The sequence below is a fragment of the Leisingera sp. genome (genome assembly GCF_982940295.1).
Genome location: NZ_CEYXRG010000007.1, coordinates 111,134 through 164,653, shown reverse-complemented (window position 1 = coordinate 164,653; position 53,520 = coordinate 111,134). Strand labels below are relative to the sequence as shown.

The window sequence follows — 53,520 nt, the reverse complement described above, 5'->3', positions numbered from 1 at the left end:
CTTCAGCGGTTCGATGCCAAGCAAGTGGCGGTGTTCGAAGGACATATGGGCGGCTCCGCTTGATTTGCCGGTTCTTATAGGCGGGGCGGGCGGTTGCGGCAAGGCATTGCTGGCTAGGGGCGGGCCCCTCGCGCTCCCCGGAGTATTTTCCGAAAGATGAAAGGCTTGAATCTGCGGCATCGCGGCGGAGGGGTGTTCCGCTTGCCGGCTGGGCGGAGTAGCTTGGGCGCATGGAATCGGCATTGGATTACTGGAGCGCCCGGGCGCTGTTGGAGTGGCAGGCGGAGCTGGGCGCGACCGAAGCGCTGTGCGACGCGCCGGTCGACCGCTATGCGCTGGAACAGGCCGCGCCGAAGCCGAAGCCAGGGGCAGCCCCCGCGCCGCCGCCCAAGCCCAAGGAGGTGAACCCCGCAGAGGTGGCTCAGAAGGCCGCCAAGGGGGCAGCGTCGTTGCCCGCCCTGCACGATGCACTGGCAGCCTTCGATCATTGCAACCTGAAACGCGGGGCGCGCAACCTGGTCTTCTCGGACGGCCAGCCTGGCGCGCGGGTGATGATCATCGGCGAGGCGCCGGGCCGGGACGAGGATCTGCAGGGCAAGCCGTTTGTGGGCCGGGCCGGGCAGCTTTTGGACAAGATGCTGGAGTCGATAGGCCTCAGCCGTGCGGAAAGCGTTTATATCACCAATGTGCTGCCCTGGCGGCCGCCGCAGAACCGCGACCCGCTGCCGGCCGAGATTGCCATGCTGACGCCTTTCCTGGAGCGGCATGTGGCGCTGGCGGAACCGGAAATCCTGGTGCTGATGGGCAATATCAGCTGCCAGGCGGTGCTGGGAAAGCGCGGGATTACCCGGCTGCGCGGCAAATGGGACCAGGCCTGGAGCAAGCCGGTGATCCCGATGTTCCACCCAGCCTATCTGCTGCGCCAGCCGTCGCAGAAGCGGCTGGCCTGGGCGGACCTGCTGGAGCTGAAGGCGCGGCTGGGCAGCTTGTCCTGAGGAAATGCGATGAAAATCCTGGCGTTCTCCGACCTGCATCTCTCGGCCTCCCATGCGGCAGATATAGTGGCGGCCAGCGCCGGAGCGGATCTGGTGATCGGAGCGGGCGACTTCTGCAATTGCCGGCACGGTATGGACCGGGCAGTGGCGATGCTGGCCGGGCTGAAGGCGCCGATGGTGGCGGTGCCTGGCAACGGCGAAAGCGGCGATGAGCTGCGTGCCGCGGGTTTCCCGAATACCACGGTTCTGCATGGCGATGGTGTGGCGTTTGAAGGCCTGCGCCTGTTCGGGCTGGGGTACGGCGTGCCGGAAACGCCCTTTGGCAGCTGGTCCTGCGACCTGAGCGAGGTGCAGGCGGCGGCGATGCTGGCGGCCTGTGATCACGCGGATATCCTGATTTCCCATTCCCCGCCCAAGGGGCTGGGGGATGTGACCTCTGGCGGGCAGTCCGTTGGCTCCACCGCCGTCAGGGCCGCGGCGGAGCGTATCCGGCCGCGGCTCTTGCTCTGCGGCCATGTGCATGATTGCTGGGGCTTCCGCGGCACACTAGGTAGGACACAGGTGGCCAACCTGGGCCCCGCGGTTAGCTGGTTCGACGTGGAGCCTTGAGCGCTGATGCGGCCTGGCCCGTTTGCGCCCCGGCGGAAATATTTGCAGCGTTGGCCTTGCGGCTGGCGAGTACAGAGAGGACCTGACAGGCAATGTCCCGTATCGACGAAAACATGGAGTTCATCCCGGTCCGCATCGCGGTGCTGACGGTCTCGGATACCCGCAAGCTGGAGGACGACCGCTCCGGCCAGGTGCTGGTCGACCGGCTGGGTGAGGCGGGCCATGTGCTGGCCGCCCGCAAGATCATCCCCGATGAGCGGGCAGAGATTGCCGAGCAGCTGCGCGCCTGGGTGGCGGATCCGGAGGTGGATGTGGTGATCTCGACCGGCGGCACCGGCCTGACCGGGCGCGATGTGACCGTGGAGGCGCACCGCGACGTCTATGAGAAGGAGATCGAGGCCTTCGGCACCGTCTTTACTTGGGTCTCTATGCAGAAGATCGGCACCAGCGCGGTGCAGTCGCGCGCCACTGGCGGGGTCGCGGGCGGCACCTATCTGTTTGCGCTGCCCGGCAGTCCCGGCGCCTGCAAGGACGGCTGGGATGAAATTCTTTCAAAACAGTTCGATTACCGTCACCGGCCCTGCAATTTCGTGGAAATCATGCCCAGATTGGAGGAACATCTGCGCCGGAAGTGAGCGGCTGCGGCGTGTAACCTCGCAAACCCGTGCGGAAAATCATATATTTCCAACCGGGCACAAGGCATTTTGCGCTTTGGCAGGCCGCGCCCGCGGTCCCGGCAGCAGCCGCCACCGGAAGGGAGAAACATGCGCTTTTTGCGTCAGAGTGTGACAGGTGTATTCCTGGCGGCGGTCACGGCGGCACTGCTGCTTTATGCCGGGCAGCTGATTTTCAGTGCAATCGAGGCGCAGCTGAACGTGGAGAAGAAAGCTCCCCCGGCGCGGGAGCGGATTTTTGCGGTCAATGTGGTGACGGCGGAGCTGCAGACGGTGGCGCCGGAGCTGACCGCCTTTGGCCGGGTCGAGAGCCGCCGCACGCTGGAATTGCGCACGGCGGTCGGCGGCCGTGTGGTGCAACTCTCTGAGGATTTTGAGGAAGGCGGCACCGTGCGCGCAGGCGAGGTGCTGGTGCAGATCGACCCGGCGGATGCTCAGGCGGCGCTGGACCGGGCCGAGGCGGACATGATGGATGCCCGCGCCGAGGAGCGCGATGCTGGCCGGGCGCTGGTTCTGGCGCAGGATGAGCTGCAGGCCACCCAGGATCAGGCGCAGCTGCGCGAGCGCGCGTTTCAGCGGCAGGTGGATTTGGCCGACCGGGGTGTCGGCACCGCAGCGGCGGTGGAAACCGCGGAACTGGCGGCGGTGCAGGCGCGCCAGGCGGTGATCTCGCGCCGTCAGGCGGTGAGCCAGGCAGAGGCGCGGGCGGATCAGGCCGCCACCCGGGTGGCGCGCGCGCAGATTGCGCTGGACGAGGCGCAGCGGGATCTCGACGACACCACAATCAAGGCACGTTTCGACGGCACTCTGCAGGCGGTGAGCCTGGTGCAGGGGCGGCTGGTCTCTGCCAATGAAAAACTCGCGGATCTGGTCGATCCGGACCTGCTGGAAGTGGCCTTCAGGGTCTCGACTGCGCAATACGCCCGGCTGCTGGACACCGAAGGGCATTTGCTGCGGGCGCCTGTACGGGTGACCCTGGACGCCGACGGAGCGGGGCTGAGCGCCGCCGGGCAGATCTCCCGCGCCAGCGGTGCGGCGGGTGACGGGCAGACCGGACGGCTGGTTTATGCGCGTCTGGACACTGCTCCCGGGTTCGAGCCGGGCGATTTTGTGACCGTCAAGGTGACAGAGCCTGAGGTTGCCGCAGTGGCCCGGGTCCCCGCCTCGGCGCTGGGGGCCGATGGCTCGGTGCTGATCCTGGGCGAGGAAGACCGGCTGGAGACGCTCCCGGTTGAGCTGGTGCGCCGCCAGGGCGACGACGTGCTGATCCGCGGCGCCGGGCTGGAGGGCCGCGAGGTCGTCACCGGGCGGACACCGCTGTTGGGGGCCGGCATCAAGGTGCGGCCGCTGCGGCAGGGCGCTGAAGTGCAGGCGCTGCCGGAACTGATAGAGCTGAGCGACGAGCGCCGTGCCCGGCTGGTGGCCTTTGTCGAGGGCAGCAGCGCGATGCCGTCTGAGATGAAGGCCAAGATGCTGCAACAGCTGGCTGAGGCGCGGGTGCCGGCGCAGCTGGTCACGCGCATTGAATCCCGGATGGGAGGCTGAGGGCCATGGTCCGCAAGCTCCCCCGGCCGGCTCGCGGGCTGTTCAGCTACTTCACCCGCCACCGCACTGCGGCCAATCTGCTCTTGGTGATCATGCTGGTGCTGGGGGCCGCTGCGATGCCCAACATGCGGGCGCAGTTCTTTCCGGATGTGATCGTTGAGCGGGTTACCGTTTCCGTCGAATGGGAAGGTGCCGGGCCGGAGGACGTGGACAACGCCATCGTCCAGGTGCTGGAGCCGGTGCTGCTGGCGGTGGACGGGGTGGAAGAAACCTACTCTACATCGCGCGAGGGGCTGGCAACGCTGACGCTGGAGTTTGAGCCGGGCTCCGACATGGGACAGGCCGCCGATGACGTGCAAAGCGCCGTCGACGGGATTACTACCTTGCCGGAGGAAGCGGAGGAGCCGGAGGTGCGCCGCGGTGCCTGGCGCGACCGGGTGACCGACGTGGTGATCACCGGGCCGGTAGGGGCCGGGCAGCTGGGGCTGTTTGCCGATGAGCTGATCACCCGCCTGTTCGAGGCCGGTGTCACCCGCACCACCATCCGCGGGGTTGCGGCGCCGGAAACCATCGTCGAAGTGCCGACTGCCAAGCTGATCACCCATGACATCACCATGCGCGAGATTGCCGAGGCCATCGCGGCGGAGGTTGATGCGGATCCTGCAGGCGACGTGACCGGCGCCAATGCCCGGGTGCGCACCGGCAGCGAGAAGCGCCAGCCGGATGAGCTGGAAGCCATCGTGCTGCGGACCAACGCCGACGGGTCCGTTCTGACTATCGAGGATGTGGCGGCCGTGCGGGTCGAGGGGGTGGACCGCAACCGCTCTTATTTCGTGGGCGAGCATCCGGCAATGTCGATCCGGGTCGACCGCTCTGACCAGGGCAACGCCATCCGCCTGCAGCGCCAGGTGCAGGAGGTGGTCGCGGACATGCAGGCGAGTCTGCCGCAGGGGGTAACGGCCCAGCTGATCCGCACCCGCGCCGAACACATTACCGACCGTCTGAACCTGCTGGTCGATAATGGTTTGATGGGGCTCGCGCTGGTGCTGTGCCTTCTGTTCCTGTTCCTCAACACCCGCATTGCGTTCTGGGTGGCCGTCGGCATACCGGCGTCGATGTTTGCCGCGGTGGCGCTGATGTATGCCGCCGGGATCACGCTCAACATGGTCAGCCTGTTCGGACTGATCATCACCCTGGGCATCGTGGTGGATGATGCCATCGTGGTGGGCGAACACGCCGATTTCCGGGTGCGGCGGCTGGGGGAAAACCCGGTGCAGGCCGCCGAGAATGCCGCCCGGCGCATGGCGATGCCGGTCTTTGCCGCAACCCTCACCACCATCATTGCGTTCTTTGGGCTGACCCTCGTGGGCGGGCGGTTCGGCGAGCTGATCCGCGACATTCCGTTCACCGTGATCGCGGTGCTGGCGGCCTCGCTGGTGGAATGCTTCCTGATCCTGCCCAACCACCTGGCCCATGCGTTGACCCATGCGCAGGCGCGGCACTGGTACGACTGGCCGAACCGGATGGTGAACCGCGGCTTCCGCTGGCTGCGCGATCATGCGTTCCGCCCGCTGATGGGGCTGATCGTCACCGCGCGCTACGCAGTGCTGGCTGGCGCGCTGGCGATCCTCGCCAGCCAGGCAGCGCTGTTCATCAACGGCGACGTGCAATGGCGCTTTTTCAACGCGCCGGAGCGCGGCTCGGTCACCGGCAATTTCGCCATGGTGGAGGGCGCTACCCGCGCTGATACAATGGAGATGATGCGGGAGATGCAGCGCGCGACAGAGGCGCTGGGGGCGGAGTATGCCGAACGCTACGGGCGTAACCCGCTGGACTTCGTGATGGCCGAGACCGGCGGCAATGCGGGCCGCGGCCTGTCAGGGGTTGAGGGCAAGGACACGGATATGCTGGGCGGGATCTCGATCGAGCTGATCGACGCCGACCTGCGGCCCTATTCCAGTTTTGCCTTCGTGGCGGAGCTGCAGGAGAAGGTGGCGCGCCACCCGATGGTGGAGACGATCTCCTTCCGCAGCTGGCGGTCGGGCCCGGGCGGCGATGCGCTGGACGTGCAATTCGCAGGCGCCAGCGTGCAGACGCTCAAGGCCGCTGCCGAGGATTTGAAAACCGCGCTGCTGCGCTTTCCTGAGGTCTCGGCCGTCGAGGACAACCTGGCCTATGACAAGGAGGAGGTGATCCTGGACCTCACCCCGCATGGCCAGGCGCTGAACTTCACCATCGGCAGCCTGGGCCAGGCGCTCCGGGCGCGGCTCAACGGGATTGAAGCAGCCACCTATCCCGACGGGCCGCGCAGCGCGTCGATCCGGGTGGAGCTTCCGCAGAATGAACTGACCGCCGATTTCCTTGAGCGCACCCTGATGCGGGCGCCCAGCGGGATCTACGTGCCGCTGGCCGATATTGTCTCGGTCACCCAGCGCACCGGGTTTTCCACCGTCCGGCGCGAGAACGGCATCCGGGTGATCAGCGTGACCGGTGACATATCCGAAGACGACCCGGCCCGCGCCGAGGCGGTGATGCAAGCGCTGCAGGAGGAGATCCTGCCGGCTATCGCCAGCGAGCGGCAGGTGGAATGGCGCCTGTCGGGGCTGGCGGAGCAGGAACAGACGTTTTTGCAGGAGGCGGGCACGGGTCTGATCCTATGTCTCACCGGCATCTACCTGGTGCTGGCCTGGATTTTTGCCAGCTGGACCCGACCCTTGGTAGTCATGGCGATCATTCCCTTTGGCCTGGTTGGCACCATTTGGGGGCATTACATGTGGGAAGTGCCGCTCAGCATGTTCACGGTGGTTGGCCTGCTGGGAATGACCGGGATCATCATCAACGATTCCATCGTGCTGGTGACCACCATCGACCAATACGCCGAGGACCGCGGACTGGTGCCCTCAATCATCGACGCGGCGGCGGACCGGCTGCGGCCGGTGATGCTGACCACGATGACCACGGTGCTGGGGCTGGCGCCTCTGTTGTTCGAACGCGCGCAGCAGGCGCAATTCCTCAAGCCGACGGTGATCACCCTGGTCTATGGGCTTGGCTTCGGCATGTTCCTGGTGCTCTTGGTGGTGCCGGCCCTGGTGGCGATGCAGCGGGACCTGTCGCGGCCGATGACAGCGCTGCGCCGGGCCCTGCGGCGCGGGGCTGGGCGCCTGCGCTGGCTGGTGCTGGGGACAGCGCTGGCGCAACTGGCTTGGCTGGTGCTGACCCTGGGCTGGGCGATGGCCACGGGAGCACTGCATCCGCTGCTGCGGGCGGCGCCTGTGCTGGCGGCAATGGAGCCCGTGCGGGCCGGGCTGCTGGCCTGTGTGGCTGGAGCGCTGATGCTGGCGCTGTTCGCCTACCTGGCCGGGGGTGCCGCCTACCGGTTCAGCGCCCGCCAGCGGGCCTGAGCCAGCCGGGCGACTTCGCCCACCTGATCCAGCAGCTGCAGGCCGCGGCTTTCGATCTCTGCGATGGGAATCCATTCCGCCTGTTCGGCATCGTCATCCGGCAGCGGTTCGCCGTTGGTGTGCTCGCACAGGACAACGGTCAGCAGGTACTGGCGCTGCACCGCGCCCGGCTCGGCGCGGACAATCACATCCACATTGGTGAGATATTCAACCGGCTGGGCAGACACGCCGGTTTCTTCCATCAACTCGCGCGCGGCGGCCTGCAGGGCAGTCTCGCCCATCTCCACATGGCCGCCGGGAAATCCCCACCAGCCCGCGTTCGGCTCCTTGCCGCGCTGCACCAGGATCACGTGGTCCTGGCCGTCGAAATGGCGGCAAACCACGGCAATGGTGCCGACCACCGGGCGCTGCGGGCTGTCAGGAGGGCTCATCCGGCGCTGCAGCCCTGAATGTCGACTGCATGATTGCGGCCCAGAACGGTGATCCGCAGCTGCGAGCGGTCAATGGCATAGGCGCTGCCATCGGCGGGCAGGAACTCGGTCTCCGCCACCAGCAGCCCGCCCTCGCGGCGTGTGGTGGTCTCCCCGGCATAAAGGTTGGGCGAGCCTGGCTCGATCACCGCAACCTCCTCGCCGCCAGCCGGGGGCATCGAGATGCGGGCGGTGACTTTCATGCCGTACTCAGACGGGCGCAGGCTGCAGGCGGCGTGGCGCACGCCGGCTTCCTTGGCTGACCAGGGGCGGCTCGCGAGCGCTGCGGCAATCGCCGGGTTGCGGCCTGCATCGCCATCCAGCTGGTGGTCAAAACTCAGCTCGGCAGGCACGCAGACATCCTTGCAGACACCCAGCTGCATCCGCCCTTTGAGGCGCACCGGCTTGCCAGCGGTCTTGGGGGTGATCTCCACCGGCAGCACCAGCTGGTCATGATACCCGATGGTGCGGTAGCCGGAGGTCAGGAACACTTCCGGCGCGGGCCAGGTGATCGACAGCGCGCCCACGTTGCGCGCGCCGCGCCAGGAGAAGCTGGGCGGGATGCCGGCGTCGCCCGGCGCGCGCCAGTAGGTCTTCCAGCCAGGCTGCAGCTTGACCCGCAGCGCGCCCATATAGGTGCCGCGCGGCGTCATGCCGCCGTCCAGCACTTCGATCTCCACTATGTCGCCGTCCACGGCGCCGGAGAGGGCAGGGGTGCCTGCCGCCAGAGCCAGTAGAGACGCCGCGCAGGCAGCCGCTTTGGTCAGTATCTTACTCATGCACAAATAAATGCGCCCGGCAGCGCGGTTTGCCAAGTCACGATCCGGTCATAGGCTGCCCATCGCCCTGTGTTTGCGGCAAATTTGCCGGAGGCTTCACCGCCCGGCGCATTTGCGCCCCTTGCGTGCCGGGCGGCTGCGCGTCATGGTGGGGGGAGGCAGCAGAAAGACGGAAATTCATGGATCTGACTGGCAAGCTCTTGATTGCAATGCCTGGAATTGGCGACCCCCGGTTCGAGCACGCGGTGGTTTTCCTGTGCTCGCACGGCGAGGAGGGGGCGATGGGGCTTATCGTCAACAAGCCCGCCGACGGCGTGGCGCTGGGCGATCTGCTGGAGCAGCTGGACATGGGCGGCGAAGGCAGTGCCGCGGCCGCTTTGCCGGTGCGCTTTGGCGGCCCGGTGGAGACCCAGCGCGGCTTTGTGCTGCACACGCCGGATTACGAATCGGATGTGAGCTCGCTGAAGGTGCCGGGCGGCTTTTCGATGACCGCGACCCTGGACATCCTGGAGGACATCGCGGGCGGCCAGGGGCCAGAGGAGCTGCTGGTGCTGCTGGGCTATGCCGGCTGGGGGCCGGGGCAGCTGGAGTCGGAGATTGCGATGAACGGCTGGCTCACGGCGGAAGCAAGCCCCGAGCTGGTTTTTGGCCTCGCCGATGACAGCAAATGGGAAGCCGCGCTGAAAACGCTGGGCGTCGATCCTTTGACTTTGTCAGCCAGCGCGGGTCACGCCTGACCCCCGGCTGCGGGGGCGATGTTCTGCAGGGCAGGGGGAGCACTCCCGCCCTTTGTTCCTATCATCAAAGATGACCGGAAAAAGGTTGGGCCGGGCGCCGGGCGGGCGCACGGCGCGGAAGCTGGCGGCCCGGATTCTCAATTGCGGTTTCCATGCGCAGCCAAGCTTTGCAACCCATGATGCAGTTATTGGAAATGCCACTGGCCGCGCCGCGCTTGCGCGGCGCTTGGCCCAACGCTTTACGGCCCATCTGTGATGGGGCTCAAAGGGGCGGGAGCCACTGGATCGGTTCCAGGCCCGCCGCTCAATCCCGCCGTTCAATCACGAGGAGCGGCGGCGCGGCGGAGGCGGTCGTTGATGGCTTCGCCCAGCCCGTGCTCCGGAATTGGCGCCACGGCGATCGGCTTGCCTAGCGCGTCCAGCTGGTGGAGGTGGCCAAACAGATTGGCCGCCGCCTCAGCCAGGTCGCCGCGCTCCGACAGGTTCAGGTCGCAGGCGCCGGGGCCGAAGCCGAGATAGAGTTCTCCCACGGCCGGGGCGTCGGCGTTCAGCCGGACAGGCGCGCCCGGCGCATAGTGCGACAGCAGCTGGCCCGGTGCGGTCAGCGGGTCGTGCAAATCGCGCACCGCCAGCTTGTGGCCCAGCACCGCCTCGATCTCCTCCGCCGCCAATCCGCCGGGGCGCAGCAGCACCGGCTCTGGCCCCGCCAAGCCGACGATTGTCGACTCCAGCCCGACCCCGCAGGCGCCATCGTCCAGAATGGCGGCGATGCGCCCGTCCAGCCCGGCCTTCACATGCGCCGCAGTGGTCGGACTGATCTTGCCGGAAGGATTGGCAGAGGGCGCCGCAACCGGGCCGTCCAGGGCCCGCAGCAGCGCCTGGCCCGCAGGATGGGCGGGCACCCGCACGCCCAAGGTGTCCAGCCCGGCGGTGACCAGCGGCGAAATGCCGTGGCCCTCGCGCAGCGGCAGCACCAGTGTCAGCGGGCCGGGCCAGAAGGCCTCTGCCAGCGTCTCTGCCGTCTCGGTCCACTCCACATAGCGCTGCGCCGCCACCGCCGAGTGCACATGCGCTATCAGCGGGTTGAAGGAGGGCCGCCCCTTCGCCTCGTAGATCGCCGCCACCGCTTCGCCCTGGCGGGCATCGGCGCCAAGCCCATAGACGGTTTCGGTGGGGAAGGAGACCAGCTTGCCCTTCCGCAAAAGCTGCGCGGCACGGGCAATGCCCGCTTCCGTTGCGGCAAGAATTTCGGTGCTTTGCAGGGGCATTCCGGGTGACGCGGCGTTTTGGTTGATTGAAACAGGCGTCCGATTAGGTAATCGGTCAAGCCACTGACCATAATAGGCCCGTGCCGGGAAGCCAAGACTGCCCGCGCCAGGACGCCCCCGAAAGACCGCTAAAGGACGCCCATGACCTTCCGTGCCCCCGTTTCCGAGTACGAGTTTCTGCTGAACAATGTTGTCAGCTATGGAGATGTTTCCGCCACAGACCGCTTTGCCGAGGCCCCCTCGGATGTTGTAAGCGCCATCCTGAATGAGGCGGGCAAGATGTGCGATGAGGTGCTGGCCCCGCTGCAGCGCAACGGCGACCTGACGCCTGCCTATCTGGAGAACGGCGTGCTGCGGACCTCGCCCGGGTTTGCTGACGGGTTCAAAGCCATCTCCGAGGGCGGTTGGATCGGCATGAGCGCGCCGGAAGAACACGGCGGCATGGGGCTGCCGCTGACGGTTGCCACCGCGGTGAACGAGATGATGGCCGGCGCCTGCCTGTCGCTGCAGCTGGCGCCGCTGATGAGCCAGGGCCAGATCGAGGCGCTGGAGCATCACGCCTCGGACGCGATCAAGGAACTGTACCTGCCCAAACTGATCTCCGGCGAGTGGTCCGGCACCATGAACCTGACCGAGCCGCAGGCGGGCTCCGATGTGGGTGCGCTCAGCTCCAAGGCGGAGCCGAACGGCGATGGCACCTATGCCGTCACCGGCCAGAAGATCTATATCTCCTGGGGCGATAACGACTTCTGCGAAAACGTCTGCCACCTGGTGCTGGCACGGCTGCCGGACGGGGCGCCGGGCACCAAAGGGATCTCGCTGTTCCTGGTGCCGAAATACCTGCCGGACGCCGATGGCAACCCGGGTAAGGCCAATGACCTGAAGGTCGTCAGCCTGGAACACAAGATGGGCCTGCACGGCTCGCCCACCTGCGTGATGCAGTATGACGGCGCCACCGGCTGGCTGGTCGGCGCAGAGCACGGCGGCATGGCGGCAATGTTCACCATGATGAACAACGCGCGCCTCGGCGTCGGCGGCCAGGGCGTTGGCGCAGGTGAAGGCGCTTACCAGCACGCGCTGGCCTATGCGCTGGAGCGTAAACAGGGCCGCACTGCCAGCGGCACCATTGTGGATCACGCAGACGTGCGCCGGATGCTGATGGAGATGAAGGCGGATCTCTTTGCCTCCCGCGCGATCCTGCTGGCCTGTGCCCAAGCGATCGACATGCAGACCGCGACCGGCGAAAAGGACTGGGCCGCCCGCGCGGCCTTCCTGACCCCGATTGCCAAGGCTTTCGGCACCGACACCGGCATCCGGGTGTCCGAGACCGGGGTTCAGGTGCATGGCGGCATGGGCTTCATCGAGGAAACCGGCGCCGCACAGTATTACCGCGACGTGCGGGTGACGGCGATCTACGAAGGCACCAACGGCATCCAGTCAATGGATCTTGTGGCGCGCAAGATGATGGACGGCGGCGAAACCGCCTTTGCCCTCATCGACGAGATCGAGGAGCGCGCCGAGCGCGCCCGCGCAACCCATCCCAACATGGCTGAATCGGTCTGGCAGGCCTGTGAATCCCTGCGCGAGGCCACCGAATGGCTGGTGGCGCAAGAGGACATGCAGGACCGCTTTGCCGGCTCCGTGCCGTATCTGCGGGCCTTTGCGCGGGTGCTGGGCGGCCACTATCACCTGGCCGCGGCGATGGCGGATCAGGGCGGCCCGCGCGAGAAGCTGGCGCGGTTCTACATCACCCGGATGCTGCCGGAACATGCCTCGCTCCTAGCGCACGCCCAGGCCGGCGCTGCGGGCACCTTTGCCCTCAGCCTTGAAGAGCTGGCAGGCTGACGCCGTGACCGATATCCCTGACGTTTCGCCCCGCACCCCGTGGCAGGAGCCGCCCGCGCAGGGCGAAGCGATCGAGGTGGCCGAGGGCGTCCTTTGGATGCGCCAGCCGCTGCCGATGAAGCTGGACCACGTCAACATCTACGCGCTGGATGACGGCGACGGCTGGACCGTGATCGACACCGGCTTCAACACCCGCAAGAGCAGGGCGATCTGGGACAGCCTGATGGCCGGCCCCTTGCAGGGCAAGCCGGTGCGGCGCGTCGTCGGCACCCACCACCACCCCGATCACATCGGGTTGGCGGGCTGGTTCCAGAGCCAGCATGGCGCTGAGCTGGTCACCACCCGTACCGCCTGGCTGTTTGCCCGGATGCTGACGCTGGACGTGCAGGAGGTCTGGCCGGAAGAGACCCTGGCCTATTACCGCAGCGCGGGCATGGCACCGGAATTCTACGAGAAGCGGGTCAATGACCGGCCCTTCAACTTTGCCGACACGGTGCACCCGATGCCCTTGGGCTTCACCCGGATCAAGCAGGACGACGTGATCCGCATGGGCGGGCGCGACTGGGATGTGCATATCGGCAACGGCCACGCGCCCGAGCACGCAACCTTCTGGAGCCGCGATGACAATCTGGTGATCACTGGCGACCAGATCCTGTCGACCATCAGCCCCAACATCGGCGTCTACGCGACCGAACCGATGGCGGACCCGCTGGGCGAATGGCTGGAAGCCTGCGAGCGGCTGTCGGACCTGGCGCGCCCCGATCACCTGGCGCTGGGCGGCCACAAGCTGCCATTCACCCGCCTGCCGCTCCGGATGCAGCAGCTGATCGGCAACCACCACGGCGCGCTGGAGCGGCTGATGGACCACCTGTCGGAGCCGCGCACGGCCGCTGATTGCTTTGCGCCCCTGTTCAAGCGCACAATCGGCGAAGGCGAGTACGGGCTTGCACTGGTCGAAGCGGTGGCCCATGTAAATCATCTGTACCACACCGGTCAGGTGACGCGCTGGGAGCGCGAAGACGGTGCCTGGCTCTATCAGCGCAAGGGGTGATGCACCCCGGCAGAAGGGGGAAGCATGAACGACGAGATTTCAACCAGCGCCGAGGCAGCGGAAGCGGCGGTTCTGCCGTGTGTGCACGAAGTCCACTCCGACCCCGATGCCTGCACCGGGCTGACCGAAGTGCCGGAAAAGCTGCAAAAACCCGACGCCGCCAAAAGCCCCGCCCGCTGGGCCTATGAGCGCCTGATACTTTATATTCAGAACTTCGAGAAACAGCTGGATGCCGAACACGAGGTCGCGATGGGCTTTGCCGGCGGCAATGCCGGGGTGCTGCGGATCGAGGGCATGGGCTATTTCGATCCCGACATCATCACCTTCTACGGCAGCGAGGGCGGCGGCTCCCGGACCCAGCTGGTTCAGCACGTCAGCCAGCTGAACGTGATGCTGCGCGCAGTGCCCAAGGCGCGTCAGGAAGAGCCTGCCAACCGCATCGGCTTCCGCCTGGCGTCCGACCTGCAGCAGGACTGAGGCCAGCGCCCCAGGGCCGATTCGGCGCCGGGGCCGGACGCCGCGCCACGGCAGCCCCGGATTGCCGCTGCGGCAGCAGGTTTTGCACCTCATTTCTGTCAGATGCGCCCGATTGACGTGGTGACAGAGCGGTGCAAATCCAGTAATCACCGGAAAAATGCACGTGAATTGAGGGAAAACTCACATGGCTGAACATCAGCACGGCACCATGGACACCACCGTTCAGGAAAAGACCTATTCCGGCTTCCTGACCTTTGTGACCCGTTTCAGCATCGCGCTGGTCCTTTTTGCCATCTTCCTGGCAATCTTCGCCTCCTGATCTTCCGGCCGGAGACCATCTTTATGCGCAATCTGCTGTGCCTTGGCGCGGTCCTGACCGCGCTTGCGGGTTGCGCTGCGCCTCAGCAGCCCAATGCGGATGCGGAGACCCTGGCCCGGGCGGCTTACCGTCACTCCGGACCGCCCGCGCTCACCCTGTATACGATGATCAACAACCGCACCGGGCGGGGCGGCCACGCGTCGCTGATGATCAACGCCTCGGAACGGGTGATCTTCGATCCCGCAGGCTCCTTTTACGCTTCGGTCGTGCCGGAGCGGAACGATGTGCTCTTCGGCATCACACCCGCGGTGGAAAAGGCCTACCGCGGCGCCCACGCGCGCAGCACTTTCCACGTGGTTGTGCAGCGGGTCGAGGTGACGCCGGAACAGGCCCAAAAGGCCTATCAGCTGGCAGTGACCAATGGCCGGGTGCCGGGTGCCTACTGTGCCCAGGCAACCATCGGCATCCTGCAGCAGATCCCGGGCTTTGAGAGCATTGACCGCACCTTTTATCCGGAAAAACTGGCGGAACAGTTCGGCCAGCTGCCGGGTGTGCGGACCGAACGCTACTATGAGAATGACAGCGGCGATCTGCAGGCGGGCATTTCCGGGGCCAACGTAGCCCTAACCTCCTCCGCAGATTAACTTATCTCCGGCGCGGCGCGTCAGGCGGCGAGATACAGCAGCAGCAGCGACAGCCCGCCTGTACCCAGGCCAAACAGCACGTTCCTGGTCAGATATCCTGCAGCGAATGTCGCGGCCGCGGCGGCGAAATGCATCAGGCTGGGGTCGCCTCCCGTCGGCGCAGGCCAGAGCACCAGCGGCGCCACCAGCGCCGGAATGATCGCCACCGCCGTGTAGCGCAGATGCCGCATCAGCCATTCCGGGATGGGGCGCCCTCCCATGAAGCCGATGAAGACGAACCGCAGGGCATAGCTGCCAAGCGCCAGCCCGATGATCACGGTCCACAGGATGGGGGCGGGGATACTGCTCATTTCGCGGCCTCCGATTTTGCCTTTTGCCGCTCCAGCCACAGCTCCGCCTGCGCCCCGGCCACCATGCCTGCAATACCCGCAACGATCAGCCCCAGATTATAGGGCAGCGCAGCCGCAGGCAGCGAGGCCGCAACGGCCACGAAACAGGCGGCGATATGGGCCGGCGTGCGCAGCATCGGTCCGATCATCGCCAGAAACGCCAGCGGCAGCACGAAATCCACGCCCCAGCTCTCCGGAATCCGGGTGCCGACCAGCGCGCCAAGCGCCGTGGCAATCACCCAGGCCGGCGCCACGATGCCATTGGTGCCAAAGAAATAGGCTACCCGCTGCGCCAGCGGCATCTCCGGCTCGGTCTCGAATTGCACGATCGACAGCGCATAGGACTGGTCCACCACGAAATAGGCGGCCAGTGCCCGCTGCCACATCGGAGCGTCGCCCAGATACGGCGTCAGCGACGCAGAATACATCGCCATCCGCAGGTTCACCGCCAGGGCCGAAATCAGGATGATGATCAGCGGCGCGTTCTCCTGCATCAGTTGCAGCGCGGTGAACTGGGCGGCCCCGGCAAAGACCGCGAGGGAGAAGGCGAACGCCTCCGGCACGATCAGCCCGGCCTCTGCCGCCAGCACCCCGAACAGGAAGCCGAAGGGCGAGGCCATGAAGATGAAGGGCGCGCTGTCGCGAAACCCCTTCCAGAAGGCCGATTTGGTGGTGGTGATTGCCATCTGCGCGTCCTAGATTGCGTGAATACCGCCTACGGCGGACGCAGAAGGAATGCAATTGGTGAGTATGGATATCGCATCAGAATATCTGATCGCCCCCGGTGTCGCAGACCCGCGGCTGACCCGTGCCGTAAGCGGTGTGGATCAGAACGGCGAAGTAAGCGAGATCGCCGTGGTCGAGGAGCGCCCGCTGACCATCTTCCTGAATTCGCAGGAAATCGTCACCGCCATGACCATCGGCGACTACCCCGAATACCTGGCGCTTGGCTTCCTGCGCAATCAGCGGATGCTGCAGGATGAGGACGAGGTGACCCGCGTCGACTACGACGAGGACCTGGAAGCCGTCGTGGTCCGCACCGCGGTGGAAACCAGCCACGAGGAGAAGCTGAAGAAGAAGACCCGCACGTCGGGCTGCGCGGTCGGCACCGTCTTTGGCGACATGATGGAGGGGCTGGAGGACGTGCGCCTGCCCGAGGCGGAGGTCCGCACCTCCTGGCTTTATGCGCTGGCGCACAAGATCAACCGCACGCCCTCTCTGTACCTTGAGGCCGGCGCCATCCATGGCACCGTGCTGTGCCAGCAGGACCGCCCGCTGGTCTATATGGAGGACGTCGGCCGCCACAACGCGGTGGACAAGATCGCAGGCTGGATGCTGTCGGAGCAGGCCGGGGCCGCGGACAAGATCCTTTACACCACCGGGCGGCTGACCTCGGAGATGGTGATCAAGACCGCGATGATGGGCATCCCGGTGCTGGCCTCGCGCTCAGGTTTCACCGCCTGGGGCGTAGAGATCGCACGCGAGGTTGGCCTCACTCTGATCGGCCGGATGCGCGGCCAGCGGTTTATCTGCCTCTCAGGCGAGGAACGGCTGGTGCGCGACATGGACCCCAAGGACGCGCCGGTGGAAGAGAAGAAACACCGAAGGAAGAGTGCGGAGGGGTAACCGGATTTCACGTGAAATCCGGCCGGAAATCACGTGTTTTCCGCCGCAGGAGGAAAAGTCATGACAGAACAGAAGCCTTTGGGCGTCATCCTCGCAGGCGGCCTCGCCACCCGGATGGGCGGCGGCGACAAGGGGCGGCTGCAGGTCGGCGGCCAGAGCCTGCTGTCCCGCGTGGTGGACCGGTTGTCGCCGCAGGTCGCGGGCCTCGCGCTCAACGCCAATGGCGACCCGGAGCGGTTCGTCGATCTTGGCCTGCCGGTAATCGCCGACTCGATCGAGGGCTTTGCCGGTCCGCTGGCAGGTGTGCTTGCCGGGCTCGACTGGGCGGCAGAGCAGGGGGCTGACACCATTGTGACCGCCGCCGCCGACACGCCGTTCTTTCCGCGGGATCTTGTGGCCCGGCTGACCGCAGCAGCCGAGGGCATGGCGCAGCCGCTGGTCCTTGCCACCACTCCGCGCACAGGCGACGAGGCGCTGAAATCCGGCGGGCGGAGCAAAGTGAACCGGCACCCGGCCTTTGGCCTTTGGCCCGTCGCCCTGCGCGATGACCTGCGGGCGGCGTTGAATGACGGCTTGCGCAAGGTGGTCCTCTGGACCGATCAGCACGGCGGCCGCGAGGCGCTGTTTGAGGCAGACCCCTTCGACCCCTTCTTCAACATCAACACGCCAGAGGACCTGGCCCGCGCAGAGGCGCTCTTGAAATGAAGATCTACGGCGTCACCGGCTGGAAGAACAACGGAAAGACCGGGCTGATGGAGCGGCTGGTGGCGGAGTTCTGCGCCCGCGGCCTCACGGTCTCCACCATCAAGCACGCCCATCACGCGACGGACGTGGACCAGCCCGGCACCGACAGCCACCGCCACCGCCAGGCGGGGGCGTCGGAGGTGGTGCTGGCCTCCGCGGGCCGTATCGCCATCATGCAGGAGCTGCGCGGCGCACCCGAGCCGCCTCTGGAAGACCTGCTGGCCCGCCTCAGCCCCGCCGATCTGGTGCTGGTGGAGGGCTACAAACGCGAACCCCACCCCAAGATCGAGGCCTTCCGGCAGGCAGCAGGCACCGGCCTGATCGCCCCGCAGGATCCAAACATCCGGGCGGTTGCCAGCGATACGCCGCTGGATCTGGACCGCCCGGTGTTCGACTTGAACGATACAGCGGCAATTGCGGATTTTATTGAGACGGAACTGGGGCTGTGACCCCCTTCGATACCGTTCTGGCCGTCGACTGGTCCGCCGCCAAGCGCAAACCGCAGCGCGCCAGCAAGGACGCGATCTGGCTCGGTGTGGCGCGCAGCGGAACCGCAGAACAGCAAATCTACTGCCGCAGCCGGCAGGAGGCGGAGGTTTGGATCAGCCGCTTCCTGGAGGACGAGCAAGCCGCGGGGCGGCGGGTGCTCGCGGCCTTTGACTTTCCCTTTGGCTATCCGCGCGGGTTCGCGCGCCGGATCACCGGATCGGATGACCCCTTCGCCCTGTGGCAATGGCTGGAAGAGCGGATCGAAGACGATGAAGACGGCAGCAACAACCGGTTCGATGTCGCCTCTGAAATAAACCGGCTGTTTTCCGGCGCCGGCCCCTTCTGGGGCAAGCCGGATGCGGCACGCTGGCCGGATATCCCTTACCGCAAAGCCGGGATAACCTACGAGGACCCGGCAGAGCGGCGCAGCGCGGACCTGGCGGCTAAGGCGGCCTCCTCCTGCTTCCAGCTGTTCTTCAACCCGACCGTCGGCAGCCAGGTCCTCATGGGGCTGCCGGTTCTGCAGCGGCTGCGGCTCCGGCACGGTGCTGCTGTCTGGCCATTCGAAAAGGTTGAGACAGCGCAAATTGTGTTTGCAGAAATTTGGCCAGGGTTGATCGAACCCGCCGTCAAGGCCGCCATGGCTGTTGCCGGCCCGGAAGAAATCCGCGACCGGGTGCAGATGCGGCTCCTGTCGCAAGCGCTCAGCCGCCTGCCGGCTGAGGAGCTCGCCGGAATGCTGGCTGCCGCCCCTGAGGACGCACAAGAGGAAGCTTGGATATTGGGCACCGGATACGAAGACCGCTTGAATACGCTGGCCGCAGACGAGCCGGGGGGGCTGGCACCGCCGCCGCTCAGCAATGATTGCTTTGCCCTGCCTGCGGGTGTCGACTGGACCCCGGTCGATGACGCGCTGGCCCTGCTACGGGACAGGCTGGGCCCTGTGACCGGTACGGAGACCGTGCCGCTGTCAGACGCCTTGGGCCGGGTGCTGGCAGAGGATGCGGCGGCCAAACGCTCCAACCCGCCGCTGCCCAATACGGCAGTGGACGGCTACGGTTTTGCCGGCGGCAGGGCGGAAGGCCCGCATGTGCTGCCGCTCGTGCGGGGCCGGGCTGCCGCCGGTGTGCCTTTCGACGGCGCAGTGCCCGAAGGGAGCGCCATCCGGGTCCTGACCGGCGCAGCGCTGCCCGATGGCGTCGACACGGTGATCCTGGAGGAAGACGTCAACACAGACGGTACCCGGATTGCCTTCAACGGCCCGCTGAAGCAGGGCGCGAACACCCGCAAGGCGGGCGAGGACGTTTCCGCAGGCGAAGTTATCCTGCCCGCGGGCCGGGTTATCACGCCTGCCGATCTGGCGCTGGTCTCGGCCACCGGGCTGGCGCAGCTCACCGTGCGGCTGCCGCTGCGGGTCGGGGTGCTCTCTACCGGCGATGAACTGGTCGAGGCCGGGGAAGCCGCGGGTAAGGGGCAAATCTTTGACGCCAACCGCCCGATGCTGCTGGCGCTGATCCGGCAGCTGGGCTTCGTGCCGGTGGATCTGGGCAAGGCTGCGGATGACCGGGAGGCCTTGCGAGCGCGCTTGGATGCGGCGGCTGACGAAACAGATGTGATCCTCACCTCGGGCGGCGCCTCCGCTGGGGACGAGGACCACATGTCCGCGCTGCTGCGCGAGGCAGGTGCGATGCAGGAATGGCGGATTGCGCTTAAACCCGGGCGTCCGCTGGCGCTGGGCATGTGGCAGGGCACGCCGGTCTTCGGGCTGCCGGGCAACCCGGTGGCGGCTCTGGTTTGCACGCTGATCTTTGCGCGCCCCGCGATGGGGCTGATGGCGGGCGCAGGCTGGCGGGAGCCGCAGGCGTTTGAGGTGCCTGCTGCCTTTGAAAAACGCAAGAAACCGGGCCGCCGCGAATACCTTCGGGCGCGGGTGCGGGATGGCCGGGTGGAAGTGTTCAAATCCGAAGGCTCCGGCCGCATCAGTGGCCTCAGCTGGGCCGAAGGGCTGGTGGAGCTCGGCGACGGCGCCGCGGAGATCAAGCCTGGCGACCCGGTGCGTTTCATCCCCTACGGCAGTTTTGCGATGTAGGCGGACCTCTCCCGCCCGCGGCGCGGCGCATCCAAGATGCTTGCCCGCCGTTGGGCCGGGCGCCGCGCTGGCACGCGGCGCGTCACCCGGCTATTTCATCTTTCCAAAAATACTCGCGCCGCAGGCAGCGCCTGAAAGGCGCTTCACGTCATCAATCAAACGTCCCGGCCACCCGGCCCAGCAGCATGAAAGCGCGGGCGGTGCGGGTGTTGCCGAGCGCCGAAATCTCGCCGTCGGTGGCCTCGGTCTCGAACTCCGCAAACATCTGGTCGAAACGGCGCAGGAAGTGGTGCGCCGCATCGCGGAAGATCGGGTCCTGCTTCATCCGGGCTGCAGTCAGCGCCAGGGAGGTGCGATCGCGCACGCCGCCAAGCGCAGCGACCGCGCGGCCGCGGGCGCCCTGGCCGAACTGGCGCCAGACCTCGGGCCGGGCCATGTCGGGGCGCAGGTCGTCCATGTAGATGCCGTCCTGGCTGAGGAGCGTCAGCACATCCTGCGCGGCCTGGATCACCTGCGCCGCCTTGCGGTCGCGCAGGGCGGCGCGCAGGGCGGCAAAGCCTTCCTCGTCCTCGGCGGTCTCCGGGAAGTTCAGGGCGCGGATGAACTGTTCCGCAGGCAGCGGCGGCGCGGTGTCCTCGGCCTGGGTGCCAAGCGCCAGCGAGCCCTGACCGGCGGCGGTCATCTCGGCGGCCTCGGCTGGGATGGCCGGGCGCACCGGATTGGCCCGGCGGCTGGTGTGGAAGGTGGCCAGCGCGGTTTCGGTCTTGCGGGTCGCCTCGGCGATCTCCTCCAGCCGTTTGGCCATCGTAGGCTCCGCCACCGCGGCATGCTGCTGGGCCTGGGTCAGATAGGTCTGGCGCAGCCCGTCGATGGCGGCCTGCAGCTGTTCGCTCTCCTCCCGCATCACCCGGGCCGAGCGCGCGGCAGAGGCCGCAACCCAGAGCATCGCCGGCGGCAGCACCACCGCCAGCACGCCGGTGATCAGGTCGGTCCATTGCGACAGGCCTGCGCTGTCCGGGGCAAAGACGTAAAAGGCAACGGCCGCCAGCAGCCACAGCGCCCCCAGCCCGATGGCCACCAGCTCGGCGCCGCCCAGCCCGTTGCCGGCAGGCGCGTCAAGGCCGCGCAGCGGGCGTCCGCTTGCGGGGGTCGGGCTGGCGCCCGGGCTGCTGCTGGAGCCTGTCATGACCACTCAGCCCTCACCGGTCAGGAATAGACGATCTTGAGGATTTCATAGGCGCGCTCGCCGCCGGGGGTGCGCACTTCGACGCTGTCGCCTTCGTTCTTGCCGATCAAGGCGCGCGCGATGGGGGACTTGATGTTCAGCAGGCCCGCTTCAATGTTGGCTTCATGCTCGCCGACGATCTGCCAGGTCTTCTCCTCGTCGGTGTCCTCATCCACCACGGTCACCTTGGCGCCGAACTTGATGGCGCCGTTCAGCTTGGCCGGGTTGATCACATCGGCCAGCGACAGGATGCCTTCCAGCTCCTTGATGCGGCCCTCGATGAAGGACTGCTTTTCGCGGGCGGAGTGGTATTCGGCGTTTTCCGACAGGTCGCCCAGCTCACGCGCTTCGGCGATCGCCTGGATGATGGCCGGGCGTTCGACGGATTTCAGGTTTTTCAGTTCGCTTTCCAAGGCGGCAAAGCCCGCCGGGGTCATCGGGATCTTTTCCATGTGATTGGTCCAGGTCGCTTTTTGTTTTGTTCTTGTCAGTACGAAAGCCGGAGCCCCGCAGCGTGGGCTGCGGGGCGTCCGGTCCGGTTGACATTTACCTGACCCAATCCTGCGCCTGATTTCAAGTGGGCGCGGGGGCTGCTGGCGTGCAAATCCGCCTAACTGCGTGGTTTGGCCGGCTTTTCCACAGGAATGCGCAAGAAAATGCCGTGCGCGGGTATCCGGGGAAGACCCGCTTGCCAGAGGATATCAATCATATTGCACCGCCTCGTATTCGATGCCGTTTTCATCGTGGAAGTAGAAGCGGCGGCCCGGCTCATAGTCGCCGTGGTTCATTGGCGTGAAACCGGCGGCCTTTACCGCGGCTTCGGTGGCGTCCAGATCGTCGACGATCACCGCCAGGTGGTTCAGCCCGCCGACGATGCCATAGCTTTCCGGCGCCTTTCCGGCCGGGGTTCGCGGTGTGTAAAGCGCGAGATAGCTGTTCTCCTCGCCCACATGAACGCTGTAGCCGCCATTCTTGGCCTCGCCCTCCCAGCGCACATGCCAGCCGAACACTTTCTGCATCCAGGCGGCGGTGGCATGGGGGTCGGCAACGGTGACATTTGCATGTTCCAGTACTGCGCTCATCGGAAATCTCCTTCTTGCCTGAGCAAACCTGTTGATGCGACTCACCGTAATTTCTAAACCTAACTTTAGCTCAAGAGAAATTTTGCAGGAGAGTGCCATGCCCGCATCCGCCGGAATTTCCATCGGCTACCTGGCCGAACGCACCGGCCTCGCAGTGTCCGCCATCCGCTACTACGAGGCGCAAGGATTGGTGGAGCCCTGGCGCAACGCAGGCGGCCAGCGGCGGTTCCACCGTGCCGACATCCGGCGGCTCAGCTTCGTGATGATCGCGCAGCAATTCGGCTTTTCCCTGCCGGAAATCCGCGGCTTCCTCAAAAGCCTGCCGGGCAGACGGACCCCCACGAAAGAGGACTGGGCGCGCATTTCGGAGAACTTCCGCAGCCACCTGGACCAGCGAATCGAAACCCTGGTGCGGCTGCGCGACAATCTGGACGGCTGCATAGGCTGCGGCTGCCTGTCGCTTCCGAATTGCAAACTTTACAATCCCGAGGACCGGGCGGCACAGAAGGGGCAGGGACCCAGATATCTCATGGGAGACCGGCCCGAGTCAGAGGCTGAGCCGGAAAATGGAGCTTGAGTGACGAAAATGGACGCACTTATTGTCGCGATAGCCTGTTTTACAGGGGCCTGACGCAGAGTTTGGATTGACCAGCAGGGCTGGCAAACGCTAAGCAGCCGCGACACAAAATTGCGCCCGGTGGGGCCGGTAGCGAACAGAAAGCCAAGGAGCGCCGCAGATGGCCGAGATTGAACGCGAAGCGATGGAATACGACGTGGTGATCGTCGGGGCCGGCCCTGCCGGTCTGTCCGCGGCCATCCGCCTGAAACAGCTGGACGCCGACCTGCAGGTCGTGGTCCTGGAAAAAGGGTCTGAGGTGGGCGCGCACATCCTGTCCGGCGCGGTGCTGGACCCTTGCGGCCTGAACGCGCTGATCCCCGACTGGAAGGAAAAAGGCGCGCCGCTGAACGTGGAAGTCAAGGAAGACAACTTCTACATGCTGGGCGAAGCCGGCCATGTCCGCATTCCCAACTTCCCGATGCCGCCGCTGATGAACAACCACGGCAACTATATCGTCTCCATGGGCAACGTCTGCCGCTGGATGGCAGAGCAGGCCGAGGAAATGGGCGTCGAGATCTTCCCGGGCATGGCGTGCTCCGAACTGGTCTATGGCGACAATGGCGAAGTGAAGGGCGTGGTTGCCGGTGAATTCGGCAAGAACCCCGACGGCACCCCCGGCCCGGCCTATGAGCCCGGCATGGAGCTGCACGGCAAATATATCTTCCTCGGCGAAGGTGTGCGCGGCTCGCTCTCCAAGGAAGTGATCGCCAAATACGGCCTCTCCGACGGCAAGGAGCCGCAGAAATACGGCGTCGGCATGAAAGAGATCTGGGAGATCGACCCGGCCAAGCACAAGGAAGGCACCGTCACCCACACCATGGGCTGGCCGCTGGGCTCCAACGCGGGCGGCGGCTCGTTCATCTACCACCTGGACAACAACCAGGTTTACGTGGGCTTCGTGGTGCACCTGAACTACAAGAACCCGCACCTGTTCCCCTACATGGAATTCCAGCGCTTCAAGCACCACCCGGTGGTGGCCGAGCTGCTGAAGGGCGGCAAGCGCGTGGCCTACGGCGCCCGCGCCATCACCGAAGGCGGCTGGCAGTCGATGCCGAAACTGGTGGCGCCCGGCGTGGCGCTGCTGGGCTGCTCCGCGGGCATGGTCAACGTGCCGCGCATCAAGGGCAACCACAACGCGATGCTGTCGGGCAAGGCCGCAGCCGAAGCCGCCTATGACGCGATCAAGGCAGAGCGTTCCGGCGACGAGCTGGCCGCTTATGAAACCGACGTGCGCGAAGGCGCCATCGGCAAGGACCTCAAGATGGTCCGCAACGTCAAGCCGATGTGGTCCAAGTGGGGTCTCACCGCCTCGCTGGCGCTGGGCGGTCTGGACATGTGGACCAACAACCTTTTGGGCTTCTCCTTCTTCGGCACCCTGGGCCACGGCAAGAACGACGCCGAAGCGACCGAGGAAGCCTCCAAGCACAAGCCGATCGACTATCCCAAGCCCGATGGCGTGCTGTCGTTCGACCGGCTGACCAACGTCAGCTTCTCAATGACCAACCACGAGGAAAGCCAGCCCTGCCACCTGCGCCTGGGCAACGAGGACACCCCGGTCCGGGTCAACCTGCCGAAATTCGCGGAACCGGCGCAGCGCTACTGCCCGGCCGGTGTTTACGAAGTGGTGGAAAAGGACGGCCAGCCGGAGTTCGTGATCAACTTCCAGAACTGCGTCCACTGCAAGACCTGCGACATCAAGGATCCGTCGCAGAACATCACCTGGACAACGCCGCAGGGCGGCGACGGGCCGAACTACCCGAACATGTAACGGGAAGTTTAAATTTTCGGCGCGCTTTCGCCGGATTTTAAGGGGCGGTCCTTGGGCCGCCCCATTGCGTGTTGACGGACGGCGCACTACGCTTTCTTAGAAGAGCTAGAGCAGTAAATCGTAAGGGGGTCCCGCGTGCCCGTATCCATTTTTCGCACCCTGACAAGTGCGGCCCTGGTGGCCGTGTCCGCACCTGCTGTGCAGGCCGAAGGGCTGGCAGGGTCCTACCTGGCCGGGCGCGCCGCGACCTATGACAGCGATTTTGCCGCGGCGGCGCTTTATTACACCCAGGCGCTGGCGCGCGATCCGCAGAATCCGCTCCTGATGGAAAACGTGGTGTTCGCGCAGCTCGCAATGGGCAAGGCAGAGCTGGCGGTGCCGGTGGCGCAACGGCTGCTGCAGACCGGCGCGCGCAGTCAGGTCGCCAATGTGGTGATTGCGGGCGGCCATGCGGCGGCCGGGGAATACCAGGCGATTCTTGACCGTGATCTTGAACGCGAAGCGATCCACCCGCTGGTCGACGGCCTGCTGGAAGGCTGGGCGCATATCGGCACCGGCTCGGTGTCCAGCGCGCTCAAAACCTTCGACCGGCTGGCCAAGGACGGCAGCCTGAAACCTTTCGTGCTCTACCACCGGGCGCTTGCATTGGCGTCTGCCGGGGACTACGGCGGTGCCGAGGCGCTGTTTGCCGCCGAGGACGGCCGCCTGGCCAGCCTCAGCCGCCGCGCCGCGGTGGCGCGGGTGCAGATCCTGTCGCAGCTGGGCCGCAACGATGAGGCGCGTGAGACGCTGCAGGCAGCCTTCGGCAGCCGCCTCGACCCTGGGCTGGAAGCGCTGGATGCGCAGCTGCAGAACGGCGAAACGCTTGCCTATACCATCGCCCCCGGCCCGCGTGAGGGGATTGCCGAGGTCTTCTTTACCCTAGGGGCGGCGCTCAATGGCGATACCGCCAATGACTACGTGCTGATGTATGTCCGCATGGCCGCCTCGCTGCGCCCCGACCATGTGGATGCGATCCTGCTGAGCGCCAGCCTGCTGGATCAGCTGGGCCGGTATGAGCTGTCGGTGGCGACCTACAAGCAGGTGCCGCGCAGCCATCCCGACTACCACGCTGCCGAATTGGGCCGGGCCGAGGCGCTGCGCCGCGCAGCCAAGCCGGATGCGGCGATCGAAGTGCTGGAGCAGCTGGCGCGGCAATTCCCGGATCAGCCGGGCGTCTATGTCAGCCTGGGCGATCTCTTGCGCCAGCAGGAGGACTATGCCGCCGCAGCCCGGGCCTACGACAAGGCGCTTGCCAACTCGCCGGAGGACTCCGGCAGCCGCTGGTTCCTGCTCTATGCCCGCGGCATCTGCCACGAGCGTCTGGACCAGTGGGAGCAGGCCGAAGCGGACTTCCGCGCCTCCCTGGCGCTGGAGCCGGACCGGCCGCAGGTGCTGAACTACCTGGGCTATTCGCTGGTTGAAAAGCGCCGCAAGCTGGATGAGGCGCTGAACATGATCGAGCGCGCGGTCGCGGCGCGGCCCGACTCCGGCTATATCGTCGACTCCCTGGGCTGGGTGCTCTACCGCCTGGGCCGCTTCGACGAGGCGGTAGCGCACATGGAACGCGCAGTGGAGCTGATGCCGGTGGACCCGGTGGTCAACGACCATCTGGGCGATGTCTATTGGGCCGTGGGCCGCGCGCGCGAGGCAGAGTTCCAGTGGAAGCGGGCGCTCTCCTTTATCGACCCGGAAGACACCGATGGCGAGGCCGACCCCGAACGCATCCGCCGCAAGCTGGACATCGGCCTGGATGCGGTTCTGGCCGAGGAGGGCGCTGCGCCCCTGAAGGTGGCCAATGGCGGCTGAGGTCTTTGCACCCGCCAAGATCAATCTGACCCTGCATGTGACCGGCCGCCGCGAGGACGGCTATCATCTGCTGGATTCCCTGGTGGTCTTTGCGGACACCGGCGACCGCCTGCGGCTGGACCCGGGTCCGGAGCTGGCGCTGGAAGTTACCGGCCCCTTCGCGGAAGGCGTGCCCGCGGATCAGCGGAATCTGGTGTGGAAGGCCGCCGCGGGGGCGGGCTGGACCGGGCGGATCAGCCTCGACAAGCATCTGCCCCACGGGGCGGGCATCGGCGGCGGCTCCTCTGATGCTGCCGCAGTCCTGCGCGCGCTTGCCGGGCAGGGGGGCGGCATTCCCGAAGGGCTGGCCCTGTCGCTGGGCGCCGACGTGCCGGTCTGCATGACCGCCCGGGCGGTGCGGATGCAGGGTATCGGTGAAGAGGTCGCACCGGTCGAGCTGCCGGAACTGCACGCGCTGCTGGTCAATCCGGGTGTGCATGTGCCTACGGGACCGGTGTTTTCCGCGCTTGCCTCCCGTGACAACCCGCAGATGCCCGGACACATTCCGTCCTTTGCTTCCGCTGAGGACTGCGCCGCCTGGCTCGGCGAACAGCGCAACGACCTGGAAGCCCCGGCGCGCAGTCTTGCCCCGCAAATCGACCGGACCCTGTCCGACCTGCGCAGCTCCCGCCAGGCGCTTCTGGCCCGCATGTCCGGCTCCGGCGCCACTTGTTTTGCGCTCTACCCCACGAAAAAGGCCGCCCATATGGCGGCCTATGAGATCGGGGCGGAGCATCCGGACTGGTGGTGCAGCGCGGTCACGCTGACCTGAAACGCCCGGCTTTGACCGGGGATCTCCCGCCCGCGGGACAGCGCATCAAAGATGCTCGCCCGCCGTTGGGCCAGGCGCCGCGCTGACGCACGGCGCGCCGCCGGCTTGCCCATTCACCTTAAAAAAATACTCCGGGGGTGAGGCCGCAAGGCCGAGGGGGCAGCGCCCCCTTTCCCCGGTCAGTTCAGGCGCGACACCACGTAATCGGCCAGATCGCTCAGCATGGTGCGGATCTCGTGCTCGGGCAGCACCTTCAGCGCATCCCGCGCCTTGGCCGCCCAGCCTAGGGCATCCTCGCGGGTGGCCTCCAGCGTTCCGTATTTCGCCATCAGCGCCAGCGCCTGCTCCAGATCGCCGTCCTGCTGCTTGCCCTTCTCAATGGTGCGGGTCCAGAATGCGCGCTCCTCATCCGTGGCCTGCGCCACCGCCTTGATCACCGGCAGGGTCAGCTTGCGCTCGCGGAAGTCATCGCCGACGTTCTTGCCGGTCGCCTTGCTGTCGCCCTGGTAATCCAGCAGGTCATCGGCGATCTGGAAGGCAATCCCCAACGCATCGCCATACTCAAACAGCGCCTTCACCTGCGCCTCCGGCGCGCCGGCAATCACCCCGCCGACCTCAGTGGCAGCGGAGAACAGCGCCGCGGTCTTGCCGCGCACCACCTGCAGGTAAATGTTTTCATCGGTCTTCAGGTTCGACGCCGCGGTCATCTGCAGCACCTCGCCCTCGGCGATGGTTGCAGAGGCATTCGCCAGAATGTCCAGCACCCGCAGGCTCTCCGTCTCCACCATCAGCTGGAAACTGCGGGCAAACAGGTAGTCGCCCACCAGCACCGAGCTCTTGTTGTCCCACAACAGGTTCGCAGTCGGGCGGCCGCGCCGCTGGGCGCTTTCGTCCACCACATCGTCATGCAGCAGGGTGGCGGTGTGGATGAACTCGACCGTCGCAGCCAGTTTCAGATGATGGTCGCCCTGATAGCCGCACAGCCGCGCCGCCGCCAGCGTCAGCATCGGCCGCAGCCGCTTGCCGCCCGCCTCAACCAGATGCGCGGTAACCTCGGGAATGCGCGGCGCGTGTTCGGAGGCCATCCGGGTGCGGATCAGCGTATTCACCGCCTCCAGCTCCTGGCTCAGCGTGGCGGCCAGCATTTCGTGCGGCTTCCGGGTCATCACTTGGTCCATCACTTTCCCGCTTGCAAGGCTCGACAAGGCGCGGGCCTTGCCCTTAGATCCAATTCCATGAAAGAGCTTTTGCGCAGCACCGATCCGACGATCATCGCCTTTGCCTCCGCCCTTCTTGAGGGTGAGGATATAGACTGCTTTCAAATGGACGTAAATATGAGCGTCCTGGAAGGCAGCATCGGAATTTTCCCGCGCCGGCTGATGGTTCGCGCCGATGATTACGAGGACGCGCTGGTGGTGATGCGCGACAATGAAATCCCGCTGGGACGATGAAATCCTTCACTGAGGACGAGTTGAGCCGCAACGCCTTCCTGGGCGGCCGGGTGCAGCTGTGGCAACCGCACAAGGGCTACCGCGCCGGGGTGGATCCGGTGCTGCTGGCGGCAGCGGTCCCCGCGCGGGCGGGGGAAGCGGTGCTGGAGCTGGGCTGCGGTGCCGGTCAGGCGCTGCTGTGCCTTGCGGCACGGGTGTCGGGTCTTTCTCTTGCAGGGATCGAATTGCAGGCCGCTTATGCGGAGCTGGCCCGGCGCAACGCCGCTGCCAACCGGCAGGAGATGGAGGTGTTTGAGGCCGACCTCGCTGCCTTGCCGGAGGCGCTGAAGCAGCGGCAGTTCCAGCATGTGATCGCCAACCCGCCCTATTACAAAGCCGGCGCTCACAGCCAGGCGCGCGATGCCGGGCGGCAGGTGGCGCTGGGGGAGCAGACCCCGCTGGCGGACTGGATCACCGCGGCAGCCCGGCGGCTGGCGCCCAAGGGCTATCTGCACATGATCCAGCGGGCGGACCGGCTGCCGGATATGCTGACCGCCTGCGGCGGCGTCCTGGGATCGGTTGAAGTGCTGCCGCTGGCCCCGCGCGCCGGCCGCGCGGCAGAGCTGGTGATCCTGCGCGCGCGCAAGGGCGGCCGGGCAGACTTCCGTCTCCATGCGCCGCTGATTCTGCACGAAGGCGACCGGCACGAGCGCGACGGAGAGAGCTATACGCCGCATATCCGTGCGGTACTGCGCGACGGCGCGGCCTTGCCTTGGCCCGCCTAAGACGGATTTCTCCGGCGGCGCAAACTTAGGGGCGCCCCACGCAGGTTTCAACCTTCGGCGAATCCAAATCCGCGGGTTTCTGCTGTGATGCGCCGCCGCCTGCGGCAAAATGCGCGGCGCATAGCCGATATGAAAATTTCATGACAAAAATACTGCGGGTGCAGCGTGACAGATGCGAAAACTTGTGGTCCACTCTTTCTGTCAAACACATCTAGCTCAAAGAAGGAGGGTTGCCATGAGCCTCAGCTCGCATCTGACCGAACTTAAGAAGAAGCACGAGCATCTGAGCATGGAAGTGGAACAGGCCCAACGATCGCCCAGTAGCGACGATCTGGAAATCGCAGCAATGAAAAAGCAAAAGCTAAAGCTGAAGGAAGAGATTACGCGCCTGACAGCTGAAGCAGTCTGAAGAGTTCCCGCCGGGGCGGAGAACCCGGCACAGTAGTAGACGGAGGGCCTGCCCGTGCGGCGGCCCTCTTTTTATTCGGGTTGCTTTGCTGTGCCGGCGCTGGCCCGCGCCGCAATCAGCGCCCCGCCTGTGATCAGTGCCGCCGCCAGCCCCAGCCCCCAGGATGCCGCGGCGATGCCAGCCAGCACCAGGATCAGGGTCGACAGCAAGGGCGCGGCGTATGAGCTGGTTCCCAGCATCTGGATGTCCCCCTGCTTGACGCCGATGTCCCAGACATAGAACGCCAGCCCCACGGGGCCGAGGCCCAGCAGCAGGGTGGAGACCCAGCCCAGCGTGCCCGCGGGCCAGACGGTGTCCTCCAGCGCAAAATGCAGCCCCCAGGAGGCCGCGGCGGTGGCCAGGCAGAACACCGCAACCGAACTGGTCGGCGCCCCGCCCAGCAGCCGCGACAGCACCGAATAGCCGGACCATGTCAGCGCACAGAGCAGCGCCAGCCCGTAGCCCGGCAGATACTGGGCCTCAAACCCGCCGCCGCCGCCGGAAATGATGGTGGCCGCCCCGGCAAAGCCCAGGCCGGCCCCGATCAGGTGCCCCGCCTTCAGCTTTTCGCCGGGCAGCAGGCCGGAGAACAGCACGATCAGCAGCGGCCACAGATAGGCGATCAGCCCGGCCTCAGCCGCCGGCGCCAGCCGCAGGGCCGAGAAATAGAGCGCATGATAGCCGAACAGCCCCAGCGTGCCGAAGATGTAAACCCGGACCGGCACATGTCGCAGTTGCTTCAGCTTGCCCGCCGCAGCGGTCCAGATCATCCCCAGCGTGCCGCCGATGGTGAAACACAGCGCATTCAGCAGGAGCGGCGGAGTTGGCTCCGACCCCACCGTCAGCAGCGCCAGCAGCGACCACAACAGAACAGCGATAAAGCCGATGGCGGTCGCGCGGGTCTTGGTCATGGCGGCGGGATGTCCTCAACTGGAATGATCTCGAAAGCTTCCGAGACGTAGGCGGTTTTTTCGATCTCGGCAACAAACCAGTCGCGGAAGGCTGCAATTTGCGGCCGGTTTTCGGTGCCCGGCGCGCAAAGGAACCGGAAATGCGCCTTGGTCTCGATCGCGGTCTTGAACGGCGCCACCAGCCGGCCTGCGTGCAGATCCGTAATCGCCATGCCGCGCCGCCCCAGCGCCACGCCGGCACCCGCAACGGCGGCGTCGATCGCATGGTCGGCTTGCGAGAAATGCGAACCGTGGGTGGGGGTGAAATCGATCCCTTGGGTGCGGAACCAGGCCGGCCAGTCGCACGGCGGATCCAGAAAGTTGATGGATTCGTCAAAGATCAGCGGCGCCTCCATCAGGCTTTCCGGCGTCGTGTAACGCTCGGCCAGCTCCGGCGACATCACCGGCGTCACCCATTCCGGCGGCACCGGCAGCACATACAGCCCCTCATCCGGGCCATAGCCGAACCGGATCGCCACATCGACGTCATCGCGGACAAAATCCAGCATCCGCAGGGTGGCGGAGAACCGCAGGTCGATCTCCGGATGGGCGCGGGCAAATTCATAGAGCCTCGGCGCCAGCCATTTCGCCGTCAGTCCCGGACCCGCCGTCACCGTCAGCGTGGTGTTGTCCTGCAGCCGCCGCACCGAGCGCCAGGCAGCGGTCAGCGCCTCGAACCCTTCTGCGGCGCCGGGCGCCAGCGTCCGGCCCGCCTCGGTCAGCTCCACCGCGCGGTTCAGACGGCGGAACAGCGGCTGGCCCAGATGCTCCTCCAGCGACTTGATCTGAAAGGACAGCGCGGCAGGGGTGACGTTCAGCTCCTCCGCCGCTTTGGCAAAGGACATGTGGCGGGCAGCAGCGTCAAAGGCGCGCAAAGCGGTGAGGGGCGGCAGGCGATCAGACATACTCACATAAGTATACCTTAACTGAACGCCGGGAAAGTCTCGTTTGTGCGATTTACGGAACGTCCTCATATTGGGTGCAGGTAAAGGATACTGATCCGAAAGGAGGCCTGAAATGCTGGAATATTCTGCTGATGCCGCCGTGAAGTCTGCCATGGCACGTGCCCACGCTGAGCGCGGCCAGGTGCTGAAACGGGCCTGGACCTGGCTGTTTGGCAGCAAACCGGTGCCAGCCCTCCGCCCCAGGGTTTCCCGCTGGGCCTGAGCGCGCAAGGTTCTTACGGGATAGGAAAAGGGCCGGCCCCCGGGGCTGGCCCTTGCCGTTTCCGCATTCAGCCGCTTCAGCGGGAGGTCTGGTGGCGGATCAGCGGCTCAACCCTAAGGTAGCGGCCCAGCTGCGCGTCCAGATGGCGCAAGGCGTCCGGACTGGCCGAGACCAGCACCCGCTCCCGGGCAGGCGGGCTGAGCAGCGTGAGCCCGTCAATGGCTTCCAGCTGGCTCTGCCAGTTCTGCGGCAGCTCCTCCCGCATCGTGCGCTTTACTGCAATCACATAATCGGCCATCGGCCCGGCCTCTGCTTCAGCTTCGGGGCATTCCGTGCCCTTCATGTATGGCAGAAAGTCCGATCGTCCTGCAAATTTCCCGCAGCCGGTGGCGGGCAAGGTCGCTGCGGAAGATGTTGCGCGGCATCGCAAGGTAAGACGCATCCTCCGCCAGCACCCGCGCCAGAACGCCGCAGGCCACCGGTGTCGCCATGGAGGTGCCGTCCAGAGCCGCATAAGGCGCGGCCAGCCCGTGCCGGGCTGGAACCGGCGCGATGATGCCGACCCCCGGCGCAATGGCGTCGATCTCCGGGCCAAAGCAGGAGAAGCGGGCGAAGTAGAACCCGTCGAGGCCGAACAGCTCCGGCTGATCCGGGAGCTGGCCGCCTGAAACGGAGTCCTCCGGCGCCGTGCCCAGCTTGCCCGCTGCGGAAACCGCGACGGTTTCCGGCAGGGCGGCCGGGAAATGCACGAACTCGAACGAATTGGCGGCGGCGCACAGGCACAAGGTGCCGCGCTCGGCAGCGTCCTGGACCGCGTCCTGGACCACCTCCGATTTGACCGGTGCGCCCAGCGACAGGTTGATGAGATCCGCGCCCGCACGGCTGAGGCGGTCGATCGCATCGGCGATGTCGATATTCGCAGCGCCTTCGCCGGGCGGAAAGACGCGGGCGGAGTGCAGCTCAACCCCCGGCGCGATGCCGCCATGCACCAGAATCTCCCCCGGGCGCCCGGCGATGGTGCCGGCCACATGGGTGCCATGCACATCCGCATCCGCACCGCCAGCGGGGTCGTGGATGCCGAGGATAAAGGCACCGTGGTCGGTGCCCCGAAGATGGGGGTGCGGTCCCAGCCCGGTGTCGATGACGCCGACCCTGATGCCCGCGCCTGCGTCCGGCGCGAAACTGCTGACGCCGCTGGCGTGATGCCACCAGTCCAGCCGCCGGTTGCCCGGCAGCTTGCTGCAGACCACCGTGGTCTTCTGCCCCGAGACTTGCGCCCATCGCGCCCAGAAACCTGCATAGGGTTTGACGATGGCGGCCAGGGGCTGAAAGGCCGGGTTGCCGGGGAAGGCGGCGACTCCGTCTGCCCCGGTGCGGGCCTCCTCCCGCATCACCTCGCCATCCAGGCGCCGCAGGAACAGAATGACGGTGGCCTGCGCCAGCGGCGCGCCGCCGCCGCGCACGTGGAACTCCAGCGGCGCAGCCCCTGCGGACGCGACGTGCATCAGCCCCGCCAAGGGCGCCCGGGCCTGTTTGAACATGGAGAGCGCACCCTCGCGCTCGTGCAGGATCAGCGGCTCGACGATCACGTCGCTGGGGGTCGCCGCATCCAGCGCCAGCATCTCGGCCGGGGTGCCTTCGAGCACAACACTGTGCCGGGCCAGATCATCGTCCGGGCGGGTCTGCGACTGGATATGAGTGGCCGGGGGCAGCGCCGTCAGAGCCGCGGACAGGGCCGCGCGTGAGGCGATCTTTTCGGTTTCCTGGAACTTTCCGGCACGCCGGTTGGACATCACGAATTGCATGATCTGCACTCCCTCTCTGCTGCACGTATAAGGGTAGTGCTTCGCGTGCCCGCAACCAGTTGCGGCTCAAGGCGGCTGCCGCCGCCTGCACGGGTCCCGCGCCCCGGCATTGCGGGGCGCGGGCTGTCAGAGGTTCAGCGTATCAGACGAAGAACTGCGCGCCGTTGGCGGAGATGGTCGAGCCGTTGATGAAGCCCGAGTCGTCGGAAGCCAGGAAGGCAACACAGCGGGCGATCTCTTCCGGCTCGCCCAGGCGGCCGGCCGGGATCTGGCCGATGATCGATTCACGCACCTTCTCCGGCACCGCCATCACCATCTCGGTGGCGATATAGCCGGGGCAGACCGCGTTGGCGGTGATGCCGGCGCGGGCGCCTTCCTGGGCCAGCGACTTGATGATGCCCAGGTCGCCGGCCTTGGTGGCGGCATAGTTCACCTGCGCGAACTGGCCCTTCTGGCCGTTGATCGAGGAGATCACGATGACGCGGCCGAACTTGCGCTCGCGCATGCCGGGCCAGACCGGGTGCACGGTGTTGAACACGCCGGTCAGGTTGGTGTCGATCACTTCCTGCCACTGCTGCGGCGTCATCTTGTGGAACGGCGCGTCGCGGGTGATGCCGGCGTTGGCCACCACGATGTCGATCGGGCCCATTTCCTCTTCGACCTTGGCGATGCCGGCGGCGCTTTCCTCGTAGCTGCCAACATTCCACTTATAGGTCTTGATGCCGGTTTCGTCGGTGAATTTCGCCGCGGCTTCGTCATTGCCGGCATAGGTCGCGGCCACATTGCAGCCCTGCGCCTTCAGCGCCTGGGAAATTGCTGCGCCGATGCCGCGGGAACCGCCGGTGACGAGTGCAGTACGTGCCATTCAAGAATCCTCCAGATGAGTTTTTGCTTTGGTAATCTTGCTACAGTTTTGGTTGCTTGGGCGCAACAATATTGCGTCGTGAAATTTCTGCATTGCCGCAAAAAATTGTCGCACCCGCGGAATACCGCTGAATTGTAAAAGAAAAAGGGCGCCCCAATAGGGCGCCCTTGGATATCAGCGGTTCTGCGCCACTTACGGGCGCTCCACGCACATTGCGACGCCCATGCCGCCGCCGATGCACAGCGTGGCCAGGCCTTTCTTGGCGCCGCGGCGCTTCATTTCGAACAGAAGCGTGTTCAGAACCCGGCAGCCCGAAGCGCCGATCGGGTGGCCGATGGCGATGGCGCCTCCGTTCACGTTCACGATCGACGGATCCCAGCCCATGTCCTTGTTCACCGCGCAGGCCTGGGCGGCAAAGGCTTCGTTGGCTTCGACCAGATCCAGGTCGTTGACCGACCAGCCGGCCTTCTCCAGCGCCTTGCGCGAAGCATAGACCGGGCCCACGCCCATGATCGACGGGTCAAGACCGGCAGTGGCGTAGGAGGCGATGCGGGCGAGCGGCTCGATGCCGCGGCGCTCGGCTTCATCGGCGCTCATCAGCAGGGTGGCGGCGGCGCCGTCGTTCAGGCCGGAGGCGTTGGCCGCGGTGACCGAGCCGTCCTTGGTGAAGGCCGGGCGCAGCTTCTGCATCGCTTCCATGGTGGCGCCGTGGCGGATGTATTCGTCGCTGTCCACCACGGTTTCGCCTTTGCGGTGCTTGACGGTGAAGGCCGCGATCTCATCGGCGAACTTGCCCGCCTTCTGTGCCGCTTCCGCCTTGTTCTGCGAGGCAACCGCAAACTCGTCCTGCATGTCGCGGGAGATCTGCCACTGCTCGGCCACGTTTTCGGCGGTCTGGCCCATGTGGTAGCCGTTAAAGGCATCCCACAGACCGTCGCGGATCATCGTGTCGATGTATTTCATGTCGCCCATCTTGTGGCCCGCGCGCAGATGCGCGGCATGGGGCGAAAGGGTCATGTTTTCCTGGCCGCCTGCAGCGACGATGGAGGCGTCACCCAGCTGGATGTGCTGCGCGCCCAGTGCAACGGCACGCAGGCCGGAGCCGCAAACCTGGTTGATGCCCCAGGCGGCGCTTTCCTTGGGCAGGCCCGCATTGATATGCGCCTGACGGGCCGGGTTCTGGCCCTGGGCGGCGGTCAGCACCTGGCCCAGAATGGTTTCCGAAACTTCGGATTTGTCCACACCGGCCCGCTCCACCACGGCTTCCAGCACCGCGGCGCCCAGATCATGGGCAGGGGTATTGGCGAACGCGCCGCCAAAGGAGCCGACGGCGGTGCGCGCGGCCGATGCGATTACAACATTGGTCATTGATTTGGGTCCTCTGCCTTCATTTTGGTCTTCCGGAAAAGCGCCGCGCACACGTTCGAGCCGCGTTTGCGCAACAATATTTCCCGTATCCTCCCGGTATCGGCATAATCTATTGCTGCACGTGCAGCAATTGACAGGGTGTCTCAGGCGGAGCGGAAGAGTCAACCGCCAGAAACGTCCTCCGCCATAGGATTTCCGTCAGCACAGGGAGGGGATGCCGCAGAGCAGCGGACCCGGGTGGTAGGCGGCGGCCGGGGGGCGGCTGGGAAAGGCGCTGGAAAGACAAAGCTGTAGACGCTTGCAAACGTGAGGTGCCGGGTTGCAGCCCGCAGCTGCACCGCCGGGGACACGCGCCGGCCATTACAGCGCGGCCATTTCGCGGGCAGGGCGCCGCAGACCATGTGCCGGGCATCAAGGCGCCTCCGGCTGGCTGCGCCTATGCCGGCGGGAATTGCGCGGGGGCCGTTCTTACCCGGCTTGCTGGCGCTGTTTCAGGTCTTCGATCCAGGGCGGCGACACCGACGGCGCGCCATAGAGATAGCCCTGCAGGCAATCCACCCCGTTTTCCACCAGGAAGGCCGCGTCGTCCTGGCTTTCCACCGACTCGGCGACGGTGAACATGTCAAACTGCTTGGCAATGCCGATCAGGGCCCGGACAACCGACTGATTGTCGTGGCTGGCGTGAATGCCGCGCACGAACTGGCCGTCGATCTTGACCGCATCGAAGAAGAACTGGCGGAAATGGCCGATCGCCGTTGTGCCTGCGCCGAAGTTGTCGAGCGCGAAGGAAATGCCGTGCTGCTGCATCCGCCCCATGAAATCCAGTACCAGCTCGGGCGCGGCCATGACCGATGCCTCGGTAATCTCCAGAACCAGCCGTTCGCCCAGTGTGGCGTCGCTCTTCAGAAACCGCTGGAGCACCTGCGTCCAGCGCTGATAGCCGATGGAGCGCGCCGACATGTTGATGGAGAGGCGGATCTGCGGGAATTTCGACAGCGTCCGCAAGCCATGCTGCAGCGCCAGGCAGTCCATCTCGCGGCCGACTTCCTTGTCCTCGACCACATGCATGAACTCCCGCGCGGGAATCACCCGGCCGGTCGGATCCAGCACCCGGATGTACCCCTCGTAAAAGGCGACACCATGCGGCGCCATTGCCTGCATGACCGGCTGATAGGCCAGGACGGTCTGATCGTGCTTTACCGCATCGGCAACCATCTCCAGCGTGGTCCGGTCGCGGCCGGCCACGGCCGCGCTCAGCGGGTTTTCGGAGCCTTCGGGCAGGTCTGCCATGGCGTTTCGTCTGTTCATGTGCTGCTGGGGCCCTGTTCCGGCATTGGTTTGACACAATATGATGCTCCGGGCAGCGTCGCGCAAAAGGGTTGAGGCGGGATTAAAGTTCAAATTTGACCGATCCGCCTGACGCCCCGGTGGCTTCAGCCGCCAAAGCCCGGGGTGCCGGCATCTTCGGGATGGCGGGCGAGGTGCCCGGCCTTGATCCCGGCAGTGGTCTCGCGGCTGCCGTCGTGGCTGTAGCCGGGCGGCGCAAAGGCATAGAGCAGCCGCTGTTTCCAGGTCAGCCCCGGCTGGGTCATGTCCTTGAAAATGCCTGCCCATTCGTGGAAGGCCACGCGCAGCGGATTGAAGGTGGCGATGTTGTGGACCAGGCCGAAATCAGGCCGGTCGTGGTCCTGTTCCGGAACAAAGGTGCCGAACATCTTGTCCCAGACGATGAACACGCCGGCATAGTTGCAGTCCAGATAGCGGGCATTGCGGCCATGGTGGGCGCGGTGGTGGCTGGGGGTGTTCATCACTGCTTCGAACCAGCGCGGCAGGCGGTCTATCGCCTCGGTGTGGATCCAGAATTGATAGATCAGGTTCAGCCCGCCGCAGAACAGCACCAGCGCCGGGTGGAAGCCCAGCAGCACCATCGGCGCCTTGACCACCATCATAAAGGTGAAGGTCCCGGTCCAGGTTTGCCGCAGCGCGGTGGTCAGGTTGTAGTGCTGGCTGGAGTGGTGATTCACGTGCGACGCCCAGACCCAGCGCACCCGGTGGCCCAGGCGGTGCACCCAGTAATAACGCAGGTCATCCAGCACAAAACACGCCAGCACCGCCCAGAGCGAAGTGCCCATATCCAGCGGGGTAATCTGCCACAGCATCATCAGGAAGCCCCAGGCGATGAACCCCAAAAGCAGTCCCTCGGCGACGCTGCCCGCGCCCATGATGAGAGACGTCACAGCGTCGCGTGTTTCATACCGGCCGCCGCGCTTCTTCAGGGCGATCCACAGGAGTTCCGCCAGGATGGCGGCGATGAAGAAGGGCACTGCCAGCTGGGTGGCATCGGGATAGGTCAGGTCTCCGCTCATGCTGTTCCTCCGCTGCCTGCAATTACTGTCTGCCAGCGGGCACGCTCGGCCCCGGACAAGCCCACGGACACGCCCGGGGCGCTGAAGTCGTTGAAACGGATATGCAAACCGCCGGAGCGTTCGGAGATCGCGGCGCCGTGCAGGGGCCTTGCCGCTGTGTCTGCGCCAAAGGCCCAGACCAGGCCCGCGCCGCTGTGCGCGGAAATCAGCGCGGCTTGGCCGGTGGCGGCGGGCAGAACGTGATGGACGGTGTCGCCGGGACAATGCCGCAGCCAGGCGCGCTTGGCGCTCTCTGCCGTCAGCACGGTCCGGGCGGAGCGCCCGGTCAGATGCAGGATCGCGGCAATGGCGGCTATCCCGCCCGCGACCAGAACCAGCAGCAGTTCAAGCGGCATGTCTTCCTCCCGCCGGGAAGACTGGCGGGCAGGCAGGCCGCTGTCAAAGGTGGCGTGGGGTCAAGCGGATGCTCCTCCCGCCGCAAGCAGAAAGGGCCGCCGTAGCCGGATAGCCGCTGCGGTTCAGACCGCGGGCACCGTGCTTTGGGGATGGTTCAGCACCTGCATCTGCACCACGCGCTCGACAAAGGGCACCAGCCCTTCGGGGCCTGAGCTGCGGTCCTTGAGGTGGATGCAGACATCCGGCCTGAGCGCGGCAATGATGCCGATCAGGTCGCCGCGGGTCTGGTCGTCCAGACCCGCCCCCATGATCACGCATTCGATGCGCGGCTCGGTCTCCAGCTGGCGCACCACTTCTGGCTGGTCATGCGCGCCCAGCCATTGGATCGGCAGATGGTCCAGCTGCTCGGCGACATTGCCGATCACATGCGGCAGCTTGCCGATCAGTAACACAACAGGTTTCATTTCACGCTCCACCCTAAACCACGGCGCCGGATCGCGACGCCCCCTTAGGAGTGAAATAGTGCGAAATTCTGCCGGGTCAGGCGGCGGCTGCGATGCTGAGGGACAGGGCGCAGGCTGCCAGATGCAGACATTTCATGGGGTCCCTCCCGGTATACTTGTCGACAGAACACCGGAAGAGTGTGTCGGTTCAGCCCGTTATATTCAGTTCCCGGCTGAGGCAGTGGCGGCGTCTTCGCCTATCATTGCCGCGATGATCTGTTTGGCGCTGTCCGAGTTCCACTCGGCATCGCCCAGCAGCCGCGCCACTTCCTTGCCGTCGCGGTCCAGCAGCACCGTGATCGGCAGGCCGATCACCGCCATTTCGCGGGCCAGCGCCTGTTTCGGGTCCTGGTGGCGGGGCAGGCTGTTGATGCCGTTCTCGTCAAAGAACTTCTGGATCCCCGCAGGCGAGTTGCGGCCCGTGGCGATGGTCAGCACCTGGAAATCCTCGCCGCCTAACTCCTGCTGCAGCTCCTCCAGCTGCGGCATTTCCTTGCGGCAGGGGGCGCACCAGGTGGCCCAGAAATTCAAGAGCACGATCTTGCCCTGGTAATCGGCCAGGGTCGCGGTGCCTTCGCCATCAGCCAGGTCAAACGCGGCGGCGGACACATCGCGCGGCTCGGCGTGTACCACCAGCTTCTTCATCGAACCGTCGCGCAGGGCCTCCAGCTGCGCCTGATCTGCCGCAGCCGCGGCATTTGCACCCAAGGCGAGGGCCATATAAAGGGAAAGCTGACGAAACAGACGCATATTATCTCCGGGGTTCCACACCATGACAGATCAATCCTCGAACCAGATGTGGGGCGGCCGCTTTGCCGCTGGCCCGGACGCGATCATGGAGGCGATCAACGCCTCGATCGGGTTCGACAAGCGGATGGCGGCGCAGGACATTGCCGGCTCCAGGGCCCACGCGGCGATGCTCGCTGCCACAGGCGTCATTACGGATAATGATGCCGAGGCCATTCGGGAAGGCCTGCTCACCGTTTTGTCAGAGATCGAGGGCGGAACCTTCCAGTTTTCCACCGCGCTGGAAGACATCCACATGAATGTGGAGGCCCGCCTGAAGGAAATCATCGGCGAGCCCGCGGGCCGTCTGCACACCGGCCGGTCGCGCAATGACCAGGTGGCGACCGACTTCAAACTCTGGGTGCGCGACCAGCTGGACGCGGCGGAATCGGGCCTGCTGGCGCTGATCCGCGCGCTTCTGTCGCAGGCCGAGGCCGGGGCGGATTGGGTGATGCCGGGCTTTACCCACCTGCAGACTGCGCAGCCGGTGACCTGGGGCCACCACATGATGGCCTATGTGGAAATGTTCGGCCGCGACCTCAGCCGCGTGCGCGATGCCCGCGCCCGCATGAACGAATCGCCGCTGGGCGCGGCGGCGCTGGCCGGCACCTCCTTCCCGATCGACCGGGAGATGACGGCATCGGCGCTGGGCTTTGACCGCCCGGCGGCCAACTCGCTGGATGCGGTCAGCGACCGCGATTTCGCGCTGGAGTTCCTGTCCTGCGCCTCGATCAGCGCGGTGCATCTGTCGCGCTTTGCCGAGGAGCTGGTGATCTGGTCCTCCGCCCAGTTCCGTTTCGTGACGCTCTCCGACCGTTTCTCCACCGGCTCGTCGATCATGCCGCAGAAAAAGAACCCGGATGCGGCTGAGCTGATCCGAGCCAAGGTGGGCCGGATCTTCGGCGCAAACACAGCGCTGATGATGGTGATGAAGGGGCTGCCGCTGGCCTATTCCAAGGACATGCAGGAAGACAAGGAACAGGTCTTTGACGCCGCCGACAACTGGATGCTGGCGCTGGCGGCGATGGAAGGCATGGTCAAGGACATGACCGGCAACCGCGAGTCGCTCGCCGCCGCGGCAGGCTCCGGCTTCTCCACCGCCACCGACCTGGCCGACTGGCTGGTGCGGGTGCTGAAAGTACCGTTCCGCGATGCCCACCACGTGACCGGCACGCTGGTCGCGATGGCCGAAAGCCGCGGCTGCGACCTGCCGGATCTTTCGCTGGCGGATATGCAGGGCGTGCACGAAGGGATCACCGACGACATCTTCACTGTGCTTGGCGTTGAGAATTCGGTAAACTCGCGCATGTCTTATGGCGGCACCGCCCCCGCCCAGGTGCGCGCCCAGATCGCCCGCTGGAGAGAGATTCTGGGCGGCTGAGGCCGTCCGGGCCGGGCTGCTGCAAGGAGGCAGACAATGCGTAATGCGATCTTTGCCCTGATCGGGCTGGCGGCGCTGGCCGCCTGCGGCGTCGACGGCGAGCCGGTGCAGCCGACGCTGAACGCCGGCGTTGGCGTCGGCGGCAGCGGTGTCCACGTCGGCGGCGCGGTCGGGCTGCACAAGGGGCCGGTCAGCGTCTACCTGGGGTTCTAGCGGCCTCGCGCCCTTGATGCGAAGCCGTTCAGCCGCCATCTGTTAACCGCCCCGCCGCCATGCCGGGGCGGTTTTTGCTTGGAGATTTTGCGATGAAAGCTTTGGTTATCGTTCTGGCCCTGACCGGGCTCGCGGCCTGTGATACCGGAGCGCCGGCGGCCAAGGCGCCGCAAAAGCACCCGCCTGCTGAAACCGGGGTGAAGATCTCCGGCTCGGCCCGGGTCGGGGTGTCCCATACCTTCTAGAAGCACGAGTAACGTCCGTCCGGGCTTGCCGCCTGGCCGGTTGCTGGCTGCTGCCGTCTGCAGCGAAGCGCTTCATATCTGATATGCTGAACTTCAGCGGTTAGGAGTGGCGGCGCCGCCAAAGGGCGGAGGCGGGACGGGAGGTTTCTCCCGCACGCTGAACGTCGTCTTTGCGTGCCCGTGCCAAGGGGCCCTGTTCCATGGTGCCGGGGGTGTCAGGCCCGGCGGTGACCGCGATCAGGAAGGATCATGCCAGACCGGGCTTAAGATGCGGTGAGGCAGGCGTGCGCCGGGGGGGCAACACATTGACGATGTGCGTTCGGCGGCAGTTGTTAAATGAGTATTTTTGGAAAGATGAAGGCGCAGGCCGGTGTTTTCATCTTTCCCCAAATACTCAAAACCCGCCGCAGGCCCGGAGCGGAACGCTGGCGGCGCCGGGTGCAACGGGAGCAAGGGACATCTTTAATGCGCTTCGCGGCGGGCGGGCGCTTCCGGCTGCTGCTGGGCTCGGGCCCGGGGCGGAATCATTTGATCCATCTGCCCCTTTTGCCCTAAACGCGGGCACATGGATCATTTTCTCTACCGCGACGGCGCGCTTTTCGCCGAAGACGTTCCCATCTCCGAGATCGCCGCGGCGGTGGGCACTCCGTTCTATGTCTATTCCACCGCCACCCTGCTGCGCCATTTCCGTCTGTTCGACGAGGCGCTGGAGGGCACTGATCACCTGGTCTGTTTTGCGATGAAGGCGGCCTCGAACCAGGCGATCCTCAAGACCCTCGCGCAGGCCGGTGCGGGGATGGATGTTGTCAGCCAGGGCGAATACCTGCGCGCCAAGGCAGCGGGCGTGCCGGGGGACAGGATCGTCTTCTCCGGCGTCGGCAAGACGGCTGAGGAAATCCGCCTGGCGCTGAGCGGCGGTATCCGCCAGTTCAACGTGGAATCCGAACCGGAGATGGAAGTGATCAGCGCCGTGGCTGAGGAGCTGGGCACCAAGGCTCCGGTCACCATCCGGGTCAATCCGGATGTGGATGCCAAGACCCACGCCAAGATTGCCACCGGCAAATCCGAGAACAAGTTCGGCATCCCTATCGCCCGCGCTAAGGAAGTCTATGCCCGCGCCGCCGCGCTGCCTGGGCTGGAGGTGGTGGGCATCGACGTTCACATCGGCTCGCAGCTGACCGATCTGGAGCCGTTCCGGCTGGCCTATCAGAAGGTGGCCGAGCTTACGGAAACCCTGCGCGCTGAGGGCCACAACATCCGCCGCTTGGACCTGGGCGGCGGCCTTGGCATTCCTTACGAGCGGTCCAACTCCGCACCGCCCCTGCCGGTGGAATACGGCCAGATGGTCAAGGAGACCCTCGGCCACCTCGGCTGTGAGCTTGAGATCGAGCCGGGCCGCCTGATTGCGGGCAACGCGGGCCAGCTGGTGTCCAAGGTGATCTATGTGAAATCGGGCGAGGGGCGCGATTTCCTGATCCTGGATGCGGCGATGAACGACCTGATCCGCCCGGCGATGTATGAGGCGCACCACGACATCATCCCTGTGCAGGAACCCGCGGCAGGCACAGAAAGCCAGCCTTACGACATCGTCGGCCCGGTGTGTGAGACCGGCGATACCTTTGCCAAGCAGCGCGACCTGCCGCCGCTGGCGGCGGGCGATCTGGTGTCTTTCCGCAGCGCCGGTGCCTATGGCGCGGTGATGGCGAGCGAGTACAATTCCCGTCCGCTGATCCCCGAAGTGCTGGTGCATGGGGATCAATTCGCGGTTATCCGCGCGCGGCCGGACTATGAAGAGATGATAAACCGCGATACCATCCCGGAGTGGCTCTGAAGCGATCCGGGCGCGATCCGGCGCGGGCCATCAGATCATGAGGCCCGAATGCCCTTTGACAGACGTGCCGATCCGGTCCTGAAACGCCTGCGCTGGCCTGTGGCTCTGACGCGGGCGGGACTCGTGGCCGAACGCGCCATGCGGGCCTTCTGGCCGCTGGCCTCGGTTCTGATGGCGGCGCTGGCGGCGCTGATGCTGGGGCTGCACCAGCTGTTGCCGGATCCCGTGGTCTGGACCGGCGCGATTGCGGCTGTTCTGGCCGCCGCAACTGCCGTTGCCTGGGGCGCCTGGCGGTTCCGCTGGCCGTCCAGGGAGGCTGCGCTGGAGCGGCTCGACCAAACCTTGCCCGGCCGCCCTGTCAGCGCCTTGCTGGACACCCAGGCCGTCGGCGCTGAGGATGCTGCCTCCATCGCTCTGTGGCAGGCGCATCAGCGCCGGATGGCCGAGGCCGCGGCCCAGGCCCGCGCACCTGCGCCTGATCTGAATGTCGCCTCCGCCGACCCCTATGCGCTGCGCTACGTGGCGGGGCTGTTCCTGGCGGTTGCGCTGCTGTTCGGCTCAATCTGGCAGGTGGCCTCGGTCAAGGATCTGGGCACCGGCGGACCGGCTGCCCTGAGCGGTCCGGCCTGGGAGGGCTGGGCAGAGCCGCCTGCCTATACCCGCCTGCCGGTGCTCTATCTCAATGACCAGCCCGAAGGCGCGCTGAAACTGCCTGAGGGCAGCCGTGTCACCCTGCGCTTCTATGGCGAGGTGGGGGCGCTGACCCTGTCGGAAACCGTCTCGGGCTCTGCCGCCGGTCAGCCGCCGGCGCCGGAGGGCGCAATGGCCTTTGATGTCACCCGCAACGGCGGGTTCGCCATCGAAGGCAGCGGCGGGCGCAGCTGGCAGGTCGAGGTGATCCCGGATCATCCGCCCGGGATTGCTGTCGCGGGCCAGCCGGAGCTGGAGAACGACGGTTACACCTCGCTCGCCTTCAGCGCCCGGGATGATTACGGTGTGGCCGGCGGGCAGGTGCGGATCACCCTGGATCTGGCCGCGGTGGAGCGGCAGCATGGTCTGGCCGCTGATCCCGACCCGCGCGAAGCGCTGGTGCTGGACCTGCCGCTGCCGCTGTCCGGATCCCGCGAGGAGTTCACCGAAAAGCTGATCGAGGATTTCGCTCAGCACCCCTGGGCCAATATGCCGGTGGTCTTCACCTTCTCCGCAATGGATGAAGCCGGGCAATCCGCCGCGGCGGCGGGCTTTGGCGCGGACTTGGTTACCCGCCGCTTCTTTGACCCGCTGGCGGCGGCGGTGATCGAACAGCGCCGCGATCTGCTGTGGGCGCGCTCCAATGCGCCGCGGGTGGCGCAGATCCTGCGCACCCTGTCGCACCGGCCTGACGGGCTCTACCGTGATTACGGCGACTACCTGCGGCTGCGCACCATCCTGCGGCGGCTGGAAGGCTATACCGTGCAAGCCGCCATCCCTGAACCGCGCCAGGAGGAGATTGCCGCCGCGCTGTGGGATCTGGCGATCCAGCTGGAAGAGGGCGATGTCGGCGATGCGCTGGAGCGGATGCAGCGGGCGCAGGAGCGGCTGAGCCAGGCGATGCGCGACGGCGCCAGCGAGCAGGAGATCGCCCGCCTGATGCAAGAGCTGCGGGAGGCGACCCAGGACTATCTCCGCCAGCTCAGCCGCCAGGCTGAGGCGGACGGCGAAATGATGGATCCTGGCGACATGCCGGACAACATGATGACGCTCAGCCAGGATGACCTGCAGGCGATGATGGACCGCATCCAGGAGCTGATGGAGCAGGGCCGCATGGCCGAGGCCGAGCAGGCGCTGCGCGAATTCCAGCAGATGATGGAAAACATGCGGATGACCCGCTCGCAGCAGGGCCAAGGCCAGGGCAACGAGGGCCGCGAGGCGATGGAGGGGCTGGCGGAAACCCTGCGCGAGCAGCAGGGACTGTCGGACCAGGCTTTCCGCGACCTGCAGGAACAGTTCAACCCCGGCGCCCGCAGCGGCGAGAGCCAGGGCAATGAGGGCCGCGACGGCGGTCTGGGCCGCGGCCAGAGCCACCAGGGCGGCCAGGGAGGTGATCGCGGCGACGGCCAGGGCGGTGAAGGGACCGAAAGCCGCAACCCCGATGGCCAGGGCGGCAACGGCCGCGCACAGCCGGGGCAGGGCGGCTCGCTGGCCGACCGGCAGCAGGCCCTGCGCCAGCAATTGCAGCAGCAGCGCGACGGGCTGCCCTATCTGGGCGGTGAGGCCGGCGAGGCCGCGCGCGAGGCGCTGGACCGGGCCGGCCGCGCCATGGAAGGGGCCGAAGATGCGCTGCGTGGCGGTGACAATGCCGAAGCCATCGACCGTCAGTCGGACGCCATGGAGGCGCTGCGCGAAGGGATGCGCAGCCTGGGCGAGGCGCTGGCGCAGCAGCAGCCGGGGCAGCAGAACGGGCAGCAGCCCTCTGCCACAGCGCAGGGCGAACGGCTGGACCCGCTCGGCCGCAGCAACGGCTCGGTGAACGATGGCGGCAAGGTCGGCGAGGGCAATGCCTACCGCCGCGCCTGGGACCTGCTGGAGGACATCCGCCGCCGGGCTGGCGAACGGCAGCGCAGCGAGCGCGAACGCAGCTACCTGCAGCGGCTGCTGGACAGGTTCTGAGAACCGGGTGCCAGCAGCGACGGGTGACTTGTTCCGTCTAAGAAGGAAGGGCTTGGACTTGCCCCGTTACTCTGCGCTGGCCTGGGGCTTTACCAGTGCATCCAGCCAAAGGCGTATCTGATCCACCCAGCTGACATAGCTGCTGAGCGCGGAGTCCGCTTGCGGCACTTTTTCGGCTATCAGGCCGGCGTTGTCATAGACCATCACCATCACCAGCGCCGCAATCAGCGACAGCGAGAAGCCGCGGGCAAAACTGCTCTTGCGCCGCGCCGGCGGCGCGTCGTGGATAGCAAGCGGGACAGGGGCCGCGCTGCCGGCAGTACGCAGGGTGGAGTTGATCTCTTCGATGTCCGGCAGCAGCTCCTTGCGGGAACCGGTTTCGGCGGCGGCCAGCTGGCGCGGATCCTCGCCGCGCATCCGGGCCATCCGGTCGCGGGCTTGGCGGCTGCGGCGGGCGGCCTCGTCTTCGGGTGCGGTGGCTTCCTCCAGCCCCAGGTCGGGCTGCGTCTCCAGACTCTGGGTTTCCGCAGCCCGCAGCGAAGCTTCGCGCTCGGCTTCCTCGCGCAGGATGTCCGTCAGGGCAGGATCCAGCCCGCGCGAGCGTTGCGGCTGCGGTTCGGCCTGCTCAGCCTGAGTGTCTTCGGAACGCGCTGCCGGAACGTCCTCCTCGGCCTCAGCGGCCTCAGCAAAAACGTCTTCGGAAGCTTCTTCGATGTCATCTTCAGCGCCGTGGCCCGCGGCATCGGTTTCCGGCATCGGCTGCCGGGCATGATCTGCGGCAGCATCAGGGGCGCTTGGCGGGCTGTCCGGCTCCGCGTCTTCCGCCGCCGCTGCCGACGCGGCCTCCTCTGGTGCCTGAGACGCGCTGTCCTCCAGGAAATCATGCGCCGGTGTTTCTGCCGCCGCGCTGCCGGCGGCTGTCTGGAACCAGGTCTGGCCGCAGTTGGAACACTGCACATCCCGCCCTTCGGCTGGGATCACATCCTCCGGCACTTCATATTCGGCTGCGCAATTCGGGCAGGTCAGGCGCATCATGCTCTCCTCGGCACCATCCTGCCGTGCATCTTCCGGCAGGTTGTTTTTTAAGGGATTATATGCATCCCCCGCTGCTGGCGAAAGTGGCAATTGCCGCTGTCGGCCGGACCTTGAGGCGGCGGCGGCTTCCGGGCAACAGAGCCCCCATTGAAACTGCGGCCCCCTTGGGGCAAAACACCGGAGCAAAATACCGGGGCGCAAGTTTGAGGCGCATTCAGGGGGCGGCAGTGATCGAGCTGGAAAATGTGGGCTACAACTACGGCGGCGGCGAGCTGCTGGATGCCGTGTCGGTGCAGCTGGCGCCGGGCTCCTTCCATTTCCTGACCGGGCCGTCCGGGGCGGGCAAGACCACGCTGCTGAAACTCTGCTACGGCGCGCTGACCCCGACCTCGGGCCGGGTGCGCGCGTTCAATATGGATGTGCACGGGCTGGACCGCGACCAGATGGCCTATCTGCGCCGCCGCGTCGGCGTGGTGCATCAGGACTGCCGGTTTCTGGACCACCTGCCGGTGATCGAGAACATCGCCCTGCCGCTGCTGGTCTCGGGCCGCGAGCTGAACCACGAGGAGGCCAACCTGAGCGAGCTCCTGAGCTGGGTCGGCCTGTCAGAACGCGCCCATGCGCTGCCGCCGGAGCTGTCGGGCGGTGAACGCCAGCGGGCGGCGCTGGCGCGATCGGTGATCCTGTCGCCGGATGTGATCATCGCCGATGAGCCCACCGGCAACGTCGACTGGGAAATGTCGCAGCGCTTGCTGCAGCTCCTGGTCGAGCTGAACCGGATGGGCAAGACGATCCTGGTCGCCACCCACGACCTGTCGCTGATCCGTGCCGCAAAGAACCAGGTGCAGGCGCGGGTGCTGCGGATCTCCAACCGGCAATTGCAGCTGGCGGGGGCGGATCTATGACCGACAGTAAGCTGAGCAAGCTGATCCTGGGCGACACCCAGGCCAACCGGGTGGTGCCGCCGACCGGCTTTACCGCGCAGCTGACGGTGTTCGTCGCAGGTGCTATGGCGTTCCTGGCGGTGTTTGCGCTGGCCCTGTCAATGGCCTCGGGCCGCCTGGCCGACCGCTGGGCCTCGGAGCTGGCGCGCGCGGCCACGCTGCGCATCAACGCGCCGGCAGAGCAGCGCGCGGCACAGACCGAGGCGGCGCTGGAAATCCTGCGCCAGACACCGGGGGTGGCCACCGCGCGGGCGCTGACGGGCGAGGAGCAGGCGGCGCTGCTGGCGCCCTGGTTCGGCTCCAGCCTGCCAGCGGGCAGCCTGCCGCTGCCGCAGCTGATCGAGGTGACCGCGGATGATCCCGGTTATGACGCCCAGGGGCTGCGGCTGCGGCTGCAGGCCGAAGTGCCCGGCGCGGTGCTGGACGATCACACCCGCTGGCGCGAGCCGCTGGTGGATGCTGCACGCTCGCTGCGCCGCCTGGCCTGGGTGTCGATCCTGCTAATCGGCGGCGCAACGGCGGCGATGATCACCCTCGCCGCCAATGCGGCACTGGCTGCCAACGCCCAAGTGATCGAGGTGCTGCGGCTGGTCGGGGCGCTGGACAGCTATATCGCCCAGGCCTTCATCCGCCGCTTTACCCTGCGCGCGCTGACCGGCGCCGCAGCTGGTGTGGCCTTGGGCATGATCGGGGTCTGGCTGATGCCGGAAGCCTCGGATGAGGGCGGATTCCTCACCGGTCTTGGCTTTCAGGGCTGGGGCTGGCTGGTGCCGCTGCTGATCCCGCCGCTGGGCGCGCTGGTGGCCTTTGCCGCCACCACCCGTGCCGCCACCAAACGTTTGGGAGAACTGTCTTGAAGAACCCGGTCCAATGGTTGCGCTCCTTTGTGTTCATCGTGCAGATGTATCTGGCGATGCTGGTGCTGGGCATCGTGTTCGCACCTTGGGCGATGGCTTCGCCGAGGGGTGCGCGCACGGCCTGCAAGAGCTTTGCCCGCTGGGCGCTGTGGACTGCCCGCTGGATGGTTGGCATCCGCACCGAGGTGCGCGGCCAGGTGCCAACCGGCGAGGTGATCGTGGCCGCCAAGCACCAGAGCTTTCTGGACATCCTGATCATCTTCAATGCGGTGCCGTCCGCCCGTTTCATCATGAAGCGCGAGCTGATGTGGACGCCTGTAATTGGCGTCTATGCCAAACGTCTGGGCTGCGTGCCGGTGAACCGCGGCAAACGCGGCGCAGCGATTGCCAAGATGGTCAAGGACGTGGCGCTGCAAAGCCACGTGCCGGGCCAGCTGATCATCTATTCCCAGGGCACCCGTGTGGCGCCCGGTGCCCGCAAACCCTACAAGATCGGCACCGCGGTGCTGTACGAGGGCCTGGACCAGCCCTGCGTCCCGGCTGCCACCAATGTCGGCGTGTTCTGGCCGCGTACCGGGATTTACCGCAAGCCGGGCCTGGCAGTGGTGGAGTTCCTCGACCCGATGCAGCCGGGAATGGACCGGGAAGACTTCATGGCGCAGCTGGAAAACCGGGTGGAGCAGCGCTCGGACGAATTGATGAGAGAAGCGGGATTTGAACCGGATGCAATACCTCAGCAGCATTGAAGATCTGGAGGCGCTTTACGGGGAACCGGGAGCGCCTTCTTTACGTAAGGTGGCGCGGCAGCTGACACCGCTTTACCGCAAATGGATCATGGCGTCGAAACTGTGCATGCTGGCGACCGTCGGCCCGGAAGGAACCGACGACAGCCCGCGCGGCGATGACGGCCCGGTGGTGCAGGAGCTGGATCCGGGCACCCTCGCGCTGCCCGACTGGCGCGGCAACAACCGGCTGGACAGCTTGCGCAACATCGTGCGCGACGGGCGCGTTTCGCTGATGTTCCTGGTGCCGGGATCGAACAACGTGGTGCGGGTCAATGGTTCCGCCCGGCTGACGGCAGATCCTGACTTGCGCGCGCGTTTCGGGAAGAACGGAAAGCTGCCCGCCACGGTGATCGTGATCTCGATCGGTGAGATTTATTCTCAATGCGCCCGTGCCCTGCTGCGGGCGGGCACCTGGAGCGGCGCCGACGAAAGCGCCGGCCTGCCGACCATGGGCGAGATCCTGGCCGAACAGACGGCTGGCGAGGAAGGCGGGGCTGAGTACGATCAAAGCTGGAGCGCCCGGGCCGCCAAAACCATCTGGTGAGCAGGGTGCGGGGCGCTCAAGGACGTTCGAACGTCCTTGGCAAAATTCTTTGAAGAATTTTGCAGCCAGTGAGGCTGCGCCCCCTGGCTGCCTGTTGCGCTGCCGGTGAGCGGCCTGTCAGCTGATGACCTCGCCAATCAGCATCTGCGGCTTCACGTCGGTGAAGTTCGGGATGTCCTCCAGCGCGGGCCCTGCGGCCTTCATCGCGGCATCCATTGCGGCCTGATCGGCAAAGGTCATTGTGGCAATCGCGTAATAGGGGGCCGGGGTATCCGGCCCGCCTGCCAAACCCTTGGTGACAACTAGTGTCTGGATATGCGCTCCCATGTGTTCATTCACGATCTGGAAGTGGGTGTCCGCATAATAGGCGTGATCGAACTTGGTGCCCTCTGTGACGGGGTAGATGACTTGCAATGAAACGGGCATAGGGGGGCTCCTGCGGAAATGTAACTCAGGGGCAGTAGAGCGGCGATTGGGGCAAATGCCAACTTAAATCAGGCGCCTATTTCTGCCTCGATCGGGGGATCATCAGGCTGACCAAACTCCCTGACTTCTCGCCCCAGTCCGGAAATACGTAAACGGATACTCCCCAGCGCTGAGGCGAGGCCACTTGTCCATTCATCCATGCGCGAAACAGTACATTGTCGCCCAAGGTCGCTTTGGGGTCAAAGGCCAGTTCCGGGAATGCAGAGGTCACGACCTCTTCGATGCCGGAGGCCAGCACGTCGCCTTCGGCTTCTGTGAGAGCATACGGTGCGTTCGTCGAAATGGTGCAGGAGTACTCATCCAGAACAAGAAAGCTCGCCGAAACAGGATCTGCCCACCGTCTCTCCTGCGGAAACAGATCCGTTCTTACCAGTCCCAGTTCTGAAGGAGGAGTATCCAGTTCACCCCGGTAAAAAGGGGCACAGGCTTGTGTAAACAGCTCAACAGTACGCTCAACGCGGTTGGGCGCGCCGTGCAGCACCTGGGCAATAAGCAAGCCTGTTGCGAGGCCTGCTGTGCTTACTGACAGTAAGATCTTGAGTTTCAAAGAACAGTCCTGAAATGAGCCCGGCCCCGCTTAGGGGCCGGGCTTTAGCGATCAGCTGTGGATCGGCCCGTCGCCGCAGGCCAGCGCGGCCTCGCGCACGGCTTCCGAGTAGGTCGGATGCGCGTGGCATGTCAGCGCCACATCCTCAGCCGAAGCGCCGAACTCCATCGCCACGCACAGCTCGTGGATCAGGTCGCCCGCCGCCGGGCCGATGATCGCTGCGCCCAGGATGCGGTCAGTTTCCTTGTCGGCGATGATCTTGACGAAACCGCCCTCGGCCTGGTGCACCGCCTTGGCGCGGGCGTTGCCCATGAACATGAACTTGCCGACCTTGATCTTCTTCCCCTCGGCTTTCAGCGCATCCTCGGTCGCGCCCACGGTGGCCACTTCCGGCGTGGTGTAGACGACGCCCGGAATGACGCCATAGTTCACGTGGCCGTGCTTGCCCGCGATCACCTCGGCCACGGCCATGCCCTCATCCTCGGCCTTGTGCGCCAGCATCGGGCCTTCGATCACGTCGCCGATGGCATAGATGCCCTTGATGTTGGTGGCCCAATGGCCGTCAGTAGCGATCTGGCCGCGTTCGGTCATCTTGATGCCCAGATCGTCCAGCCCCAGGCCGTCGCTATAGGGTTTGCGGCCGGTGGCGACCAGCACCACATCGGCGTCCAGCGTGACCTCGTCGCCGCCCTTCTTGGGCTGGTACTTCACCTTGGCCTTGGTTTTGGAGGTTTCCACCCCCTGAACGGCGGCGCCCAGGATGATGTTGAGTCCCTGCTTTTCCAGGATCCGTTTGAACGAGCGTTGCACGTCCTTGTCCATGCCAGGGCAGACCGCGTCCATGTATTCCACCACGGTCACCTCGGAGCCGAGGCGGGCATAGACCGAGCCCAGCTCCAGTCCGATCACGCCGGCGCCGATCACCGCCAGTTTCTTGGGGATCTTCGGCAGTTCCAGCGCGCCGGTGGAGGAGACCACGATCTTCTCGTCGATCTCCACACCCGGAATGGAGGCGGGGACCGAGCCGGAAGCGATCACGATGTTCTTGGCCTCATGCACGTTGTCGCCGACCTGCACCTTGCCCGCCGCGGGGATTGAGGCCCAGCCCTTGATCCAGTCGATCTTGTTCTTCTTGAACAGGAATTCGATGCCGCCGGTGTTCTGGCCGATGACCTCGTCCTTGTAGGCCTTCATCTGGTCCCAATCGACCGACGGCGATTTGCCCTTGAGGCCCATATGGGCAAAGTTGTGCTCTGCCTCATGCAGCAGGTGGGTCGAGTGCAGCAGCGCCTTGGAGGGGATGCAGCCCACGTTCAGGCAGGTGCCGCCCAAGGTCTCGCGGCCTTCGACCACCGCTGTTTTCAGGCCCAGCTGGGCACAGCGGATGGCGCAAACATAGCCGCCGGGGCCGGCGCCGATTACGATGACGTCATATTGGGACATAAGTCGGTTTCCTCTTTTGGCCCCGGCTCCGTTCTTTGTCGGAGTGCGTGCTTGGGGATAGTTAATGTGTGATCAAACTGGGGTCAGCATTTTGATCGAGATATTGGTGACCCCGTCGCGTTCAAGGTGCATTGCCAATTCTTCCGAGCCGAAGAAGGCGCGGGCCTTTTCCAGGTCGGTGATCGCG

59 protein-coding genes (2 of these 59 only partly in view) are annotated in these 53,520 nt (G+C 65.9%); 33 read left to right on the top strand and 26 right to left on the bottom strand.

Features of this window, described 5'->3' with window-relative positions:
• Positions 1-45, bottom strand: the start of a protein-coding gene (locus AC4HIX_RS09185) for an aspartate carbamoyltransferase catalytic subunit (protein ID WP_475050080.1). 906 nt of this gene lie to the left of the window's left edge; the window shows 45 of its 951 coding nt (coding positions 1-45); it begins with the start codon at positions 43-45; the stop codon falls past the left edge of the window.
• 185 nt (positions 46-230) lie between these two features.
• Between AC4HIX_RS09185 and AC4HIX_RS09180 the strand changes: the two genes are divergently transcribed.
• The 5 genes from AC4HIX_RS09180 (at position 231) to AC4HIX_RS09160 (ending at position 7,224) form a co-directional block, all read left to right on the top strand.
• Positions 231-995, top strand: coding sequence for a uracil-DNA glycosylase (locus AC4HIX_RS09180; protein ID WP_490398763.1), 765 nt, complete (start codon positions 231-233; stop codon positions 993-995).
• 9 nt (positions 996-1,004) lie between these two features.
• The gene (locus AC4HIX_RS09175; protein WP_490398762.1) at positions 1,005-1,604 is read left to right on the top strand and encodes a metallophosphoesterase family protein; all 600 of its coding nucleotides are present in this window, start codon (positions 1,005-1,007) and stop codon (positions 1,602-1,604) included.
• Between the two features lie 92 nt (positions 1,605-1,696).
• Positions 1,697-2,239: a molybdenum cofactor biosynthesis protein B gene (moaB, locus tag AC4HIX_RS09170; protein ID WP_490398761.1), complete on the top strand. Its 543-nt coding sequence runs from the start codon at positions 1,697-1,699 to the stop codon at positions 2,237-2,239.
• A 129-nt stretch (positions 2,240-2,368) separates the two neighbouring features.
• A complete protein-coding gene (locus AC4HIX_RS09165) occupies positions 2,369-3,823 on the top strand; it encodes an efflux RND transporter periplasmic adaptor subunit (RefSeq protein ID WP_490398760.1) in 1,455 nt (484 codons plus the stop codon).
• A 5-nt stretch (positions 3,824-3,828) separates the two neighbouring features.
• Complete coding sequence (locus tag AC4HIX_RS09160) at positions 3,829-7,224, top strand: efflux RND transporter permease subunit (protein WP_490398759.1); 3,396 nt, start codon at positions 3,829-3,831, stop codon at positions 7,222-7,224.
• On the opposite strand, the gene AC4HIX_RS09155 is transcribed toward AC4HIX_RS09160, so the two are convergent.
• Together AC4HIX_RS09155 and AC4HIX_RS09150 are read right to left on the bottom strand one after the other, a co-directional pair.
• Positions 7,194-7,655 (bottom strand): NUDIX hydrolase, encoded by a 462-nt coding sequence (locus AC4HIX_RS09155; protein ID WP_490398758.1) that lies wholly within the window; start codon positions 7,653-7,655, stop codon positions 7,194-7,196. The genes AC4HIX_RS09160 and AC4HIX_RS09155 overlap by 31 nt on opposite strands.
• A complete protein-coding gene (locus AC4HIX_RS09150; RefSeq protein ID WP_490398757.1) occupies positions 7,652-8,473 on the bottom strand; it encodes a protein-disulfide reductase DsbD domain-containing protein in 822 nt (273 codons plus the stop codon). The genes AC4HIX_RS09155 and AC4HIX_RS09150 overlap by 4 nt, the downstream gene beginning before the upstream one ends.
• A 179-nt stretch (positions 8,474-8,652) precedes the next feature.
• Here AC4HIX_RS09150 and AC4HIX_RS09145 point away from each other — a divergent pair, with 179 nt between their 5' ends.
• Positions 8,653-9,210: a YqgE/AlgH family protein gene (locus tag AC4HIX_RS09145; protein ID WP_490398756.1), complete on the top strand. Its 558-nt coding sequence runs from the start codon at positions 8,653-8,655 to the stop codon at positions 9,208-9,210.
• A gap of 317 nt (positions 9,211-9,527) precedes the next feature.
• Here the strand turns inward: AC4HIX_RS09145 and AC4HIX_RS09140 are convergent, their stop codons facing one another.
• Positions 9,528-10,478 (bottom strand): L-threonylcarbamoyladenylate synthase, encoded by a 951-nt coding sequence (locus AC4HIX_RS09140; RefSeq protein ID WP_490398755.1) that lies wholly within the window; start codon positions 10,476-10,478, stop codon positions 9,528-9,530.
• A 141-nt stretch (positions 10,479-10,619) separates the two neighbouring features.
• Here AC4HIX_RS09140 and AC4HIX_RS09135 point away from each other — a divergent pair, with 141 nt between their 5' ends.
• The 5 genes from AC4HIX_RS09135 to AC4HIX_RS09115 all read left to right on the top strand — a co-directional run bounded on the left by AC4HIX_RS09135 (position 10,620) and on the right by AC4HIX_RS09115 (position 14,814).
• Entirely contained in the window at positions 10,620-12,323 is a 1,704-nt protein-coding gene (locus tag AC4HIX_RS09135) for an acyl-CoA dehydrogenase family protein (RefSeq protein WP_490398754.1), read from the top strand.
• A gap of 4 nt (positions 12,324-12,327) precedes the next feature.
• A complete protein-coding gene (locus AC4HIX_RS09130) occupies positions 12,328-13,374 on the top strand; it encodes an MBL fold metallo-hydrolase (protein WP_490398753.1) in 1,047 nt (348 codons plus the stop codon).
• A gap of 24 nt (positions 13,375-13,398) precedes the next feature.
• Positions 13,399-13,851, top strand: a complete 453-nt coding sequence (locus AC4HIX_RS09125) for a DUF6173 family protein (protein WP_490398752.1) — start codon at positions 13,399-13,401, stop codon at positions 13,849-13,851.
• Between the two features lie 184 nt (positions 13,852-14,035).
• Entirely contained in the window at positions 14,036-14,170 is a 135-nt protein-coding gene (locus tag AC4HIX_RS09120; protein WP_475050107.1) for an aa3-type cytochrome c oxidase subunit IV, read from the top strand.
• Positions 14,171-14,193: 23 nt separating this feature from the next.
• Complete coding sequence (locus AC4HIX_RS09115; RefSeq protein WP_475050108.1) at positions 14,194-14,814, top strand: hypothetical protein; 621 nt, start codon at positions 14,194-14,196, stop codon at positions 14,812-14,814.
• A gap of 20 nt (positions 14,815-14,834) precedes the next feature.
• Here AC4HIX_RS09115 and AC4HIX_RS09110 read toward each other — a convergent pair whose 3' ends face one another.
• A complete protein-coding gene (locus tag AC4HIX_RS09110; RefSeq protein ID WP_475050109.1) occupies positions 14,835-15,164 on the bottom strand; it encodes an AzlD domain-containing protein in 330 nt (109 codons plus the stop codon).
• Complete coding sequence (locus tag AC4HIX_RS09105; RefSeq protein ID WP_260011790.1) at positions 15,161-15,889, bottom strand: AzlC family ABC transporter permease; 729 nt, start codon at positions 15,887-15,889, stop codon at positions 15,161-15,163. Before AC4HIX_RS09105 ends, AC4HIX_RS09110 begins: the two co-directional genes overlap by 4 nt.
• Before the next feature lie 64 nt (positions 15,890-15,953).
• Between AC4HIX_RS09105 and AC4HIX_RS09100 the strand changes: the two genes are divergently transcribed.
• Genes AC4HIX_RS09100 through AC4HIX_RS09085 form a run of 4 tightly spaced genes read left to right on the top strand, consistent with a single transcriptional unit; the run spans position 15,954 to position 20,151 of the window.
• Complete coding sequence (locus tag AC4HIX_RS09100; RefSeq protein ID WP_490398751.1) at positions 15,954-16,829, top strand: formate dehydrogenase accessory sulfurtransferase FdhD; 876 nt, start codon at positions 15,954-15,956, stop codon at positions 16,827-16,829.
• 60 nt (positions 16,830-16,889) lie between these two features.
• Positions 16,890-17,534 carry a molybdenum cofactor guanylyltransferase MobA gene (mobA, locus tag AC4HIX_RS09095; RefSeq protein ID WP_490398750.1) on the top strand — a complete coding sequence of 215 codons (645 nt, stop codon included), beginning with the start codon at positions 16,890-16,892 and terminating at the stop codon, positions 17,532-17,534.
• Positions 17,531-18,022, top strand: coding sequence for a molybdopterin-guanine dinucleotide biosynthesis protein B (mobB, locus tag AC4HIX_RS09090; protein WP_490398749.1), 492 nt, complete (start codon positions 17,531-17,533; stop codon positions 18,020-18,022). The genes mobA and mobB overlap by 4 nt, the downstream gene beginning before the upstream one ends.
• Positions 18,019-20,151 (top strand): molybdopterin-binding protein, encoded by a 2,133-nt coding sequence (locus tag AC4HIX_RS09085; protein WP_490398748.1) that lies wholly within the window; start codon positions 18,019-18,021, stop codon positions 20,149-20,151. Before mobB ends, AC4HIX_RS09085 begins: the two co-directional genes overlap by 4 nt.
• Positions 20,152-20,302: 151 nt before the next feature.
• Here the strand turns inward: AC4HIX_RS09085 and AC4HIX_RS09080 are convergent, their stop codons facing one another.
• From AC4HIX_RS09080 to AC4HIX_RS09070, 3 genes are all read right to left on the bottom strand, one after another.
• Positions 20,303-21,337 (bottom strand): hypothetical protein, encoded by a 1,035-nt coding sequence (locus tag AC4HIX_RS09080; RefSeq protein WP_490398747.1) that lies wholly within the window; start codon positions 21,335-21,337, stop codon positions 20,303-20,305.
• Positions 21,338-21,357: 20 nt separating this feature from the next.
• The gene (gene greA, locus AC4HIX_RS09075; protein WP_490398746.1) at positions 21,358-21,828 is read right to left on the bottom strand and encodes a transcription elongation factor GreA; all 471 of its coding nucleotides are present in this window, start codon (positions 21,826-21,828) and stop codon (positions 21,358-21,360) included.
• 249 nt (positions 21,829-22,077) lie between these two features.
• Positions 22,078-22,458, bottom strand: a complete 381-nt coding sequence (locus tag AC4HIX_RS09070) for a VOC family protein (RefSeq protein WP_490398745.1) — start codon at positions 22,456-22,458, stop codon at positions 22,078-22,080.
• A 97-nt stretch (positions 22,459-22,555) separates the two neighbouring features.
• Between AC4HIX_RS09070 and soxR the strand changes: the two genes are divergently transcribed.
• From soxR to AC4HIX_RS09050, 4 genes are all read left to right on the top strand, one after another.
• Positions 22,556-23,035: a redox-sensitive transcriptional activator SoxR gene (soxR, locus tag AC4HIX_RS09065; protein ID WP_475050124.1), complete on the top strand. Its 480-nt coding sequence runs from the start codon at positions 22,556-22,558 to the stop codon at positions 23,033-23,035.
• A 160-nt stretch (positions 23,036-23,195) separates the two neighbouring features.
• On the top strand, positions 23,196-24,845 hold the full coding sequence (locus AC4HIX_RS09060; protein ID WP_490398744.1) for an electron transfer flavoprotein-ubiquinone oxidoreductase: 1,650 nt from the start codon (positions 23,196-23,198) through the stop codon (positions 24,843-24,845).
• Positions 24,846-24,980: 135 nt separating this feature from the next.
• Entirely contained in the window at positions 24,981-26,693 is a 1,713-nt protein-coding gene (locus AC4HIX_RS09055; protein WP_490398743.1) for a tetratricopeptide repeat protein, read from the top strand.
• Positions 26,683-27,504 (top strand): 4-(cytidine 5'-diphospho)-2-C-methyl-D-erythritol kinase, encoded by an 822-nt coding sequence (locus tag AC4HIX_RS09050; protein WP_490398742.1) that lies wholly within the window; start codon positions 26,683-26,685, stop codon positions 27,502-27,504. Before AC4HIX_RS09055 ends, AC4HIX_RS09050 begins: the two co-directional genes overlap by 11 nt.
• Positions 27,505-27,683: 179 nt before the next feature.
• Here the strand turns inward: AC4HIX_RS09050 and AC4HIX_RS09045 are convergent, their stop codons facing one another.
• Positions 27,684-28,682, bottom strand: a complete 999-nt coding sequence (locus tag AC4HIX_RS09045; RefSeq protein ID WP_490398741.1) for a polyprenyl synthetase family protein — start codon at positions 28,680-28,682, stop codon at positions 27,684-27,686.
• Positions 28,683-28,739: 57 nt separating this feature from the next.
• On the opposite strand from AC4HIX_RS09045, the gene AC4HIX_RS09040 reads away from it, so the two are divergent.
• The 3 genes from AC4HIX_RS09040 (at position 28,740) to AC4HIX_RS09030 (ending at position 30,128) form a co-directional block, all read left to right on the top strand.
• A complete protein-coding gene (locus AC4HIX_RS09040) occupies positions 28,740-28,955 on the top strand; it encodes a putative signal transducing protein (RefSeq protein ID WP_475050135.1) in 216 nt (71 codons plus the stop codon).
• Positions 28,952-29,719, top strand: a complete 768-nt coding sequence (locus AC4HIX_RS09035; protein ID WP_490398740.1) for a tRNA1(Val) (adenine(37)-N6)-methyltransferase — start codon at positions 28,952-28,954, stop codon at positions 29,717-29,719. The genes AC4HIX_RS09040 and AC4HIX_RS09035 overlap by 4 nt, the downstream gene beginning before the upstream one ends.
• A gap of 235 nt (positions 29,720-29,954) precedes the next feature.
• The gene (locus AC4HIX_RS09030) at positions 29,955-30,128 is read left to right on the top strand and encodes a YdcH family protein (RefSeq protein WP_222479456.1); all 174 of its coding nucleotides are present in this window, start codon (positions 29,955-29,957) and stop codon (positions 30,126-30,128) included.
• A gap of 71 nt (positions 30,129-30,199) precedes the next feature.
• On the opposite strand, the gene yddG is transcribed toward AC4HIX_RS09030, so the two are convergent.
• Complete coding sequence (gene yddG, locus AC4HIX_RS09025; RefSeq protein ID WP_490398739.1) at positions 30,200-31,078, bottom strand: aromatic amino acid exporter YddG; 879 nt, start codon at positions 31,076-31,078, stop codon at positions 30,200-30,202.
• Positions 31,075-32,022 (bottom strand): transcriptional regulator GcvA, encoded by a 948-nt coding sequence (locus AC4HIX_RS09020; protein ID WP_490398779.1) that lies wholly within the window; start codon positions 32,020-32,022, stop codon positions 31,075-31,077. The genes yddG and AC4HIX_RS09020 overlap by 4 nt, the downstream gene beginning before the upstream one ends.
• 112 nt (positions 32,023-32,134) lie before the next feature.
• Here AC4HIX_RS09020 and AC4HIX_RS09015 point away from each other — a divergent pair, with 112 nt between their 5' ends.
• Positions 32,135-32,284 (top strand): hypothetical protein, encoded by a 150-nt coding sequence (locus tag AC4HIX_RS09015; RefSeq protein ID WP_490398738.1) that lies wholly within the window; start codon positions 32,135-32,137, stop codon positions 32,282-32,284.
• A gap of 76 nt (positions 32,285-32,360) precedes the next feature.
• Here the strand turns inward: AC4HIX_RS09015 and AC4HIX_RS09010 are convergent, their stop codons facing one another.
• The 9 genes from AC4HIX_RS09010 to AC4HIX_RS08970 all read right to left on the bottom strand — a co-directional run bounded on the left by AC4HIX_RS09010 (position 32,361) and on the right by AC4HIX_RS08970 (position 40,337).
• Positions 32,361-32,627: a hypothetical protein gene (locus tag AC4HIX_RS09010; RefSeq protein ID WP_490398737.1), complete on the bottom strand. Its 267-nt coding sequence runs from the start codon at positions 32,625-32,627 to the stop codon at positions 32,361-32,363.
• Positions 32,599-34,089: a S8 family peptidase gene (locus tag AC4HIX_RS09005; RefSeq protein WP_490398778.1), complete on the bottom strand. Its 1,491-nt coding sequence runs from the start codon at positions 34,087-34,089 to the stop codon at positions 32,599-32,601. Before AC4HIX_RS09005 ends, AC4HIX_RS09010 begins: the two co-directional genes overlap by 29 nt.
• A gap of 142 nt (positions 34,090-34,231) precedes the next feature.
• On the bottom strand, positions 34,232-34,954 hold the full coding sequence (gene phbB / locus AC4HIX_RS09000; protein WP_490398736.1) for an acetoacetyl-CoA reductase: 723 nt from the start codon (positions 34,952-34,954) through the stop codon (positions 34,232-34,234).
• 192 nt (positions 34,955-35,146) lie between these two features.
• Complete coding sequence (locus tag AC4HIX_RS08995; protein WP_475050151.1) at positions 35,147-36,322, bottom strand: acetyl-CoA C-acetyltransferase; 1,176 nt, start codon at positions 36,320-36,322, stop codon at positions 35,147-35,149.
• A 468-nt stretch (positions 36,323-36,790) separates the two neighbouring features.
• Positions 36,791-37,630 carry an EAL domain-containing protein gene (locus AC4HIX_RS08990; RefSeq protein ID WP_490398735.1) on the bottom strand — a complete coding sequence of 280 codons (840 nt, stop codon included), beginning with the start codon at positions 37,628-37,630 and terminating at the stop codon, positions 36,791-36,793.
• A 125-nt stretch (positions 37,631-37,755) separates the two neighbouring features.
• Positions 37,756-38,688 (bottom strand): sterol desaturase family protein, encoded by a 933-nt coding sequence (locus tag AC4HIX_RS08985; RefSeq protein ID WP_490398734.1) that lies wholly within the window; start codon positions 38,686-38,688, stop codon positions 37,756-37,758.
• Entirely contained in the window at positions 38,685-39,083 is a 399-nt protein-coding gene (locus AC4HIX_RS08980; protein WP_490398733.1) for a hypothetical protein, read from the bottom strand. Before AC4HIX_RS08980 ends, AC4HIX_RS08985 begins: the two co-directional genes overlap by 4 nt.
• A gap of 123 nt (positions 39,084-39,206) precedes the next feature.
• Positions 39,207-39,548, bottom strand: coding sequence for a hypothetical protein (locus AC4HIX_RS08975; RefSeq protein ID WP_475050161.1), 342 nt, complete (start codon positions 39,546-39,548; stop codon positions 39,207-39,209).
• Positions 39,549-39,749: 201 nt separating this feature from the next.
• On the bottom strand, positions 39,750-40,337 hold the full coding sequence (locus tag AC4HIX_RS08970; protein WP_490398732.1) for a TlpA disulfide reductase family protein: 588 nt from the start codon (positions 40,335-40,337) through the stop codon (positions 39,750-39,752).
• Between the two features lie 22 nt (positions 40,338-40,359).
• Here AC4HIX_RS08970 and argH point away from each other — a divergent pair, with 22 nt between their 5' ends.
• From argH to AC4HIX_RS08940, 6 genes are all read left to right on the top strand, one after another.
• Positions 40,360-41,754, top strand: coding sequence for an argininosuccinate lyase (gene argH / locus AC4HIX_RS08965; RefSeq protein WP_490398731.1), 1,395 nt, complete (start codon positions 40,360-40,362; stop codon positions 41,752-41,754).
• Between the two features lie 36 nt (positions 41,755-41,790).
• Complete coding sequence (locus AC4HIX_RS08960; RefSeq protein ID WP_490398730.1) at positions 41,791-41,967, top strand: hypothetical protein; 177 nt, start codon at positions 41,791-41,793, stop codon at positions 41,965-41,967.
• Positions 41,968-42,059: 92 nt separating this feature from the next.
• A complete protein-coding gene (locus tag AC4HIX_RS08955; protein ID WP_490398729.1) occupies positions 42,060-42,212 on the top strand; it encodes a hypothetical protein in 153 nt (50 codons plus the stop codon).
• A 336-nt stretch (positions 42,213-42,548) separates the two neighbouring features.
• Positions 42,549-42,767 (top strand): hypothetical protein, encoded by a 219-nt coding sequence (locus tag AC4HIX_RS08950; protein WP_490398728.1) that lies wholly within the window; start codon positions 42,549-42,551, stop codon positions 42,765-42,767.
• Between the two features lie 10 nt (positions 42,768-42,777).
• Positions 42,778-44,043, top strand: coding sequence for a diaminopimelate decarboxylase (gene lysA, locus AC4HIX_RS08945; RefSeq protein WP_490398727.1), 1,266 nt, complete (start codon positions 42,778-42,780; stop codon positions 44,041-44,043).
• Between the two features lie 48 nt (positions 44,044-44,091).
• A complete protein-coding gene (locus AC4HIX_RS08940; RefSeq protein ID WP_490398726.1) occupies positions 44,092-46,692 on the top strand; it encodes a TIGR02302 family protein in 2,601 nt (866 codons plus the stop codon).
• A 66-nt stretch (positions 46,693-46,758) separates the two neighbouring features.
• Here AC4HIX_RS08940 and AC4HIX_RS08935 read toward each other — a convergent pair whose 3' ends face one another.
• On the bottom strand, positions 46,759-47,724 hold the full coding sequence (locus AC4HIX_RS08935; protein ID WP_490398777.1) for a zinc-ribbon domain-containing protein: 966 nt from the start codon (positions 47,722-47,724) through the stop codon (positions 46,759-46,761).
• Between the two features lie 230 nt (positions 47,725-47,954).
• Between AC4HIX_RS08935 and AC4HIX_RS08930 the strand changes: the two genes are divergently transcribed.
• Genes AC4HIX_RS08930 through AC4HIX_RS08915 form a run of 4 tightly spaced genes read left to right on the top strand, consistent with a single transcriptional unit; the run spans position 47,955 to position 50,857 of the window.
• On the top strand, positions 47,955-48,632 hold the full coding sequence (locus AC4HIX_RS08930) for a cell division ATP-binding protein FtsE (protein WP_475050183.1): 678 nt from the start codon (positions 47,955-47,957) through the stop codon (positions 48,630-48,632).
• A complete protein-coding gene (locus tag AC4HIX_RS08925) occupies positions 48,629-49,528 on the top strand; it encodes a cell division protein FtsX (protein ID WP_490398725.1) in 900 nt (299 codons plus the stop codon). Before AC4HIX_RS08930 ends, AC4HIX_RS08925 begins: the two co-directional genes overlap by 4 nt.
• The gene (locus AC4HIX_RS08920) at positions 49,525-50,274 is read left to right on the top strand and encodes a lysophospholipid acyltransferase family protein (protein ID WP_490398724.1); all 750 of its coding nucleotides are present in this window, start codon (positions 49,525-49,527) and stop codon (positions 50,272-50,274) included. Before AC4HIX_RS08925 ends, AC4HIX_RS08920 begins: the two co-directional genes overlap by 4 nt.
• Entirely contained in the window at positions 50,252-50,857 is a 606-nt protein-coding gene (locus tag AC4HIX_RS08915; protein ID WP_490398723.1) for a pyridoxamine 5'-phosphate oxidase family protein, read from the top strand. The genes AC4HIX_RS08920 and AC4HIX_RS08915 overlap by 23 nt, the downstream gene beginning before the upstream one ends.
• A gap of 117 nt (positions 50,858-50,974) precedes the next feature.
• On the opposite strand, the gene AC4HIX_RS08910 is transcribed toward AC4HIX_RS08915, so the two are convergent.
• The 4 genes from AC4HIX_RS08910 to AC4HIX_RS08895 form a co-directional block, all read right to left on the bottom strand.
• Complete coding sequence (locus tag AC4HIX_RS08910; RefSeq protein ID WP_490398722.1) at positions 50,975-51,283, bottom strand: EthD family reductase; 309 nt, start codon at positions 51,281-51,283, stop codon at positions 50,975-50,977.
• A gap of 76 nt (positions 51,284-51,359) precedes the next feature.
• On the bottom strand, positions 51,360-51,890 hold the full coding sequence (locus tag AC4HIX_RS08905) for a hypothetical protein (protein WP_490398721.1): 531 nt from the start codon (positions 51,888-51,890) through the stop codon (positions 51,360-51,362).
• Positions 51,891-51,941: 51 nt separating this feature from the next.
• Entirely contained in the window at positions 51,942-53,333 is a 1,392-nt protein-coding gene (gene lpdA / locus AC4HIX_RS08900; protein WP_490398720.1) for a dihydrolipoyl dehydrogenase, read from the bottom strand.
• Between the two features lie 72 nt (positions 53,334-53,405).
• A protein-coding gene (locus tag AC4HIX_RS08895; protein WP_259968614.1) for a hypothetical protein crosses the window boundary here: on the bottom strand, positions 53,406-53,520 show its 3' portion. 155 nt of this gene lie beyond the right edge of the window; only the last 115 of its 270 coding nucleotides appear in the window; its start codon lies off the right edge, out of view; it ends in the stop codon at positions 53,406-53,408.

Excerpts from the sequence above, each read along its gene's own strand:
- phbB (WP_490398736.1), bottom strand. The coding sequence starts at position 34,954 with ATGGCACGTACTGCACTCGTCACCGGCGGTTCCCGCGGCATCGGCGCA.
- soxR (WP_475050124.1), top strand. The coding sequence starts at position 22,556 with ATGCCCGCATCCGCCGGAATTTCCATCGGCTACCTGGCCGAACGCACC.
- AC4HIX_RS08980 (WP_490398733.1), bottom strand. The coding sequence starts at position 39,083 with ATGCCGCTTGAACTGCTGCTGGTTCTGGTCGCGGGCGGGATAGCCGCC.
- AC4HIX_RS08940 (WP_490398726.1), top strand. The coding sequence starts at position 44,092 with ATGCCCTTTGACAGACGTGCCGATCCGGTCCTGAAACGCCTGCGCTGG.
- AC4HIX_RS09060 (WP_490398744.1), top strand. The coding sequence starts at position 23,196 with ATGGCCGAGATTGAACGCGAAGCGATGGAATACGACGTGGTGATCGTC.
- AC4HIX_RS09035 (WP_490398740.1), top strand. The coding sequence starts at position 28,952 with ATGAAATCCTTCACTGAGGACGAGTTGAGCCGCAACGCCTTCCTGGGC.
- AC4HIX_RS08985 (WP_490398734.1), bottom strand. The coding sequence starts at position 38,688 with ATGAGCGGAGACCTGACCTATCCCGATGCCACCCAGCTGGCAGTGCCC.
- AC4HIX_RS09120 (WP_475050107.1), top strand. The coding sequence starts at position 14,036 with ATGGCTGAACATCAGCACGGCACCATGGACACCACCGTTCAGGAAAAG.
- AC4HIX_RS09045 (WP_490398741.1), bottom strand. The coding sequence starts at position 28,682 with ATGGACCAAGTGATGACCCGGAAGCCGCACGAAATGCTGGCCGCCACG.
- AC4HIX_RS08950 (WP_490398728.1), top strand. The coding sequence starts at position 42,549 with ATGAGTATTTTTGGAAAGATGAAGGCGCAGGCCGGTGTTTTCATCTTT.
- AC4HIX_RS09005 (WP_490398778.1), bottom strand. The coding sequence starts at position 34,089 with ATGCAATTCGTGATGTCCAACCGGCGTGCCGGAAAGTTCCAGGAAACC.
- AC4HIX_RS08990 (WP_490398735.1), bottom strand. The coding sequence starts at position 37,630 with ATGAACAGACGAAACGCCATGGCAGACCTGCCCGAAGGCTCCGAAAAC.
- yddG (WP_490398739.1), bottom strand. The coding sequence starts at position 31,078 with ATGACCAAGACCCGCGCGACCGCCATCGGCTTTATCGCTGTTCTGTTG.
- mobB (WP_490398749.1), top strand. The coding sequence starts at position 17,531 with ATGAAGATCTACGGCGTCACCGGCTGGAAGAACAACGGAAAGACCGGG.
- AC4HIX_RS08935 (WP_490398777.1), bottom strand. The coding sequence starts at position 47,724 with ATGCGCCTGACCTGCCCGAATTGCGCAGCCGAATATGAAGTGCCGGAG.
- AC4HIX_RS09015 (WP_490398738.1), top strand. The coding sequence starts at position 32,135 with ATGCTGGAATATTCTGCTGATGCCGCCGTGAAGTCTGCCATGGCACGT.
- AC4HIX_RS09155 (WP_490398758.1), bottom strand. The coding sequence starts at position 7,655 with ATGAGCCCTCCTGACAGCCCGCAGCGCCCGGTGGTCGGCACCATTGCC.
- AC4HIX_RS09165 (WP_490398760.1), top strand. The coding sequence starts at position 2,369 with ATGCGCTTTTTGCGTCAGAGTGTGACAGGTGTATTCCTGGCGGCGGTC.
- AC4HIX_RS08970 (WP_490398732.1), bottom strand. The coding sequence starts at position 40,337 with ATGCGTCTGTTTCGTCAGCTTTCCCTTTATATGGCCCTCGCCTTGGGT.
- AC4HIX_RS09150 (WP_490398757.1), bottom strand. The coding sequence starts at position 8,473 with ATGAGTAAGATACTGACCAAAGCGGCTGCCTGCGCGGCGTCTCTACTG.
- AC4HIX_RS08995 (WP_475050151.1), bottom strand. The coding sequence starts at position 36,322 with ATGACCAATGTTGTAATCGCATCGGCCGCGCGCACCGCCGTCGGCTCC.
- AC4HIX_RS08960 (WP_490398730.1), top strand. The coding sequence starts at position 41,791 with ATGCGTAATGCGATCTTTGCCCTGATCGGGCTGGCGGCGCTGGCCGCC.
- argH (WP_490398731.1), top strand. The coding sequence starts at position 40,360 with ATGACAGATCAATCCTCGAACCAGATGTGGGGCGGCCGCTTTGCCGCT.
- AC4HIX_RS08975 (WP_475050161.1), bottom strand. The coding sequence starts at position 39,548 with ATGAAACCTGTTGTGTTACTGATCGGCAAGCTGCCGCATGTGATCGGC.
- lysA (WP_490398727.1), top strand. The coding sequence starts at position 42,778 with ATGGATCATTTTCTCTACCGCGACGGCGCGCTTTTCGCCGAAGACGTT.
- AC4HIX_RS09030 (WP_222479456.1), top strand. The coding sequence starts at position 29,955 with ATGAGCCTCAGCTCGCATCTGACCGAACTTAAGAAGAAGCACGAGCAT.
- AC4HIX_RS09140 (WP_490398755.1), bottom strand. The coding sequence starts at position 10,478 with ATGCCCCTGCAAAGCACCGAAATTCTTGCCGCAACGGAAGCGGGCATT.
- AC4HIX_RS09180 (WP_490398763.1), top strand. The coding sequence starts at position 231 with ATGGAATCGGCATTGGATTACTGGAGCGCCCGGGCGCTGTTGGAGTGG.
- AC4HIX_RS08925 (WP_490398725.1), top strand. The coding sequence starts at position 48,629 with ATGACCGACAGTAAGCTGAGCAAGCTGATCCTGGGCGACACCCAGGCC.
- AC4HIX_RS09010 (WP_490398737.1), bottom strand. The coding sequence starts at position 32,627 with ATGAAGGGCACGGAATGCCCCGAAGCTGAAGCAGAGGCCGGGCCGATG.
- AC4HIX_RS09135 (WP_490398754.1), top strand. The coding sequence starts at position 10,620 with ATGACCTTCCGTGCCCCCGTTTCCGAGTACGAGTTTCTGCTGAACAAT.
- AC4HIX_RS09020 (WP_490398779.1), bottom strand. The coding sequence starts at position 32,022 with ATGTCTGATCGCCTGCCGCCCCTCACCGCTTTGCGCGCCTTTGACGCT.
- lpdA (WP_490398720.1), bottom strand. The coding sequence starts at position 53,333 with ATGTCCCAATATGACGTCATCGTAATCGGCGCCGGCCCCGGCGGCTAT.
- AC4HIX_RS09100 (WP_490398751.1), top strand. The coding sequence starts at position 15,954 with ATGGATATCGCATCAGAATATCTGATCGCCCCCGGTGTCGCAGACCCG.
- AC4HIX_RS09145 (WP_490398756.1), top strand. The coding sequence starts at position 8,653 with ATGGATCTGACTGGCAAGCTCTTGATTGCAATGCCTGGAATTGGCGAC.
- AC4HIX_RS09125 (WP_490398752.1), top strand. The coding sequence starts at position 13,399 with ATGAACGACGAGATTTCAACCAGCGCCGAGGCAGCGGAAGCGGCGGTT.
- AC4HIX_RS09080 (WP_490398747.1), bottom strand. The coding sequence starts at position 21,337 with ATGACAGGCTCCAGCAGCAGCCCGGGCGCCAGCCCGACCCCCGCAAGC.
- greA (WP_490398746.1), bottom strand. The coding sequence starts at position 21,828 with ATGGAAAAGATCCCGATGACCCCGGCGGGCTTTGCCGCCTTGGAAAGC.
- AC4HIX_RS08910 (WP_490398722.1), bottom strand. The coding sequence starts at position 51,283 with ATGCCCGTTTCATTGCAAGTCATCTACCCCGTCACAGAGGGCACCAAG.
- AC4HIX_RS09105 (WP_260011790.1), bottom strand. The coding sequence starts at position 15,889 with ATGGCAATCACCACCACCAAATCGGCCTTCTGGAAGGGGTTTCGCGAC.
- AC4HIX_RS08955 (WP_490398729.1), top strand. The coding sequence starts at position 42,060 with ATGAAAGCTTTGGTTATCGTTCTGGCCCTGACCGGGCTCGCGGCCTGT.
- mobA (WP_490398750.1), top strand. The coding sequence starts at position 16,890 with ATGACAGAACAGAAGCCTTTGGGCGTCATCCTCGCAGGCGGCCTCGCC.
- AC4HIX_RS09110 (WP_475050109.1), bottom strand. The coding sequence starts at position 15,164 with ATGAGCAGTATCCCCGCCCCCATCCTGTGGACCGTGATCATCGGGCTG.
- AC4HIX_RS09115 (WP_475050108.1), top strand. The coding sequence starts at position 14,194 with ATGCGCAATCTGCTGTGCCTTGGCGCGGTCCTGACCGCGCTTGCGGGT.
- AC4HIX_RS09040 (WP_475050135.1), top strand. The coding sequence starts at position 28,740 with ATGAAAGAGCTTTTGCGCAGCACCGATCCGACGATCATCGCCTTTGCC.
- AC4HIX_RS09175 (WP_490398762.1), top strand. The coding sequence starts at position 1,005 with ATGAAAATCCTGGCGTTCTCCGACCTGCATCTCTCGGCCTCCCATGCG.
- moaB (WP_490398761.1), top strand. The coding sequence starts at position 1,697 with ATGTCCCGTATCGACGAAAACATGGAGTTCATCCCGGTCCGCATCGCG.
- AC4HIX_RS08915 (WP_490398723.1), top strand. The coding sequence starts at position 50,252 with ATGCAATACCTCAGCAGCATTGAAGATCTGGAGGCGCTTTACGGGGAA.
- AC4HIX_RS09160 (WP_490398759.1), top strand. The coding sequence starts at position 3,829 with ATGGTCCGCAAGCTCCCCCGGCCGGCTCGCGGGCTGTTCAGCTACTTC.
- AC4HIX_RS09070 (WP_490398745.1), bottom strand. The coding sequence starts at position 22,458 with ATGAGCGCAGTACTGGAACATGCAAATGTCACCGTTGCCGACCCCCAT.
- AC4HIX_RS09050 (WP_490398742.1), top strand. The coding sequence starts at position 26,683 with ATGGCGGCTGAGGTCTTTGCACCCGCCAAGATCAATCTGACCCTGCAT.